The organism is Shinella sp. OV683 (genome assembly GCF_057787725.1).
The window spans coordinates 285,026-341,404 of record NZ_CM173543.1 but is presented as its reverse complement, the minus strand read 5'-3'; the positions used below and the strand labels follow the sequence as shown (position 1 = coordinate 341,404).

54 protein-coding genes and 1 tRNA gene (2 of these 55 only partly in view) are annotated in these 56,379 nt (G+C 59.6%); 21 read left to right on the top strand and 34 right to left on the bottom strand.

Annotated features, from left to right (window positions below):
* Positions 1 to 1,230 carry the 5' portion of a glycosyltransferase family 2 protein gene (locus ACXHRN_RS01680; RefSeq protein WP_488639624.1) on the bottom strand. Its footprint begins 699 nt before the window's first position, so 1,230 of the gene's 1,929 nt are visible here — the first part of the coding sequence; it begins with the start codon at positions 1,228 to 1,230; the stop codon falls past the left edge of the window.
* Between the two features lie 53 nt (positions 1,231 to 1,283).
* Between ACXHRN_RS01680 and ACXHRN_RS01675 the strand changes: the two genes are divergently transcribed.
* From ACXHRN_RS01675 to ureG, 5 genes are all read left to right on the top strand, one after another.
* A complete protein-coding gene (locus tag ACXHRN_RS01675; RefSeq protein WP_488639623.1) occupies positions 1,284 to 2,156 on the top strand; it encodes a transporter substrate-binding domain-containing protein in 873 nt (290 codons plus the stop codon).
* 163 nt (positions 2,157 to 2,319) lie between these two features.
* Entirely contained in the window at positions 2,320 to 2,859 is a 540-nt protein-coding gene (locus ACXHRN_RS01670; protein WP_488639622.1) for a redoxin family protein, read from the top strand.
* A gap of 129 nt (positions 2,860 to 2,988) precedes the next feature.
* On the top strand, positions 2,989 to 3,450 hold the full coding sequence (gene ureE, locus ACXHRN_RS01665; RefSeq protein WP_488639621.1) for an urease accessory protein UreE: 462 nt from the start codon (positions 2,989 to 2,991) through the stop codon (positions 3,448 to 3,450).
* Positions 3,440 to 4,102, top strand: a complete 663-nt coding sequence (locus ACXHRN_RS01660) for an urease accessory protein UreF (protein ID WP_488639620.1) — start codon at positions 3,440 to 3,442, stop codon at positions 4,100 to 4,102. Before ureE ends, ACXHRN_RS01660 begins: the two co-directional genes overlap by 11 nt.
* A 126-nt stretch (positions 4,103 to 4,228) precedes the next feature.
* Positions 4,229 to 4,846 carry an urease accessory protein UreG gene (gene ureG / locus ACXHRN_RS01655; protein WP_488639619.1) on the top strand — a complete coding sequence of 206 codons (618 nt, stop codon included), beginning with the start codon at positions 4,229 to 4,231 and terminating at the stop codon, positions 4,844 to 4,846.
* 23 nt (positions 4,847 to 4,869) lie between these two features.
* Here the strand turns inward: ureG and ACXHRN_RS01650 are convergent, their stop codons facing one another.
* The 9 genes from ACXHRN_RS01650 to ACXHRN_RS01610 form a co-directional block, all read right to left on the bottom strand.
* Positions 4,870 to 5,079, bottom strand: coding sequence for a hypothetical protein (locus ACXHRN_RS01650; protein ID WP_488639618.1), 210 nt, complete (start codon positions 5,077 to 5,079; stop codon positions 4,870 to 4,872).
* A gap of 193 nt (positions 5,080 to 5,272) precedes the next feature.
* On the bottom strand, positions 5,273 to 5,428 hold the full coding sequence (locus ACXHRN_RS01645) for a hypothetical protein (RefSeq protein WP_488639617.1): 156 nt from the start codon (positions 5,426 to 5,428) through the stop codon (positions 5,273 to 5,275).
* A gap of 83 nt (positions 5,429 to 5,511) precedes the next feature.
* Positions 5,512 to 5,700 carry a hypothetical protein gene (locus ACXHRN_RS01640; protein ID WP_488639616.1) on the bottom strand — a complete coding sequence of 63 codons (189 nt, stop codon included), beginning with the start codon at positions 5,698 to 5,700 and terminating at the stop codon, positions 5,512 to 5,514.
* 85 nt (positions 5,701 to 5,785) lie between these two features.
* Complete coding sequence (locus ACXHRN_RS01635; protein WP_488639615.1) at positions 5,786 to 6,574, bottom strand: ABC transporter ATP-binding protein; 789 nt, start codon at positions 6,572 to 6,574, stop codon at positions 5,786 to 5,788.
* Between the two features lie 11 nt (positions 6,575 to 6,585).
* Positions 6,586 to 7,380 (bottom strand): aliphatic sulfonate ABC transporter permease SsuC, encoded by a 795-nt coding sequence (gene ssuC / locus ACXHRN_RS01630; protein WP_488641794.1) that lies wholly within the window; start codon positions 7,378 to 7,380, stop codon positions 6,586 to 6,588.
* A 130-nt stretch (positions 7,381 to 7,510) separates the two neighbouring features.
* Positions 7,511 to 8,683, bottom strand: a complete 1,173-nt coding sequence (ssuD, locus tag ACXHRN_RS01625) for an FMNH2-dependent alkanesulfonate monooxygenase (protein WP_488639614.1) — start codon at positions 8,681 to 8,683, stop codon at positions 7,511 to 7,513.
* A 32-nt stretch (positions 8,684 to 8,715) separates the two neighbouring features.
* Positions 8,716 to 9,684 (bottom strand): aliphatic sulfonate ABC transporter substrate-binding protein, encoded by a 969-nt coding sequence (locus ACXHRN_RS01620; protein ID WP_488639613.1) that lies wholly within the window; start codon positions 9,682 to 9,684, stop codon positions 8,716 to 8,718.
* A 38-nt stretch (positions 9,685 to 9,722) separates the two neighbouring features.
* Positions 9,723 to 10,691 (bottom strand): aliphatic sulfonate ABC transporter substrate-binding protein, encoded by a 969-nt coding sequence (locus ACXHRN_RS01615; RefSeq protein WP_488639612.1) that lies wholly within the window; start codon positions 10,689 to 10,691, stop codon positions 9,723 to 9,725.
* Positions 10,692 to 10,894: 203 nt separating this feature from the next.
* Positions 10,895 to 12,331, bottom strand: a complete 1,437-nt coding sequence (locus ACXHRN_RS01610) for an FAD/NAD(P)-binding protein (RefSeq protein WP_488639611.1) — start codon at positions 12,329 to 12,331, stop codon at positions 10,895 to 10,897.
* A gap of 206 nt (positions 12,332 to 12,537) precedes the next feature.
* Between ACXHRN_RS01610 and ACXHRN_RS01605 the strand changes: the two genes are divergently transcribed.
* Complete coding sequence (locus ACXHRN_RS01605) at positions 12,538 to 13,098, top strand: flavin reductase family protein (RefSeq protein ID WP_488639610.1); 561 nt, start codon at positions 12,538 to 12,540, stop codon at positions 13,096 to 13,098.
* On the opposite strand, the gene ACXHRN_RS01600 is transcribed toward ACXHRN_RS01605, so the two are convergent.
* The 4 genes from ACXHRN_RS01600 to ACXHRN_RS01585 all read right to left on the bottom strand — a co-directional run bounded on the left by ACXHRN_RS01600 (position 13,099) and on the right by ACXHRN_RS01585 (position 16,433).
* On the bottom strand, positions 13,099 to 13,557 hold the full coding sequence (locus ACXHRN_RS01600) for an RrF2 family transcriptional regulator (protein ID WP_488639609.1): 459 nt from the start codon (positions 13,555 to 13,557) through the stop codon (positions 13,099 to 13,101).
* 183 nt (positions 13,558 to 13,740) lie between these two features.
* Positions 13,741 to 13,929 carry a hypothetical protein gene (locus tag ACXHRN_RS01595; protein ID WP_488639608.1) on the bottom strand — a complete coding sequence of 63 codons (189 nt, stop codon included), beginning with the start codon at positions 13,927 to 13,929 and terminating at the stop codon, positions 13,741 to 13,743.
* Positions 13,930 to 14,260: 331 nt separating this feature from the next.
* Positions 14,261 to 15,622 carry an FAD/NAD(P)-binding protein gene (locus ACXHRN_RS01590; RefSeq protein ID WP_488639607.1) on the bottom strand — a complete coding sequence of 454 codons (1,362 nt, stop codon included), beginning with the start codon at positions 15,620 to 15,622 and terminating at the stop codon, positions 14,261 to 14,263.
* Positions 15,623 to 15,812: 190 nt separating this feature from the next.
* Positions 15,813 to 16,433 carry an RBBP9/YdeN family alpha/beta hydrolase gene (locus ACXHRN_RS01585; RefSeq protein WP_488639606.1) on the bottom strand — a complete coding sequence of 207 codons (621 nt, stop codon included), beginning with the start codon at positions 16,431 to 16,433 and terminating at the stop codon, positions 15,813 to 15,815.
* 271 nt (positions 16,434 to 16,704) lie between these two features.
* On the opposite strand from ACXHRN_RS01585, the gene ACXHRN_RS01580 reads away from it, so the two are divergent.
* Positions 16,705 to 17,808, top strand: coding sequence for an acyl-CoA dehydrogenase family protein (locus ACXHRN_RS01580; RefSeq protein WP_488639605.1), 1,104 nt, complete (start codon positions 16,705 to 16,707; stop codon positions 17,806 to 17,808).
* Between the two features lie 97 nt (positions 17,809 to 17,905).
* Here the strand turns inward: ACXHRN_RS01580 and ACXHRN_RS01575 are convergent, their stop codons facing one another.
* A complete protein-coding gene (locus ACXHRN_RS01575; protein ID WP_488639604.1) occupies positions 17,906 to 18,790 on the bottom strand; it encodes a UTP--glucose-1-phosphate uridylyltransferase in 885 nt (294 codons plus the stop codon).
* Between the two features lie 241 nt (positions 18,791 to 19,031).
* Here ACXHRN_RS01575 and ACXHRN_RS01570 point away from each other — a divergent pair, with 241 nt between their 5' ends.
* Positions 19,032 to 20,201 (top strand): lytic murein transglycosylase, encoded by a 1,170-nt coding sequence (locus ACXHRN_RS01570; protein ID WP_488641793.1) that lies wholly within the window; start codon positions 19,032 to 19,034, stop codon positions 20,199 to 20,201.
* Between the two features lie 88 nt (positions 20,202 to 20,289).
* Entirely contained in the window at positions 20,290 to 21,519 is a 1,230-nt protein-coding gene (locus tag ACXHRN_RS01565) for an SGNH/GDSL hydrolase family protein (RefSeq protein ID WP_488639603.1), read from the top strand.
* A gap of 12 nt (positions 21,520 to 21,531) precedes the next feature.
* Here the strand turns inward: ACXHRN_RS01565 and ACXHRN_RS01560 are convergent, their stop codons facing one another.
* On the bottom strand, positions 21,532 to 22,986 hold the full coding sequence (locus ACXHRN_RS01560) for a glutamate synthase subunit beta (RefSeq protein WP_488639602.1): 1,455 nt from the start codon (positions 22,984 to 22,986) through the stop codon (positions 21,532 to 21,534).
* A 104-nt stretch (positions 22,987 to 23,090) separates the two neighbouring features.
* A complete protein-coding gene (gene gltB / locus ACXHRN_RS01555) occupies positions 23,091 to 27,815 on the bottom strand; it encodes a glutamate synthase large subunit (protein WP_488639601.1) in 4,725 nt (1,574 codons plus the stop codon).
* A gap of 433 nt (positions 27,816 to 28,248) precedes the next feature.
* Between gltB and ACXHRN_RS01550 the strand changes: the two genes are divergently transcribed.
* Positions 28,249 to 29,295, top strand: coding sequence for a threonine aldolase family protein (locus ACXHRN_RS01550; RefSeq protein ID WP_488639600.1), 1,047 nt, complete (start codon positions 28,249 to 28,251; stop codon positions 29,293 to 29,295).
* Positions 29,296 to 29,357: 62 nt separating this feature from the next.
* On the opposite strand, the gene ACXHRN_RS01545 is transcribed toward ACXHRN_RS01550, so the two are convergent.
* A complete protein-coding gene (locus ACXHRN_RS01545; protein ID WP_488639599.1) occupies positions 29,358 to 29,828 on the bottom strand; it encodes an Hsp20 family protein in 471 nt (156 codons plus the stop codon).
* A gap of 425 nt (positions 29,829 to 30,253) precedes the next feature.
* Here ACXHRN_RS01545 and ACXHRN_RS01540 point away from each other — a divergent pair, with 425 nt between their 5' ends.
* Positions 30,254 to 31,228 carry an alpha/beta fold hydrolase gene (locus tag ACXHRN_RS01540; protein ID WP_488639598.1) on the top strand — a complete coding sequence of 325 codons (975 nt, stop codon included), beginning with the start codon at positions 30,254 to 30,256 and terminating at the stop codon, positions 31,226 to 31,228.
* 9 nt (positions 31,229 to 31,237) lie between these two features.
* Here ACXHRN_RS01540 and hisN read toward each other — a convergent pair whose 3' ends face one another.
* Together hisN and ACXHRN_RS01530 are read right to left on the bottom strand one after the other, a co-directional pair.
* The gene (gene hisN, locus ACXHRN_RS01535) at positions 31,238 to 32,011 is read right to left on the bottom strand and encodes a histidinol-phosphatase (protein ID WP_488639597.1); all 774 of its coding nucleotides are present in this window, start codon (positions 32,009 to 32,011) and stop codon (positions 31,238 to 31,240) included.
* 344 nt (positions 32,012 to 32,355) lie between these two features.
* Positions 32,356 to 33,240, bottom strand: a complete 885-nt coding sequence (locus ACXHRN_RS01530) for an N-formylglutamate amidohydrolase (RefSeq protein WP_488639596.1) — start codon at positions 33,238 to 33,240, stop codon at positions 32,356 to 32,358.
* A gap of 230 nt (positions 33,241 to 33,470) precedes the next feature.
* Here ACXHRN_RS01530 and cpdR1 point away from each other — a divergent pair, with 230 nt between their 5' ends.
* Together cpdR1 and ACXHRN_RS01520 are read left to right on the top strand one after the other, a co-directional pair.
* On the top strand, positions 33,471 to 33,833 hold the full coding sequence (gene cpdR1, locus ACXHRN_RS01525) for a response regulator CpdR1 (protein ID WP_488639595.1): 363 nt from the start codon (positions 33,471 to 33,473) through the stop codon (positions 33,831 to 33,833).
* An 88-nt stretch (positions 33,834 to 33,921) separates the two neighbouring features.
* Positions 33,922 to 33,996: transfer RNA gene (locus ACXHRN_RS01520), tRNA-Val, on the top strand.
* Positions 33,997 to 34,283: 287 nt separating this feature from the next.
* On the opposite strand, the gene ACXHRN_RS01515 is transcribed toward ACXHRN_RS01520, so the two are convergent.
* Complete coding sequence (locus ACXHRN_RS01515; RefSeq protein WP_488639594.1) at positions 34,284 to 35,186, bottom strand: SDR family oxidoreductase; 903 nt, start codon at positions 35,184 to 35,186, stop codon at positions 34,284 to 34,286.
* A 43-nt stretch (positions 35,187 to 35,229) separates the two neighbouring features.
* A complete protein-coding gene (locus ACXHRN_RS01510) occupies positions 35,230 to 35,970 on the bottom strand; it encodes an SDR family oxidoreductase (protein WP_488639593.1) in 741 nt (246 codons plus the stop codon).
* 108 nt (positions 35,971 to 36,078) lie between these two features.
* Between ACXHRN_RS01510 and ACXHRN_RS01505 the strand changes: the two genes are divergently transcribed.
* Positions 36,079 to 36,972: a LysR family transcriptional regulator gene (locus ACXHRN_RS01505; protein ID WP_488639592.1), complete on the top strand. Its 894-nt coding sequence runs from the start codon at positions 36,079 to 36,081 to the stop codon at positions 36,970 to 36,972.
* Between the two features lie 147 nt (positions 36,973 to 37,119).
* Here ACXHRN_RS01505 and ACXHRN_RS01500 read toward each other — a convergent pair whose 3' ends face one another.
* The 7 genes from ACXHRN_RS01500 to ACXHRN_RS01470 all read right to left on the bottom strand — a co-directional run bounded on the left by ACXHRN_RS01500 (position 37,120) and on the right by ACXHRN_RS01470 (position 43,664).
* On the bottom strand, positions 37,120 to 37,779 hold the full coding sequence (locus ACXHRN_RS01500) for a TetR/AcrR family transcriptional regulator (protein ID WP_488639591.1): 660 nt from the start codon (positions 37,777 to 37,779) through the stop codon (positions 37,120 to 37,122).
* 124 nt (positions 37,780 to 37,903) lie between these two features.
* A complete protein-coding gene (locus tag ACXHRN_RS01495) occupies positions 37,904 to 39,331 on the bottom strand; it encodes an amidase (protein WP_488639590.1) in 1,428 nt (475 codons plus the stop codon).
* Between the two features lie 119 nt (positions 39,332 to 39,450).
* The gene (locus ACXHRN_RS01490; protein WP_488639589.1) at positions 39,451 to 40,485 is read right to left on the bottom strand and encodes an extracellular solute-binding protein; all 1,035 of its coding nucleotides are present in this window, start codon (positions 40,483 to 40,485) and stop codon (positions 39,451 to 39,453) included.
* A 38-nt stretch (positions 40,486 to 40,523) separates the two neighbouring features.
* On the bottom strand, positions 40,524 to 41,333 hold the full coding sequence (locus tag ACXHRN_RS01485) for an ABC transporter permease (RefSeq protein ID WP_488641792.1): 810 nt from the start codon (positions 41,331 to 41,333) through the stop codon (positions 40,524 to 40,526).
* Positions 41,334 to 41,376: 43 nt separating this feature from the next.
* Positions 41,377 to 42,297 (bottom strand): ABC transporter permease, encoded by a 921-nt coding sequence (locus tag ACXHRN_RS01480; protein WP_488641791.1) that lies wholly within the window; start codon positions 42,295 to 42,297, stop codon positions 41,377 to 41,379.
* Between the two features lie 3 nt (positions 42,298 to 42,300).
* A complete protein-coding gene (locus tag ACXHRN_RS01475; RefSeq protein ID WP_488641790.1) occupies positions 42,301 to 43,383 on the bottom strand; it encodes an ABC transporter ATP-binding protein in 1,083 nt (360 codons plus the stop codon).
* 104 nt (positions 43,384 to 43,487) lie between these two features.
* Positions 43,488 to 43,664, bottom strand: a complete 177-nt coding sequence (locus ACXHRN_RS01470) for a hypothetical protein (protein ID WP_488639588.1) — start codon at positions 43,662 to 43,664, stop codon at positions 43,488 to 43,490.
* Between ACXHRN_RS01470 and ACXHRN_RS01465 the strand changes: the two genes are divergently transcribed.
* The 5 genes from ACXHRN_RS01465 to ACXHRN_RS01445 all read left to right on the top strand — a co-directional run bounded on the left by ACXHRN_RS01465 (position 43,651) and on the right by ACXHRN_RS01445 (position 48,954).
* Entirely contained in the window at positions 43,651 to 45,555 is a 1,905-nt protein-coding gene (locus tag ACXHRN_RS01465) for an ABCB family ABC transporter ATP-binding protein/permease (RefSeq protein WP_488639587.1), read from the top strand. The two genes, ACXHRN_RS01470 and ACXHRN_RS01465, sit on opposite strands and share 14 nt — an antisense overlap.
* Positions 45,556 to 45,960: 405 nt before the next feature.
* On the top strand, positions 45,961 to 46,494 hold the full coding sequence (locus ACXHRN_RS01460; RefSeq protein WP_488639586.1) for an SRPBCC family protein: 534 nt from the start codon (positions 45,961 to 45,963) through the stop codon (positions 46,492 to 46,494).
* A gap of 76 nt (positions 46,495 to 46,570) precedes the next feature.
* On the top strand, positions 46,571 to 47,050 hold the full coding sequence (locus ACXHRN_RS01455) for an SRPBCC family protein (RefSeq protein ID WP_488639585.1): 480 nt from the start codon (positions 46,571 to 46,573) through the stop codon (positions 47,048 to 47,050).
* A 57-nt stretch (positions 47,051 to 47,107) separates the two neighbouring features.
* Positions 47,108 to 47,695, top strand: a complete 588-nt coding sequence (locus ACXHRN_RS01450) for a dihydrofolate reductase family protein (protein ID WP_488639584.1) — start codon at positions 47,108 to 47,110, stop codon at positions 47,693 to 47,695.
* A gap of 53 nt (positions 47,696 to 47,748) precedes the next feature.
* The gene (locus ACXHRN_RS01445) at positions 47,749 to 48,954 is read left to right on the top strand and encodes an MFS transporter (RefSeq protein ID WP_488639583.1); all 1,206 of its coding nucleotides are present in this window, start codon (positions 47,749 to 47,751) and stop codon (positions 48,952 to 48,954) included.
* Positions 48,955 to 48,992: 38 nt separating this feature from the next.
* On the opposite strand, the gene ACXHRN_RS01440 is transcribed toward ACXHRN_RS01445, so the two are convergent.
* The 4 genes from ACXHRN_RS01440 to ACXHRN_RS01425 form a co-directional block, all read right to left on the bottom strand.
* On the bottom strand, positions 48,993 to 50,582 hold the full coding sequence (locus ACXHRN_RS01440; RefSeq protein WP_488639582.1) for an N-acyl-D-amino-acid deacylase family protein: 1,590 nt from the start codon (positions 50,580 to 50,582) through the stop codon (positions 48,993 to 48,995).
* Between the two features lie 75 nt (positions 50,583 to 50,657).
* On the bottom strand, positions 50,658 to 51,002 hold the full coding sequence (locus ACXHRN_RS01435; protein ID WP_488639581.1) for a RidA family protein: 345 nt from the start codon (positions 51,000 to 51,002) through the stop codon (positions 50,658 to 50,660).
* Between the two features lie 40 nt (positions 51,003 to 51,042).
* Complete coding sequence (locus ACXHRN_RS01430; protein WP_488639580.1) at positions 51,043 to 52,359, bottom strand: alanine racemase; 1,317 nt, start codon at positions 52,357 to 52,359, stop codon at positions 51,043 to 51,045.
* A gap of 199 nt (positions 52,360 to 52,558) precedes the next feature.
* Positions 52,559 to 52,909, bottom strand: a complete 351-nt coding sequence (locus ACXHRN_RS01425) for a cupin domain-containing protein (protein ID WP_488639579.1) — start codon at positions 52,907 to 52,909, stop codon at positions 52,559 to 52,561.
* Between the two features lie 266 nt (positions 52,910 to 53,175).
* Here ACXHRN_RS01425 and groES point away from each other — a divergent pair, with 266 nt between their 5' ends.
* Positions 53,176 to 53,472, top strand: coding sequence for a co-chaperone GroES (gene groES / locus ACXHRN_RS01420; protein WP_488639578.1), 297 nt, complete (start codon positions 53,176 to 53,178; stop codon positions 53,470 to 53,472).
* A gap of 66 nt (positions 53,473 to 53,538) precedes the next feature.
* The gene (gene groL / locus ACXHRN_RS01415) at positions 53,539 to 55,170 is read left to right on the top strand and encodes a chaperonin GroEL (protein ID WP_488639577.1); all 1,632 of its coding nucleotides are present in this window, start codon (positions 53,539 to 53,541) and stop codon (positions 55,168 to 55,170) included.
* 264 nt (positions 55,171 to 55,434) lie between these two features.
* On the opposite strand, the gene ACXHRN_RS01410 is transcribed toward groL, so the two are convergent.
* A protein-coding gene (locus ACXHRN_RS01410) for a pyridoxal phosphate-dependent aminotransferase (protein WP_488639576.1) crosses the window boundary here: on the bottom strand, positions 55,435 to 56,379 show its 3' portion. It continues 225 nt past the right edge of the window; the window shows 945 of its 1,170 coding nt (coding positions 226–1,170); its start codon lies beyond the right edge, outside the window; it ends in the stop codon at positions 55,435 to 55,437.

Here is a 56,379-nt window from a genome sequence, read left to right as displayed (position 1 = left end):
AAACAGGCCGGAATATTCCAGCGCAAACAAGCCTGACAGCCAGCCTTCCCGCGCATTGGAAATGACGAGCGGCGCCTGCAGGCAGGCAACCTTGGCCGGGGCACTCTGGAAGCGCTGATAGGCTTCCAGCAACTGATCGGGATGCGGCCGGTCTTCGGCGTCATAAATGACCAGATAATCGCCGCGAGCCCCCGCCAGCCCATAATTCAGCGCCTTGGGCTTGGTCTTAGGCCGCATGTCGGGCACGACAACGATCTCATATTCGGGCCGCAGGCGCTGTGTCTTCAGCGCCGCCATCGTCTCGGCATCATCGGCTTCGCAGATCAGCTTGATGTCCAGCCGGGATCTTGGCCAGTTCAACTTGTCGAGGCGCTCGATCAGTTGCCCGGCGACATCCTTCTCCTGATAGAGCGCCACCAGCACTGTGTAGACCGGCAGCTGCGTCGCCGCGCGTAACTTTTTGGGCCGGACGATGAACGGCCCGAAATGCAAAGCCAGTCCGCGTATCCAGAGCGCCAGGAAGAAGGCCGACGTCAGGAAAACATGCAGGCAAAGCAACGCAATCGACGGAATGATGAACAGGCTTCCAAGAAAAACCGTCACCGCCAGACCGGTGAGAAACCCCTGGCTGCCCGAATAGACGATTCTCGCGCTCATCTCGGGTCGGGTCTCAAACAGCGCATTGGCAGCAGCGTCGACGCGACGGGCGGAGCCGGCCTGCCAAATCGCTCCTCGAATGGCCGACGGCGTCGTCACCACAACCCTTTGTCGAAGCCGGGGCAAGGAGCAGATGCTCGCGTCATCCATTGCGATTTCTCGCGCCGACGGCACAATGGCCAGCGCTGGCGCCCTGTCAGGCAGGTAACAGCGGATCATCCGTGGCTGCAAAAGCTGGGTATCGAGCTCAAGTCGATCGGCGACCGTTGCAGGATCTATCTCGGCAAGAAAAGGCAAATCGAGCACTCTGGCAAGTGCGCCATAATAGGCTTCGTGCTCTATCCGACCATCGGCAAGCAATTCGGTCTCGATGGTCGTTCCGTTTTCTTCCGCCCGCTTCCGCAATGTTTCAAGCAGCGGCTTTGAGAAACCAAGCTTCTTCAGGAAGTCCCACTCACGGTCGATCGGGAGGGTGATGATCTCGGCTGGAAAGGAAAGTACGTTGCTCTCCGCCGGCACACCGAAGTGGTCGGAATTTTCAAGACCGGTCTGGTAATATTCCCCCTGGCGCATAAGTCTGGTACGATGCCGATGAAACGCATTTGCTTAAAATTGGATTAATATTAATGAAGCCGCTGGTTGAGTCACGTTGTATTTATCCATTGCGTGCATTTTTTTCGCTTTTCTTGCTTTTCGCGAGTATTTCGCCCTCCGAAGCCGAGGAATCACCTGCCCTTTCCATGTCGCTGATGTTCGATTTGCGCGAGCGCGTCGCCAAACCGGATCTCGCGCCGGTTCCACGCATCCGTTTTTTGACCACGGTCGACTTCCCGCCCTTCAATTTCATCGACCAGTCCGGCAAGCTCTCCGGCTTTCATGTCGATCTCGCGCGCGAGATCTGCCGCGAATTGAAAATCACCGAACGCTGCCAAATCGAGGCCGCACGCTACAAGGATCTCATCGGCAAGCTCGACAAGGGCGATGGCGAAGTCATTCTCGCCGGCATGCGCATAACGCCGGAGCTCCGCAGGACCCATGGCGCCTCGCGGGTATTCATGCAGTTGCCGGCACGCTTTGTCATCGCCAGGTCATCGTCCCCCACGATCCGCTCCCCGGACCAACTGCAGCCCGGCCAGACCGGTGTCGTGAAAGGCACAGCCCATGAGGCTATGCTCGCAACGTTCTTCCCGGCCTTGAAACCGAAAGTCTTCGACACGCGCGTAGCGCTGCTCGACGCGCTGAAGAAGGGGGAGATCAAGGCGGCGTTCGGCGATGGATTGCAACTGGCCTTCTGGCTTGAGTCGGAGACTGCCGCCGATTGCTGCGTCTATCTGGGCGGCCCCTATTATTCGACCTATTTTCTAGGGGACGGCCTGGCGATGATGACGCGCAAGGATGCGCCACTGATCACCGAGGCATTGGATAGCGCACTGATCGCACTTGCCCGCAGCGGCCGGCTCAACGACATCTATCTCCGTTACTTCCCCAACGGCCTGTAGAGTAAGCCATGCGCGCCTGGCATGGCAGCCATGAACATGACTTGGCTGTTCAATTTTCTGCTGCATTGCAGCACGATTCTCATTAGTATGATAAAAAAATACCAGCAGCCGTTTCATCCTCCCAAGACTTGACGGCTGTGCACGCCCGAACCAGGAGAAAAAAATGATCGGCAGACACGTCCCGGATGTCACATTCCGCACCCGTATTCGCGATGAAGCCGTTGGCGGCCCCAACCCGTTCCGCTGGGAAGACAAGACCAGTGATGACTTCTTTGCAGGCAAGCGCGTCGTGCTGTTCTCGCTGCCTGGCGCATTCACCCCGACCTGCTCGACCTACCAGTTGCCGGATTTCGAAAAGCTGTTCGGCGAATTCCAGGCTGAAGCGATCGACGAGATCTACTGCATCTCCGTCAACGACGCTTTCGTCATGAATGCCTGGGGCAAGAGCCAGGGTATCGCCAATCTCAAGCTCATTCCGGATGGTTCAGGCGAATTCACCCGCAAGATGGGTATGCTGGTCGCCAAGGACAATCTCGGTTTCGGCATGCGTTCCTGGCGCTACGCCGCCATCATCAATGACGGCGCCGTCGAGCAATGGTTCGAGGAAGAAGGCTTCGCGGACAATTGCGAATCTGACCCCTATGGCGTCTCCTCGCCGCAGAACATTCTCGAAAACCTGCGCGCCATGAAGCAAGCCGCCTGATCTCATTGCCGAGAGATTGAAAGCCCGGGAGACCGGGCTTTTTCTTGCGCGGATTCCGCTTTTGCGCATTGCGCTGCAAGCCAAAATGCCGTCAATTGCCGATCTGAATAGCATTTGGAGGCCGATACGATGCCCTATCGCTCAACCCGGATCGAAAAGCACAGCCACGCCGCGGATGCGCCGATCGACACAGTGACGCTCACCCATGACGAACGGCATCTGCGCCGCAAGCTGCTGCATATGACCAACGGCGACGTTGTCATGCTCGACCTGAAGGAGCCTGTCGTGCTGGAACATGGCGACCTGCTGGCGACCGAGGACGGCCACTTCATCGCCATTGCGGCCGCGGCCGAACAATTGCTGGAAATCAAGGCACGGGATATGCAGCACCAGATGGAACTCTGCTGGCATCTCGGCAACCGCCACCTCTCTGCACAGATCGATGCAGATCGTATTCTCATCGAGCGCGACCACGTGATTGAAGCGATGCTGCAGGGTTTGGGTGCCACCGTCGCCGAGGTCATCGAGCCCTTCCACCCCGTCCATGGTGCCTATCACAGTCACGGCTCGCACGACCACCATGGGCATTGATCAGGCCAACCAGTCGCTGATCCGGCTGATGACGTGGTTGTCGCCCGCCTTCCCGGTCGGCGGTTTTGCCTATTCCGGCGGCCTGGAACGCGCTGTTCACGATGGTCTGGTCGCGGATGCAGATGGCTTGAATATCTGGCTGCAAACGCTGCTGACATCAGGCGCGTGGTGGAACGATGCCGTCCTGCTTGCCGAAGCCTGGCGCTCGCACGACAGTCTCGCCGAGGTCTGCGAGCTTGCCGAAGCCTTGGCAGGCTCGGCCGAGCGGCATCTCGAGATCATAACCCAGGGCGAAGCCTTCGCGGCCGCTGCGGGCGCATGGCCGGACACCGTACTTGACCGTCTGGGTGACCGCCCACCTTATGCCGTTGCGGCCGGTGCCGTTGCCGCCGCTCATGGAGTAGCCCTGGAGCAGGCCATTGCCGCTTTCCTGCATGCTCTGGCGTCACAGGCCGTCTCCGCCGCCATCCGCCTGAGCGTGCTTGGCCAGAAGCAGGGTGTAGCTGTGTTGGCGGGCCTTGAAGCAATCATCCTGCAAGCGTCAGCCAATGCAGCCCGCTCGACCTTGGACGATCTTGGCAGCGCAACCGTGATCGCCGATATCACTGCTATTCGCCACGAAACGCAGTATTCGCGGCTGTTCCGCTCGTGAGTGCGGGACTTATCGGCATGACGGAAATTGACGCCTGCGCTGTCGTTTGCCACACTGAATTGGATTTCGGACCGCTCAGCGTCCTTTCGCAATGAGCGCTGTCTGCCTGACGAAAGGATTTTTATCATGACCACACGCAATGGCCCCTTGCGCATCGGCATCGGCGGACCGGTCGGCTCCGGCAAGACAGCGCTGACGGAAAAGCTGTGCAAGGCGATGCGGTCGGATTATTCGGTCGCCGTCGTCACCAACGATATCTACACCAAGGAGGATGCCGATGCGCTGGTGCGCATGCAGGCGCTGACCTCGGACCGTATTGTTGGCGTCGAAACCGGCGGCTGCCCACATACGGCCATCCGCGAGGACGCCTCGATCAATCTCGCCGCGATTGCCGATCTCAACCGCAAATTCCCCGATCTCGACCTCGTCTTTATCGAATCGGGCGGTGACAATCTCGCAGCAACCTTTTCGCCCGATCTCGCCGACCTGACGATTTATGTGATCTCGGTCTGCCAGGGTGAGGAAATTCCGCGCAAGGGTGGGCCGGGCATCACCAAGTCAGATCTTCTGATCATCAACAAGAAGGACCTGGCGCCGCATGTCGACGTCGATCTGGATGTGATGCAGGACGACGCGACGCGGATGCGCGCGGGAAAGCCGTTTTTGTTTTCAGATATGAAACGAGGTGACGGCGTGTCGGAAATCGTCGCCTATCTCAAGCAATATGGCGGCTTGGCCGCCTAGCAAGCAGCTAGCGAGGTTCGCTGTTATTCGTGCCAGTCGTCGTTGCGGATGCTTTCAAGCAGCTCCTGCTTCTGGCGGTCGCTCAGCGGCGTTTTCTTGTGAGCAGCGACAGAAACCCTGCGGCGCGGCTTGGCAGCTGTGTGAGCTTGCAGCACCGAACGTACGGAAAGCGGCGCACCAAGATAAAGCGCAACGCCGGAAAGAAAATGCATGCCCGAATTCAATGCAGTCATGTCGGCCTCCTTTGGCCATCGACGCGTAACTTAGGGCAATTTACCTCTTCCGACCCGGCCACGCTGTTCCGCAGGTATCTCGCTGCGGTATAACGAAGATATGGGGATGCGGTTCCCACATTTCAATAATTGATATTATAATCAATAGATTATATGTACTAATTGTGGCGGAAATTTCGCATTGAATGCCCGCTTAGAGCAGGCCGAGAGTCATCGAGCCGACAAAGACGAAAACGGTGACGATTGCCACCTTCATAACAAGCGCATCGACCTGTGCCGAGCGGGAGCGGCGCGCCGTCGGGGAGCCAGCACGCTGTGTTTGATCTTTTGACGTGAATGACATCGCCATTGGACTACCCTACTCCATATTGCCCGTCGGGAAAAAAAGCCGGACCGCTTGGGCCCGGGTGCCAACGGGGCAGAACCGAACTTTCAAAAAAATCTGTAAGCGTATAGCGGCATGCCGAAGGATTGTTCCTTGATATCCTCGACCGCTGCACTAGCATTGGCGACCTTCGCATCGCGGGCCTTGTCAGCGCCTTCATCACGCTTGGCCAGGGGCTGCACGAAATCCTGCTTGGGAAAGAAGAAGCCGATCGGGAAGACATTCATGATCATCATCGGAAGCTCTCCAAGTTAACAATCCCATAATGACAACAATCTCTATATAGTCAATAGAGAATAGGGATTTGATACCGAACAGTTTCTAAGTCGCTGAATTCCCTAGAATTGCCGACAGCAAAACGCCTTCGATCTCGGCCAATTCCACATTTCCATGCTTGCGCGGATGGGCTTGCGGCACTGGCAGGTCGAGCGTGATCCGCCCCTGGTCAAGCACGATGACCCGATCGGCGAGATGCACCGCTTCGCTGACATCATGCGTCACCAGCAGCGTGGTGAACCCTTGCTCGCGCCATACACGACTCAGCAGCTGTTGCATGCTGATGCGGGTGAGCGCATCGAGTGCGCCAAGAGGTTCGTCGAGCGCCATGAAGTCCGGCTTGCTGACCAAAGCGCGCGCGAGCGCCACGCGCTGGCGCTGACCGCCGGAAAGCTGTGAGGGCCATTCGCCCGCCTTCTCGGCAAGCTGCACTTCATTGAGCGCCTGTCGCGCCCGGCGGCTGACTTCGGCAGGCGCGAGGCCCTCCTTCAGCCCAATTTCCACATTGCCCGCCACATTGAACCATGGCAGCAGGCGCGGCTCCTGGAAGACGATGCGGGAATTCGGCTCGGCCTGGTTTCCATCTTCATCCAGAAAGGAAATCGTGCCTCCGGTCTCTTCCTCGAGACCCATGAGGATCCGCAACAGCGTGCTTTTGCCGCAGCCGCTCTTGCCGACGATCGCAACAAACTGACCGGCAGGAATGTCGAGATCGACACCCCGCAGCACCTTGTTGTTGCCGAAGGCCTTCTCGACACCTTGCAGACGGATCGAAACCGGCTTGCGAGGTTCGGAGGCGTCGACGAATTCGGATCTGGACAAAGCAACATTCATCTTCGATATCCTCAGTTCTGGTAGACCGGGTTCCAGGAGAGCACCTTGCGCTCAAGATAGCGCACGGCGACATCCGCCACCTTGCCGAGCAGCGCGTAGATCACCAGCGCCAGCACGACGATATCGGTCATCATGAATTCGCGCGCCTCATTGGCCATGTGGCCGATGCCGGACGATGCAGCGATGGTTTCCGACACGATCAGGGTCAGCCACATGATGCCGAGCGCATAGCGCAGGCCCACGAAGATCGACGGCAGGGCACCGGGAAAGATGATCTTGCGAAACAGGGTCCAGTTGCGCATGCCATAGACCCGGCCCATCTCGATCAGGTCGCGATCGACATTCCTGACGCCGTGATAGGTGTTGAGATAGACGGGAAACAGCACGCCGAGCGAGGTGAGGAACAGCTTGGATTCCTCGCCGATGCCGAACCACAGGATGACGAGCGGGATCATCGCCAGATGCGGGATCGTCCGGATCATCTGCAGGCTGGTATCTGTCAGCCGTTCCGAAAGCCGCGACACGCCATTGGCGATCCCGAACAGAAAACCGATCGTGCCGCCGACCAGCAGACCCGCAAAGGCGCGCGCGGCGCTGACGGCGATGTCATGCGGCAGGGCGCCGGAAATGGTCGTCGACCAGAATGCCTTCAACACATCGACGGGCGACGGCATGATCCGGGCTGAAATCCAGCCGACGGATGACAGTAGCTGCCAGACGACGATGATCAGCACCGGCACGAGATAGGGCAGGAATTGATCGGCTGAGAATTGCGGCCGCCTCGGAAGCGTAGTACTTCCCGACATCGTGGACGCAGCATCCTGACGTCCCAGATTATCCAAAACAACCATGTCGTTTCTCCAGCTTTCTGTTGCCTGCTACCGGACAAGATCGTGTAGGGGCCGGGCGAGGATTCTCCGCGCCCGACTGTTCAAATCACGATCCGGAAACCACCTTGAGGTTGCCGCCATGACCACCGCCGCCGAAAACCCGTGCCTGCGGGAACTCGCTGTTGGGGTTTGTCGTCGAAGCCGGGCCAGCCAAACCGAGTTCAGGAAACAGCAGTTCGGAAACGCGATAGGCTTCCTCCAGATGTGGATAGCCCGATGCGATCACCGTATCGATGCCGGCATCCTGATACTCCCTCAGCCGCGCCGCGACGGTCTTCGCAGAGCCAACCAGTGCCGTGCCGGCGCCGGACCGGACAAGGCCGATGCCCGCCCAGAGATTGGGGGAAACCTCGAGCTTGTCACGCCGGCCGCCGTGCAAGGCTGCCATGCGCTTCTGTCCGACGGAATCGGCTTCCGTGACAAAACGCTCCTGGGCTTCGCGGATCGTATCGTCCGACAGCTTTGAAATCAGCTTGTCCGCTGCCGCCCAGGCCTCTTCATCCGTCTCGCGCACGATCAGATGCAACCGAATGCCGAAGGAGAGTTCCCGGCCCGTCTTGGCACTTGCCGCACGCACCGTGGAAATCTTTTCCGCGACCTGCGCCGGCGTTTCACCCCAGGTGAGATACTTGTCGGCACGGCGCGCGGCAAATGCGATGCCGGCATCCGACGAACCACCGAAATAGAGCGGCGGGCGCGGAGCCTGCACCGGCGGGAAGCCGAGACGGGCGCCCTTGGCCTGGATATATTTTCCGTCGAGCGTCGCTTCGCCCTTGGCAAGCAGCGTCTCGAACACGTCGAAGAACTCTTCAGCGTGGTCGTAGCGCTCGTCGTGCGGCAGGAAGATACCGTCGCCGGCAAGCTCCGCGGGGCTGCCGCCAACGACGATGTTGAGCAGCAGGCGGCCATTCGAGATACGGTCGAGTGTGGTGGCAAGACGCGCATAATATGCAGGAGACGCCGTTCCCGGACGAATGGCGACGAGGAACTTCAATCGCTCTGTCGTCGCGGCCAGCGCCGCCGCCGTCACGAACGATTCCTCGCAGGCGACGCCGGTCGGCAGCAGGACGCCGGAGTAGCCCAGCCGGTCGACGGCCGAAGCGATTTCCCTGAGGTAGCCGATATCAGGCGCGCGGTTGAGTTCGCTGGAACCGAGGTAGGTGCCATCGCCGGAGGTCGGAATGAACCACAAAAGATCGAGAGGTTTCTTGGAAGACATGATTTTTCTCCAATGGGATCAGGGAATCGCGATCAGCTCGCCTTGGGGCGCCAGACGATATCGCTGATGTTCAGTTTTTTGGGGATGATGCCGAGCCCATAGAACTCGTCGGCCAGCGCCTGCTGATAGTTGAGGGCCTCGTCGGTGATCGTGCTGATCTTGCCGAGATCGGCGCCGGGTCGGTTCAATATCTTGCGCGTGACGTCGTTGGGAACGCCGGTGATTTCGGCGAGCGCCGGAACCGTCTCGTCAAGATGCGCCTGCGCCCAGGCACCTTGCTTGCGAAGTTCGTCTATGGTTCCAGCAATGATATCCGGATTGGCGGCGATGAAGTCACCGTTGCCGAAATAGAAGCTCCAGGCATCGACGATGCCATTGGCGGATGCCAGGACGCGTGTGTTCGGCTCGGCTTCCGCCACCGCGAGATATGGATCCCAGATCGCCCAGGCATCGATCGAATTGGTCGCAAAGGCAGCGGCAGCATCGGGTGGGGAGAGATTGACCGATTCGACGTCATCGAGCGTCAAGCCCGCTGTTCTCAGCGCCTTGACGGCAAAATTGTGGGCGCTCGAGCCACGCTTGTAGGCGACCTTCTTGCCCTTGAGGTCGGCGATCGACTTGAACGGCGAATCCTTGTGGACGAGAAGGGCGGAGCTCGCAGCCGCGCCGTGATAGGTTCCGACGTAAAGAAGATTGCCACCGGCGGCCTGGGCGAAGAGCGGCGGCACGTCCCCGGTCGGACCGAAATCGAGGGCACCGGCGCCGAGCGCTTCGAGCAGAGGCGGACCGGATGAGAACTCCGACCACTCTATCGCGATCCCTTGGTCGGCAAATCGCTTCTCGAGAGCCCCCGTGCGCTTGGCGAGCGCCAGGACGCCATTTTTCTGCCAGCCGATACGGAAGGTTTTTGCAGTGGCCGCGCGCGCACTCAAGGGACCGGACATGGCCGCAGCTGCAGCAGCCGCGCCGATCGAGAGCAATGTCTGTCTACGTGTGAACATGCCAATTTCCTTTTCCATAATGCTGGCGACAAGGCGTCTCAGCTTTCCTTCGGGTGCCAGACGATGTCGCTGACGGTAAGCTGCTTCGGCACGACCTTGAGCGAATAGAAGTAGTCGGCGAGGTCCTGCTGATATTTTGCCGCTGCATCCGACACGGTGTCGATCGCACCGAGATCGGAGCCGGCGCGAGTGAGCGTCTTGAGGGTTACCTCTTCCTTCAGGCCGGTGATCTCGGCGAGCGCCTTGTTGGTACTCGGAATGTCGGCCTGCGCCGCGGCACCAAACTTCTTCACCTCATCGAGGATATCGACGATGATATCGGGATGAGCCTTCACGAAGTCACCGTTGCCGAGGAAGTAGCCCCAAGGGTCAACGATGCCTTCGGAAGTAACCAGGAGACGCGTTTGCGGATCGGTTTCCGCCACGGCGAAGAATGGATCCCATATCGACCAGGCATCGACGCTGGCATTCTTGAATGCCGCTGCGGCATCGGCCGGAGGCAGATCGACGCTTTCGATGTCATCCGGTGTCAGGCCGACGGTGGCGAGAGCCTTGAAGGCAAAATTGTGGGCACTCGAACCACGCTTGTAAGCGACCTTCTTGCCTTTGAGGTCGGCCAACGTCTGGATCGGCGAATCCTTGTGCACGAGCAGACCGTGGAACGCTTTCGGTGGCTTGTAGGTGCCGACATAGAGAAGGTTGCCGCCGGCCGCCTGGGCGAACAGCGGCGGCACATCGCCTGTCGGACCGAAGTCGAGCGCGTTGGCGCCGAGCGCTTCAAGGAGCGGCGGGCCGGAATTGAATTCGGACCATTCGATCGACACGTTCTTGGCTGCGAGTCGCTTCTCCAGCACGCCGCGCTGCTTGGCGATTGCCAGGATGCCGAACTTCTGCCAGCCGATCCGCAATGTAATGGGATCGGCCGCCTGAGCCGACCGGACGGACGGCAGCGCCATCGCTGCTGCTGCGGCACCAAGGAGACCCAATGTCTGTCTGCGCGTAACCATGAAAAATATCCTCTCGATGAAAAGACCTTGGCCGTCACCCACTCAGTGCGCCATGACAACTATATTGATATATTCTATTATTTTTATCGATATTATATCGACACAAAAAACAACCCCATTCCGGATCAGATTTCCACCAATCCGGAAATAACGGAATCATTTTCCAACAATCGCCAAAAGGGCGTGCCGAGGCCTAAACCGGGTTAGGCCGCGTCCGATGCCGGCGCCAACGCTGAGTCCTTCTTGGCCACGCGCCGGGCCACTTGGCCAGCGACCTCGACCGCGTGCTCTGTAACCTGCGGCAGGCCCATCAACTCGCCGAAGGTGCCCCGGGCCAGCGGGCCGGCGATGAAGAGGCCGGGAACAGCAACCCCCGCTTTGTCGAGCGCCTGAGAATTCTCATCGCAGGCAATGCCCAGCCTGGCGGGATCGGAGGTGATCACGCCTTCGTCCGCCAGCAGTTCGAGGAATGGCTGGCTGCTGAGGATGCCGCCATGCGCCGGGCCGGTCGTGACGACAACCGCGTCGAAATCACGGATCAGCGTGCCGCGACCCTTGGCGAGCTTCAGCGCCGCGCGGACACGACTCTCATGGTAGGAAACAACAGCGATCGAGGCGGAAAGCGTTTCGAGTTGGCCACGCAACGTTGCATCGATGATGGCTTGTTCGACCTGCGGCGCGATGCGGAAGCGATGCACGTCCCAGAATGGCCGCAGATGCCGGACGATCTTCTTGCGTTCGGACACCGGCAGGTTCTGCCAGATCACTCGTCCCTGCCCGCGCACTGCATCGATCACCGCATGCCAGCTGACGTCGAAGATCGCCGCCTCGCGGATGGTCTCGCGAATCCGTCGCGTCAAAAGCCGCGCCGAGCGAATTGGCCGCGAGGTGAAATCGCCGTAGGCCTCCTGCGGTGCCGCCGCATGACCGCGCGAGCGGAGGCCGCGGCGGGAAATCGCGGTGATCTTGCCGCAATGGTCGTTTTCCATCAGCGAGGCGATAACATCGGCCGAGGTCAGCCCATTGCCGACGACGAGCACGCTGTCGTCAGTGCGGATCGCAGCCAGCGCATCCGGAATGGTCGCATCGGCGATGAAGCGGGGGTGTCCCTCGAGAATCGAAACCAGGGCCTTTGGCGCAGCAGGCGATGGGTGGCTAGTGGCGATCACCAGGAGATCGACCGCAAGCTCGCCGCCGTCTTCCGACTGGATCACCCATCTCTTGCCATCCTTGTGAACAGCGCTGACACGTTCGCGGCGATGCTCGATGCGACCGTTGTCGACAAAGGGTATGACATGGCTGTTGACGTAGTTGCCGAACACCTGCCGGCGCGGAAACAGCTGGCCGTCACGCGCGACCACGCCGATGTCGCCGCTGACAGCACCGGTCTTCTCGATCCACTCAGAGAAATGCTCGGGCCGCTCCGGGTCGATGCTCATGCGCGTTGCCGGCACATTGATGCGGTGGACGGGATCGGATGTGTCGTAGGCGAGGCCAGCGCCCAACTTCTGGCGCGGTTCGAAAATGACGATGCCGGCGGCATCGGCGGCCGGATTGGAGGCGAGATGAAAGGCGAGCGTGCCGCCGGTAAACCCACCGCCGATAATGCCGATCACTGTCTGGCGGTTCTCGTTCGTCATGATCGCAGTCTCCGAGGCCGTAGCTCATTTTTCTCACAATTACGGGCAACCGGCAACCGCCGGTCGATGGCACCCGCATTACGGCGTGAAGTACCAGCCGATTTCCAATGCATATATAATCTATAATATTAGTTGACAATATGCTTTTTGCCTCTACCTTTAGCGTAAGGCCGCTTCGTCCGGCATCAAAGAGAATGGAGTTTGCCATGAACATTGCCCAGAATCACACTGCCTTTCCGCAGGAAAATTCCGAGCGTTCAGCGCATGCGGAAGTTGCGGCGGTCAAGCTCGCCATGCGCAGCTTGGGCGGTGGGGTTTCGGTCATCACGGCAGGACGCGGCGATGATCGCACCGGCGCAACGGTCACCTCGGCAACCGCCTTGTCGATGGATCCGCCGACCATGATCGTCAACATCAACAAGAGCTCGTCAAGCTGGCCGGTCATCAGCCGCCACCAGCATTTCTGCGTCAACATCCTGTCGCACGAGCAGCAGGCGGTTGCCGATCGTTTCGCAGGCATTGGTGGCGTCAAGGGTACGGACCGTTACCTCGGCGCGCAGTGGACGACGCTTGTCACCGGCGCCCCTGTACTGGCCGATGCACTGGCAGCGATCGATTGTGAAGTCGAGGAAATCATCGAGCGCCACAGCCACGCCATCATTCTCGGGCGTGCGGTTGCTGTCGTCTCGGGCTACGGCCAGTCGCTGATCTACAACAACGGCAAATATGGCATCGCCAGCCCGTTCCAGATCGCTACCAACAGCTGATCAGGACGCGACTTTTTCCTTGGGGGTAAGGTCGACCTCGGCGTAGTGGCCGGACACCAGCCGTGCCAGCGTCATATTGTCGAGGATTTCGGCAACGGCATCGCGCACCTCGGTCATCGACCGGCGCACCAGACAGGTCTCCGGATCGCGGCAATCGTCACAAACTTCAAAGGCCGTACGGCTGGCGCAACGGATTGGCGCCAGCGGCCCATCGATGACGCGGATGGCATGGCCGATGCGAACCTCTTCGGCGGGACGCGAGAGCGAGTAGCCGCCCGTGGGGCCCTTCTTGGAGCGAACGATGCCGGCATTCCTGAGTTCAAGCAGGATCGTGTCGAGGAACTTTTTGGGAATGTTGTTCTGCGAGGCGATTTCGGCGCTGAATGCAGTTTCGCCAGGCGGCAAACTCGCCAGCGCGATCAGGGCCTTCAGGCCGTATTTTCCCTTGTTCGTCAGCATCTCACACCGATTCCGCCACTGGTATTGCCCTACATAACCCGCTTTGGCGGATCAATGAAGGTGGAATACGCCAATTTATGGGCTTTAGCATCGCTGAAAGGTGTTTAGACTTCGGAAATATACGGCAAAATCGATATATTCGCGTCCTTCGGGGCAAAACTTCGCCGTTCCGCCCCTGAAGACCTACGCAGCGAACGCTGCTCCGCCGCTCAGATGCGCGCGAATCGCAATGTTCACTTCGCTCAGAGAGCGAAACCGGCGGCCGTCCAGCCCCATGACGTGATACTTCACGGCCATGAACTGAAAGACGCCTTCAAGTGGAATGACTATACCGACGGGAACCCCGCCAAATTCGACGACAGCCTTGTGCATGATCTTACCCGCTCGATGATCTGGGTCTGTTTTGCTGGTGTGTTGGAATGCCGACGCCTAAGCATCACATTCGTTCATTACAGAAACACGACATGCAGGCTGAAAACGGAGCGCAAAGGATGTGGCCATACGATTTGGCGTGAATGGTGACCATAGTATTCCCTCCTGTTTCCGTTTCGACCAGGAGCGACCGATTCCCGATCGCCTATGATCGGAAATTATCTTAATCTATCATTTTTGTCAATTACTAAAGACGGAAACTAGAATAAAATTCCAACAAAGTTGTACGGTCAACTCTCCTGAGCAATTTCATTTCAGTCGATCAAGTTGCTCAAGCGGCCACGGCCAGCCGCTGCGCGACGTCCCGCGCCTGCACCCGGATATCCGGAACAGCGAAAATTTCCCAGAACTGGCCGACTGTCATCGGGCCGATGGCGTACGAGCCGGTATCAGCAGTGCCGCCGCTCGAAAGCACACGCGACTGCGAATCGACGGCGACGCCGAGACCCAATGCATCCTGCGCAATGAAGCCCTTTTGGAGCATGTCGTTGAGCAGCGGCAGCTTGCCGATCGAACATTTTTCCATGCCGGTGCAATTGATGACCCGGCTCGCGGCAATCCGGCGCTCCAGGCGCGAATGCCGCTCCATGAAAGTAACCGATACCTGGCACTCGCCATCCGCACAGATCCGGTCGATCCAGCCCTTGTGCATGACCAGTTGTCCCGAAGCGCGCATTGCATCCAGCACACCGGCGATCTCTGGCGACATGCGGTGACGGTGAATGTTCCACCAGGAGGAAGCGTGACGCAGGAAGCGACGACGCTCCTCGATATCCATGTGCTGCCAGATGGCCTGGGTTACCGGCCGCAAGCCGTCGATGACGCTGCGCCAGTCCGCAGCCTCGCCAGCCGCCTTGCGCAACATCCGCTGCATTTCGCTCAGCCGCGCGGAACCGGGCTCAAGACCTGGATCGATCGCCGGCGCCCTTGGCACGACATGCGGATGCGGAAGCAAACCATGCCGCGAAAGAACATGGATACGCCCACGATGTCCACGCCTGCGCAGCGAGACGACCTGATCGATCATCGTTAGGCCGCTGCCGACGATGAACAACGGCGCATCGCCGTCGATCCGATCCAGCCATGGCTCGGCCCACGGATTGTTGACAATGAGCGGCTGCGCATCCGCTTCGATCCGCGATGGTGCGATCGGCAGGCCGGCGGGCGTGCCGCCAAGACAGAACACAGTCTGGCTCGCATCGACAACATCGGCGTTGGTGAGTTCGAAAACCTGCTGTTCCGACGAAAGCTGATGGCAGACCAACGCCTGTGAATCGACGAACTGTATGCGAGCGCGATTTCCCGTACGCTGCAAGCCTTCCGCAAGCGTCTCGGATATATAGGATCCGAACAGCTTGCGCGGGATGAAATCCTCGGCGCCGTGACGACTACCCCGGCGGTCCAGCCACTCGACGAGATCGTTGGGGCGGTCGGCAAACAGGCTCATCCGACCCGCGGCGACATTCAGGCGATGGTTTTCATCATCGGTCGAATAGGCGACGCCGCGGCCAAATCCATTCTGGCAACCGATGACGGAAATCCGGCGTTCCGGCGGCAAATGCTCAAGAAGATTGATGACGACGGCGGTGGCGGAAAAGCCCGCTCCGAGCACGGCGATATCGGTCTTCGTCATTCTGGTCTCCGGAGATTCGTTCTACACATCGACCATAATACGCATTAATTTTATTTAATCCACCATTTTTATAGAGTTTGTTTTCCCATATCTGGTGATTGACGAAATCGTGGAGAAATCCGGAAAATCGACGGAATCGCAAGAGAGCGGCGGCACGCGGCCACCGCTCTCTTGCTTGAATTTCTGCAACTCAGTCGTAGTCGCGCGACGAGTCCTTGGCACCAAGGCCGAACAGCCCTTCAAAGAAACCCGTTCGCGGCTCAGAGACATTACCATAGCTGTGGCGATCGAGCCGCGCGGCGAGCCGATAACCACGCTTCCAGCGACCGTAGCCGCTGGCGATGTTGACGTGGCCCGCGCGCCCGAGATCGACGAGGTCGCTGCCCAGCGCGTCTGCATATTGCACCGCCGCATCATAGGGCATGTAGGGATCGTTGCGGCTGGCGACCAGCAGCGATGGGAACGGCAGCTTTTCGGCCGGCATCGACCGAAGCGACACGCTGCCGGGATGCAAGCCATTCACCCGGAGGAGATCGCAAGGCGCAACCAACAAGGCGCCCTTGACGAGATGCCGCGACGGTCTGGTCGCCAGACCTGCCGCGATAACCGCACCGACGCTGTGGGCTACGATGATGGAACCGGGATGCCGCGACAGCGCCTTTTCGATTTCCGACGTCCATTCAGCGAGGTCCGGACGAGTCCAGTCGCGCTGCTGCACGAGGATGGCGTCAGGGTCGTCCTGCAGCCAGTAATCTTGCCAATGGCCTTCGCCGGAACCGTTCAAACCCGGTATGATCAGCTTCGTCGGCATGGAGCATCCCCTTTTGGTAGCGTCACCCAAAATTGCACCTTTCCATATTTTCATACAGCATCCGTCACAAAAAGAAAATATATTCTATATTTTTTATAGATTAAGAAAATGCTGTGCCTGAATGGTGGGGAATGGCCGTACTAAACGAAGGCTCGGGCCGAAGGGCATGCCTTCCAGCTTGCCAATCCGGTCATTATCTATAATATATATCGAGTGTGTGCTTTTGAAGCGTTCGCGTCGTCACTCCAAACAGACCTGAAAGGGACTCCTCATGGGAACAGTTTCACGCCTGCCGGAGAAAGTCCGGATGACCGCCCCGATCATCGGCTCCGAAGCCGAAGCATTTGACAGCGTTCACGATATCGTTCGGCGCCTCGCGACTTTCGCTGATGCGAGTGCAGCGCATGAACTGAATGCGCGTGCCATCGCGGGCATGCTCGCCGGTTCCGGCATGCTCGGAATTTCCGTTTCGTCCGATTCGGGCGGAGCCGACGTTTCGAATGCGGTGCTGGGCGAAATTGTCCTGAAGGTTGCCGCTGCCAACAAGCTTGCGGCCACGTATCTGTCCAACCACCTCTATTGCGTCGAGTTGCTCCGCGACTTGGCGGCGAACGGTCCGGCGAGCTATTTCCATGGCCGGGCGCTGGCTGGCGACATCTTTCACCTCGCGGATGCCATCAACGGCAATGCCGCCACCTTGTTGCCGGAGCTCGGCAAGCCGGGCTGGCGCCTCAACGGTTCGGTCGAGGCGACCGAGGACATGATCCATGCCGATTTCATCGTCATCATCAGCCCCCTGCCCTCGGGTGGCGAAGGAGTCTGTTTCCTGCCGCGCATGACGCCGGGCATGCGGCTGCGCGACAACCAGGCGAGCTTCCAGAACGTGCATGTCGACAGCGATTGTCTGTTCGAGATCGACGACCTGCAGGCGACCACAGCGGAACCCGTCGGCCATCTGCTCAAATCTGCAGAACGGCTCGGCTGGGCCGAACGCAAGCTCAACGACTCGCTGGCGCGCCATGTGCGCTCGGTGCCGCAACAGAAATTCGGACAAGATTATCTCTCGCTGCTCGGGCTGACGGTATCACGGCTTGAAAACGGCAAGGCTGCGCTGGAAAGGGCTGGTGGCAAGATCGACGTTGCCCAGGTCAACCCCGGCGAATTGACGATCAAGAATGCGACCTTCTCGGCGACCATCGCCCATTCGAGCGCAGCGGAAGCCTTCGATCTCGCCTCCGAACTGCATGAATTCCACCCCGAGGCCAAGCGCGATGCGCATGTGGCCGGGCATGCCTTCGGTGCCGTTACCATGGACATCGATCCCTACGGCCACGTGCCGATCGGCGCAACCATGTTGGATGGCAGCCTCCACTAAGCAGAAAACCGCGCGCCTTTTCGGGCACGCGGTTCAATTCATGGCGAGAAGCAAACAGACCGCCTGCCGAAATCCGATCGGCAGGCGGCTTTTGTTGTTATTTGAGGGCTGCGACCAGCGCCTTCAGGTCGGCTTCGACCAGCGGACGGATATCGGGCCGATCAAGCGCGAAAGCCACGTTGGCCATGATGAACCCGTCCTTGGCACCCGTGTCGTAGGTCGCGCCCCTGTAGTGATAGGCGGTGAATGGCTGCTGCTTCAAGAGCTTCAGCATGCCATCGGTGAGCTGGATCTCATTGCCGGCACCCCGTTCCTGCGTCTCGAGAATCTTGAAGATCTCCGGCTGCAGGATGTAGCGGCCGTTGATGAAGAAATTCGACGGCTGCGTTCCCGGCGCAGGCTTCTCCACCATGCCGGTGATCTGGAAACCAGCGCCGACCTGTTCGCCGGTAGCGACGATACCATAGCGATGCGCAAGCTCGGGCGCACATTCCTCGACCGCGATGACGTTACCGCCGCTGATGGCAAAGAGATCCACCATACCCTTCATGCAGCCGACATCGGACTTCATGATCATGTCGGGCAGCAACAGCGCGAAAGCCTCATTGCCGACGATGTCACGCGCGCACCAGGCGGCATGGCCGAGGCCGAGCGGCTCCTGCTGGCGGGTAAAACTCGCGGCACCTGCCTTTGGCAGGATTGATTCGAGAATCGTTAACTCGGCCTTCTTGTTGCGCGCCTTCAGCGTCGCTTCCAGTTCGAATTGTATATCGAAGTAGTCTTCGATGATTGCCTTGCCGCGACCCGTAACAAACACGAAGTGTTCGATGCCGGCTTCGGTGGCTTCATCAACAACGTACTGAATAACCGGCTTGTCCACCACCGTCATCATTTCCTTTGGGACGGCCTTTGTTGCCGGAAGGAAGCGGGTACCAAGACCAGCGACGGGAAAAACTGCCTTTTTGACTTTTCCAAAACTCACTTTTTTCTCCATATGCCGAGACGGATTTTTGCTTCTCTGTCACGTTCTAAACTCTATTTGCTATTGTTTTTTAATGAAAGTGACCGAGTGCATTTTCCATGGTAAAGAATTTGTTGACTTCGCTGCTGTAATTTGTCGGTTTGAGCCGGCGTCGCCGGCCCCCAGGAAGCATCAAGACCGGGTTGTAGCCATGCAGAATGACCGCAAGAATCGATTGATACGAAGCCTGTTGCCGATCGCGATGGTGGCCGGCCTGCTCTTTTCATCTCCCGCCCGCGCCGATCAGGGCTTCGTCGATTGGATCAATTCCTTCTATCCTGTCGCCGCCAAGGCCGGGATCAGCCGCACGACCTATGTGAAGGCGTTCAAGGGTATTACAGAACCTGACCCCACTGTGCTCGAAAAGGCCAATTATCAGCCCGAGTTCAAGCACCGGATTTGGGAATATCTCGACAGCCGCGTCAACCCCTACACCGTCGGAATTGGCAAGGACATGCTGCGCCAGCATGGCGCGACCCTCAACGCGATCGAGCGGCATTTCGGCGTCGACAAATATGTTCTCCTGGCCATCTGGTCGATGGAAAGCAATTACGGTGCGGTGCTCGATAAACCGGAAAAGCTGCATAATGTTCCGCGCGCGTTGGCTACTCTGGCCTATACAGACAAGAAGCGTGCCAAATTCGCCCGAACCCAGTTGATCGCGGCGCTGAAGATCCTGCAGAACGGCGATGTCTCGCCCAAACAGCTGACCGGCTCCTGGGCTGGGGCCATGGGTCACACCCAGTTCATCCCGACGAGCTACCTGATCTACGCCTATGATGCCGACGGCAATGGCAAGCGCGATATCTGGAACTCGATCCCCGACGCACTGGCGACTTCGGCTAATCTTCTCAAGAAGAATGGCTGGCAGGCCGGCAAGACCTGGGGCTACGAGGTCACCGTGGGTGCAAATGCCGAAAAATACGCCGGCAAGTCCAAGTCGCTCGCCGAATGGGCAAGCCTCGGTTTCCTCCGCCCGAACGGCAAGAGCTTCAAGAACGGCAAGGACCGCGCCACGCTGAAGCTTCCCGCCGGCGCCAACGGACCGGCCTTCCTGATGACCAGGAATTTCTACGTCATCAAGAGATACAATGCCGCTGATTCCTATGCGATGGGGGTTGGCATGCTGGCCGACGAGATCGCCGGCTACGGCGGCTTGAAGCAGAATTGGCCACGCCCGCAAGGCACGCTCGACGTCAAGCAGAAGTTCGAACTGCAGTCGCGCATGAAGGAAATGGGCTATTATGATGGCGAGATCGACGGCAATTTCGGCTCCGGCTCGAAAGCGGCGATCTCGGCGATCCAGGCCCAGTTCGGCATGACCCAGGACGGCCAGCCGTCCGAGCAACTGCTGCGCGCCTTGCAGAAATAGACCGTTTCGCCGTATGATCTGGTGATTGGCAAAGGCCGGACAGAAATCCGGCCTTTCGACGTGGCAGGAACATCGAGGAATTCAAACCATGACACGCCCGTCGCATGGGAACCGCGTTTTTGCACCGCTTCGGCTGCTATTGACGATTGTCGTGGCGTTTTCATTCGCTCTGCCGCTGCCCGTGTTCTTTGCCGCCGAACAGGCCCATGCACAGGAATATCGCGAGCGACGCTCGATCATCGACATGATTTTCCGGCGCAATCGCCCACGCATGCAGATCCAGCGGCCGGTGTTTAACCAGCCCAGAAAAAAGCGCAAGCCGAGAAACTCGGTCGTACAGCGCAATACTCCCAACTCCTCCAACTCCTCCTCCCGTTCCTCCGTCGTTGAAGTGGAAACGGCGGTCCAGAAGGCACCGGATGCCAAGAAGGTGCTCGTCATAGGCGACTTCATGGCTTCCGCATTGGCCGATGGGCTGACGATGGCAGTGGAGAATGATCCGTCTGTTGCGATTGAAAAAGGTGCCGACGGCTCATCGGGCCTTGTCCGCGCCGATCATCTGGATTGGCCGGTGACGCTCGAGACCAGGATCGGCGAATTGAAGCCCGCGCTCGTCGTCGTCATGATCGGCACCAACGACCGTCAGCAGATGACGGTCAACGGCACAAAGGAAAAATTCCGATCCGAAGCTTGGAATGCCGAATACGAAAAGCGCGTCTCGGCACTGATTGCTGTGATGTCGAAAAACAAGGTGCCCTTCATCTGGACCGGGCTACCGGCATTCCAGTCGCCCTCGCTTTCGGCCGACGCCGCCACCTTCAACAGCTTCTACCGTAGCAAGGTCGAAATGGCCGGCGGCACTTTCATCGATATCTGGGATGGATTTGCCGACGAAAACGGCAAGTTCATCGCCAGCGGCTCCGACATGAACGGCCAGCCTGTGCGCCTGCGTGGCTCCGACGGCTTGAGCCTGACCAAGGCCGGCAAGCGCAAGATGGCTTTCTATCTTGAAAAGGACCTGCGACGGCTGCTCGGCACAGATGAGATTGCCAACCTGATCCGGCTCGATGCTGCCAACCTGCCACTGGAGGATGCAGCAAAGGTGCCGACTGCGGTCAACATCATCAGCGTGCCGCCAATCAGTTTCCTGGACCCGGAACTGGATGGATCGGGCGCGTTGCTGGACGGCAGCCTTGTGCCTAAGCCGTCGGGTCTCTCCCCTCGCGATCTGCTGGTCGGCAAGGGCGAGACCGGCGACGCGCCCGAGGGCCGCGTCGACGACTACAAATGGACGCCGCCGGCAAAGCCGGCGGGCTGAAGCTGCATATTTTTAACGCGGCAGCGTCGTGGAACCCATCAACGCTTCATCGATGGCGCTGGCCGCCTGGCGGCCTTCGCGGATCGCCCAGACCACCAGCGACTGGCCGCGGCGGATGTCGCCGGCAGTCCAGAGCTTGTCGACCGACGTCTTGTAGTCCTTGTCGTTGGCAACGACGTTGGTCGAGCCACGGCGATCGGTATTCAGGGTCAGGCTGTCGCCGAGATCGGCAATCAGGCTATCGCGGAACGGACCGGAAAAGCCAATGGCGATGAAGGCAAGATCGGCCTTGATCACGAATTCCGTGCCTGCGATCGGCTTGCGCTTCTCATCGACGTGACAGACCTTGACGCCGGTCAGCACGCCATCTTCGCCGACGAACTCGAGTGTTGCAACCTGGAATTCGCGAGCGGCACCTTCGGCCTGCGACGACGAGGTACGCATCTTGGTTGCCCAATAGGGCCACACGGCGAGCTTGTCTTCCTTTTCCGGCGGCTGCGGGCGGATGTCGAGCTGGGTGACGCGGACTGCACCCTGGCGGAATGCCGTGCCGACGCAGTCCGATGCGGTGTCGCCACCACCGACCACGACCACATGCTTGCCACCGGCCAGGATCGGCGCCGACGGCCAGCCGACGCTTTCGATGTTTTCACGGCCGACGCGACGGTTCTGCTGCACGAGATAGGGCATGGCATCATGGACGCCGGCGAAATCAACGCCCGGAATGCCGGCATCACGCGGGGTTTCCGAACCACCGCAATAAAGCACCGCGTCATAATCGGCGAGCAGCGTCTCCATCTTGACGTCGACGCCGACATTGACGCCGCAATGAACGGTGACGCCCTCGCCCTTCATCTGCTCGATGCGGCGGTCGATAAAATTCTTTTCCATCTTGAAGTCGGGAATGCCGTAGCGCAGCAACCCGCCCGGACGGCTTTCGCGCTCGTAGAGGCTGACATTGTGGCCAGCACGCGCAAGCTGCTGGGCAGCAGCCATGCCAGCGGGACCCGAGCCGATGACCGCGACCGACTTGCCGCTCTTCATCGTTGCCGGTTGCGGCACGATGTAGCCCATCTCATAGGCCTTGTCGGCAATTGCTTGCTCGACGGTCTTGATGGCGACAGGAACGTCTTCGAGGTTCAGCGTGCAGGCTTCCTCGCAGGGCGCGGGGCAGACGCGGCCGGTGAATTCCGGGAAATTGTTGGTCGAGTGAAGATTGCGGATCGCCTCTTCCCACTTGCCGTTGAAAACGAGATCGTTCCAGTCGGGGATCTGGTTGTGCACCGGACACCCCGTCGGGCCGTGGCAGAAGGGAATGCCGCAATCCATGCAGCGGGCGGCCTGTTTTTCCACTTCTTGATCCGACATCGGAATTGTGAATTCGCGGAAATGACGAATTCGGTCCGAGGCCGGCTGGTACTTGCCAACCTGCCTGTCGATTTCAAGAAAACCCGTTACCTTGCCCATACTCATCCTGCCTTAAAGTCGCTGCAGAGCGCAGCCAGTCTTTTAGCCTCATCCTGAATGCTCAGGATACCCCAATTCATGCTGTGTCTGGATGACGCAGCTGATTACTCAGCCGCCTCCTGCATCTTCATCCGCTCCATGTCCTCTAGCGCACGGCGATACTCGACCGGCATGACCTTGCGGAACTTCGGCCGGAAGGCTGGCCAATTGTCGAGAATTTCCTTGGCGCGGGTCGAGCCGGTGTAGTGCGCATGGTTGGAGATCAGCTGGAAGAGCCGCTCCTCGTCGTGGCGCGTCATGTCGCCGGAGACGTCGACCATGCCCATATGGGCAATGTCGCCGCCATGGTGGTGCAGCTTCTCGAGCAACTCATCCTCTTCCGGCACCGGCTGCAACTCGACCATTGCCATGTTGCAGCGCTTGGCGAAATCGCTGCTTTCATCAAGCACATAGGCCACGCCGCCGGACATGCCAGCTGCGAAGTTGCGACCGGTCTCGCCGATGACGACAACCACGCCGCCGGTCATATATTCGCAACCGTGGTCGCCCACACCCTCGACCACAGCGATGGCGCCCGAGTTGCGGACGGCAAAACGTTCACCGGCCACACCACGGAAGTAGCATTCGCCTGTGGTCGCACCGTAAAGCACGGTGTTGCCGACGATGATCGACTTCTCGGCGACGATCTGGCTGTTCTCCGGCGGCCGGACGATGATGCGTCCACCCGACAGGCCCTTGCCGACGTAGTCGTTGCCGTCGCCCTGCAGGTCGAAGGTCACGCCCCGCGCCAGGAATGCGCCGAACGACTGGCCAGCCGTACCCGTGAGCTTGACGGTGATCGTATCGTCCTTCAGACCCTTCTGGCCGTAGCGCTTGGCAACTTCGCCCGAAAGCATGGCGCCGGCCGAACGGTCGACGTTCCTGATTTCGGCATTGATGGTCAGCGGCTGCTTGGTTTCCAGCGCCGGCATCGCCGCCTCGATCAGCTTGCGGTCGAGGATATCGTCGATCGGATGCTTCTGGCGTGTCGTCCAGCGCGTGGCTTCGATCGGCGCATCGACCTTGTGGAAGATCCTGCTGAAATCGAGACCCTTGGCCTTCCAGTGGCTGATCGCGGCTTCCTTTTCCAGAAGCTCGGTGCGGCCGATAATGTCGTTCAGGCTCTTGTAGCCCATGGCGGCGAGGATTTCGCGCACGTCATTGGCAACGAAGAAGAAGAAGTTGATGACATGTTCCGGCGTGCCCTTGAAGCGCTTGCGCAGCACAGGATCCTGGGTCGCAACGCCAACCGGACAGGTGTTGAGATGGCACTTGCGCATCATGATGCAGCCCGCCGCAATCAGCGGCGCGGTCGAGAAGCCGAATTCGTCGGCGCCCAGTAGCGCGCCGATGACGACGTCACGGCCGGTCTTGAGACCGCCATCGACCTGCAGCGCCACGCGCGAACGAAGGCCGTTGAGCACCAGCGTCTGCTGGGTTTCGGCAAGGCCGATTTCCCAAGGCGAGCCGGCATGCTTGAGCGAGGTCAGCGGCGAGGCGCCCGTGCCGCCGTCGTAACCCGAGACGGTGATATGGTCGGCGCGTGCCTTGGCGACACCGGCGGCCACCGTGCCGACGCCGACTTCGGAGACGAGCTTTACCGAGATATCCGAGGTCGGGTTAACGTTCTTCAGGTCATAGATCAGCTGGGCCAGATCTTCGATCGAGTAGATGTCATGGTGCGGCGGCGGCGAGATCAGGCCGACACCCGGCGTCGAGTGGCGGGTCTTGGCGATCGTCGCATCGACCTTGTGGCCGGGCAACTGGCCGCCTTCGCCGGGCTTGGCGCCCTGCGCGACCTTGATCTGCAGCATGTCGGCATTGACGAGATATTCGGTCGTTACGCCGAAGCGGCCCGAAGCCACCTGCTTGATCGCCGAGCGTTCGAGCGGCAGCGTGCCATCGGGCTTGCGGAGGTAGCGTTCGGACTCTTCCCCACCTTCACCGGTGTTGGACTTGCCGCCGATCTTGTTCATGGCGATCGCCAGCGTCGTATGTGCCTCGCGGCTGATCGAGCCGAAGGACATGGCGCCGGTGGCGAAACGACGGACGATATCGACCGCAGGTTCGACCTCGGAAATGTCGATCGGGGTGCGGCCGGATGCTTCCGCCATCTTCACCGAAAACAGGCCACGGATAGCGTTCATCCGAACGGAGGATTCGTTCACCAGCCGCGCGAATTCCTGGTAGCGATCCTCGGCATTGCCGCGCACGGCGTGCTGAAGCTCGGCCACCACGTCGGGCGTCCAGGAATGTGCTTCGCCGCGCATGCGGTAGGCATATTCGCCACCGATATCGAGCGATGCCGCCAGGATCGGGTCGCGGCCGAAGGCTGCAACGTGGCGATAGAAGGTTTCCTTGGCGATCTCGTCGAGACCGACGCCTTCGATCTGCGTCGCGGTGCCAAAGAAGAACTTGTCGACGAATTCGGTGGACAGACCAACCGCATCGAAGATCTGAGCGCCGCAATAGGACTGGTAGGTCGAGATGCCCATCTTGGACATGACCTTGAGGATACCCTTGCCGACCGCCTTGATGTAGCGGTAGACGACTTCGTCCTCGGAGACTTCCTTGGGGAACTCGCCCTTCTTGTGCATGTCGATCAGAGTGTCGAATGCCAAATAGGGGTTGATTGCTTCGGCGCCATAGCCGGCAAGGCAGCAGAACTGGTGCACTTCGCGCGGCTCGCCGGTTTCCACGACGATACCGACCGATGTGCGCAGGCCCTTGCGGATCAGGTAGTTGTGGACGGCAGCCGTCGCCAGCAGCGCCGGGATGGCGATGCGGTCCGGGCCGATCTGGCGGTCCGACAGCACGATGATGTTGTAGCCGCTCTTCACGGCCGATTCCGCCCGCTCGCACAGGCGATCGAGCATTTCGGGCATGGCTTCGGCGCCGCGCTCGACGTCGTAGGTGAAGTCGAGCGTCTTGGTGTCGAAACGATCCTCGGTGTGACCGATCGAGCGGATCTTTTCGAGATCGCCGTTGGTCAGGATCGGCTGGCGCACTTCCAGCCGCTTGGCCTTGGATGCGCCTTCATGGTCAAGAATGTTGGGCCGCGGCCCAATGAAGGACACCAGGCTCATGACCAGCTCCTCGCGGATCGGGTCGATCGGCGGGTTGGTGACCTGGGCGAAGTTCTGCTTGAAATAGGTATAAAGCAGCTTCGACTTGTCCGACATCGCCGAAATCGGCGTATCGGTGCCCATCGAGCCGACGGCTTCCTGGCCCGTCGTCGCCATCGGCGACATCAGGAGCTTGGTGTCTTCGGATGTGTAGCCGAAAGCCTGCTGGCGATCGAGCAGCGATACATCGCGACGCAACGCGCGCGGCTCCACCGGGTCGAGGTCTTCGAGGATCAGTTGGCTCTTGTCGAGCCATTCCGAATAGGGATGCGCACTGGCAAGCTGCTGCTTGACTTCCTCGTCGGAAACGATGCGGCCCTTTTCCATGTCGATCAGCAGCATCTTGCCCGGCTGCAAGCGCCACTTCTGGATGATCAGCTCTTCCGGCACCGGCAGCACACCGGCTTCGGATGCCATGATCACGCGATCATCTGACGTGACGATGTAGCGGGCCGGACGCAGGCCGTTGCGGTCGAGCGTCGCGCCGATCTGCTTGCCGTCGGTGAAGGCGACCGCAGCCGGACCATCCCATGGCTCCATCAAGGCGGCATGGTATTCGTAGAATGCCTTGCGCTCGCGCTCCATCAGCTGGTTGCCGGCCCAGGCTTCCGGGATCAGCATCATCACCGCATGCGCCAACGAATAGCCGCCGCGCACCAGGAATTCCAGCGCGTTATCGAAGCAGGCAGTGTCGGACTGGCCCTCGTAGGAGATCGGCCAGAGCTTGGAGATATCGTCGCCATAGAGCGGTGAAGATACCGACGCCTGACGGGCCGCCATCCAGTTGACGTTGCCGCGCAACGTGTTGATTTCGCCGTTGTGGGCGACCATGCGATAGGGATGCGACAGCTTCCACGACGGGAAAGTGTTGGTCGAGAAACGCTGGTGAACGAGCGCCACGGCCGATTCAAATCGCGGATCAGCCAGATCCTTGTAATAGGCGCCGACCTGATAGGCCAGGAACATGCCCTTGTAGACCACGGTCGTGGTCGACAGCGACACGATATAGAACCCGTTGTCCTCGCCCTGCGTCTCGCCATAGATGCGGTTGGAGATCACCTTGCGCAGCGTAAACAGCCGGCGCTCGAACTCGGCATTGTCGGCAACACCAGCGCCTGCACCGATGAACACCTGCAGGTGGAACGGTTCGGTCGCGGCGATGTGCGGCGCTTTGGAAAGCGAAGAGTTATCGACCGGCACCTCGCGATAGCCGAGCAGCACCTGGCCTTCGGCCGCGACGACTTCGGCGATGATGCTCTTGATGTGAGCCCGTGCTTCTTCTTCGCGTGGCATAAAGAAATAGCCAACGGCGTATTCACCGGCCGGCGGCAGGTCGATGCCTTGGGTCGCAAGTTCTTCGCGGAAGAACCGGTCCGGAATCTGCACGAGAATCCCCGCACCATCACCCATCAGCGGATCGGCACCGACGGCACCGCGATGCGTCAGGTTTTCGAGCATGAACAGGCCGTCGCGCACGATCTGGTGGGACTTGACGCCCTTCAGATGACAGGCAAAGCCGACACCGCAGGCATCGTGCTCGTTGCGCGGATCGTAAAGGCCCTGTTTTTTCGGCAGGCCAACATTGAAAGAGGGCGTTTTCAGTGCAGTCTCGGACGCCAGGGTCTCGAACTCACCGAATGCGCGTGATGGCGTAAATTCCGTCATCTTCTGATCCTCCTGCTGGGTAGCCCGGAGTGGGCACCCTGATGTGGCCCCGCAAGACCAGCCATGGCCGCCTCGCGAACGATTTTAATTCTCGCATTTTCCTGAACAAGCTGCAATTACCGGGCCAGACTCGGCCCATCTTCACGCAGCTGCCGGCTTCTGCCTCCGCCCGTTTTTCCCCACCGGTGTCGAAGGCCGGACCGCTTCTTAAAGACCGGTGTTCCGGCCTTCAGGATCCATGGAGCAAAATAGGACAGCATGACTGTCCTAATTCAACAATTCTATGACAGAAACGACACCGCCCTGCAAGCCGCTATTCGAAAATTATTGACATCTTCGGCAAATGTAATTTGTTGCCTGCGCTATCTCACCTAGGTGTCCGTTATTTTTACGGATTTCTCCATAAATGCCGCATACGAGAAGGAACCGAACCGTGAATTTTGCGTCCGACAATTGGGCCGGTGCCCACAAGGCTATTTCCGAACGGCTGGTGCGGGAATCAGACAGATATTGGACGCCCTATGGCGAAAGCGAACTCGACCATCAGGTCGAGCAAAAGCTATCAAAACTGTTTGAACGTGATGTGAAGGTTTTCTTCGTCGCCACCGGCACCGCAGCCAATTCGCTGTCGCTCGCCTCGATCCAGAAGACCGGCGGCATCATTTTCTGCCACTCGGCTGCCCACATCATCCACCATGAAGGCGGCGCTGTCGAATTCATGACAGGCGGGGCAAAACTCATCCCCGTATCCGGCGGCACCGAAGGCAAGATGGATACCACCCAGCTCGAAAGGGCCATGGCGCGCTATCCCGCGGACGTGCATGTCGGCCAGAAGATGGCATTGTCGATCACCCAGGCAACCGAGGCCGGCACCATCTACTCGCTGGATGAACTCCAGGCGCTGTCGAAAATCGCCAAGTCAGCCGGACTCCCAGTGCATATGGATGGCGCACGCTTCTCCAATGCCATTGCCGCGCTCGGTTGCACGCCGGCCGAGATGACCTGGAAATCGGGCATCGACATCCTGTCGTTGGGCGGCACCAAGAATGGCTGCTGGTGTGCCGAGGCGATCGTCTTCTTCAAGCCGGAAATGGCGATCGACATGCCGCATCTGCGCAAGCGCGCCGCCAACCTGTTTTCCAAATCCACCTTCGTCTCCGCACAGTTCGACGAATGGCTGGAAAACGATCTCTGGCGAACGCTCGCGCGCCACTCCAACGGCATGGCGGCAAAACTCGCGGCTGCCGTCAAGGCGTCGAAATCGTCGCGTCTCGCCTGGGAAACCGGCGGCAACCAGCTGTTCATCATCATCGATGATGAAACCGCGGCGAAGATGGCAGACGCCGGTGTCCCGATCCGTACATGGGACACACCCGACTCCATGCATGGCAAGCTTGGGTCGAACGAGAAGATCTATCGCTTCGTAACGTCGTTTGCGACCCGCAACGAGGATATCGAGGCGGTGGCCGCCCTTCTCTAAACAAGAAAACCCCTCCGGCCGGGCCGAAGGGGCTCTTCTGCTAATCACCGAGGGGAGAGTGATTAGTTGTTGACGACCTGGGCTTCGATAGCCCTCGGCGCTTCGTTACCGGCTGCACCGGCAATTTCAATGCGGCGCGGCTTCATGGCTTCCGGAATTTCGCGCACGAGGTCGATATGCAGCAGGCCGTTCTTCAGGTGAGCGGCACGCACTTCGACGTGGTCGGCGAGCTGGAAGCGGCGCTCGAAAGCGCGCTTGGCAATGCCGCGATAAAGCAGATCGCCGTTTTCGTTCTTTTCATCGGCTTTTTCGCCCTTCACGGTGAGAAGGTGCTGGTTGAGCTCGATGGAAAGTTCGGTTTCGTCGAACCCGGCCACTGCCATCGAGATGCGATAGGCGTTGTCGCCAGTCTTCTCGATATTGTAGGGCGGATAGGTCTGCTGTTCCGGCTGGGCAAGGCTGTCCAGCATGGTGAAGACGCGATCGAAACCGACTGTGGAACGGTAAAGCGGCGAGAAATCAAAATGACGCATGGTGTCCTCCTTCAAGAGCAACGTTTGCGATTGTCATAAGAGCCGGCCGCCCTGATTTGCAGGCGCTGGCGGCTCCGTTCAGCGAGGCCCGTCATCGGCGCCTCGTGCTCCAAGAGGTGGTAAGCGGAATTGCCGCTTTCAAGGCCTCAAAATGCAAATTTCAAAAGATGAACGCGAGATGAACGGCTGGTTCGGAATGCATTCAGCCGCCGGGGATTATCAAGGCACCATTGGGAGCGCCCCTCCCGTGACTGGTGTGAAACGTCCCTTCCACGCCGGTCCTCATTTTGACCGATAGACGGTTTCTCCTGTGAGAACCCGTTTATCGGTCGCTTTTCTTCCGGCGATACCTCACTTGCTCTCGCCATCGCTTAGAATCGTGATAATCACAACCTAAGCACCAACTTTCCGGATTTGAGCATCCCTTGGATATTCTGAACGCTTCGCCCGGCAATCCTGTCCCGCCCAATCACTTCGCCGGCTATTTCAAGTCCTTCGACGGCGTTGAGCTACGCTATGCGGTGTTCCGCTCAGGCTCGCAATTTCCCAAGGGCACGGTGGTGCTGCTGCACGGCCGCAACGAGACGATCGAGAAATATTTCGAGACCATCCGCGACCTCAACGACATGGGCCTGTGGGTGGCCACATTCGATTGGCGCGGCCAGGGCGCCTCGCCTCGCCCACTGAAGAATCCGCGCCGCGGCCATCTCAGGCGCTTTTCCGATCTCGAGAAGGACCTCGACGTCTTCCTGCAGACGATCGTGCTGCCCGACACCAAGCTGCCCTTTTTCATTCTCGGCCATTCCATGGGCGCGCTTGTGGCGCTGAAGGCCGCGCCACATCTGGCCAACCGTATCGAACGGATGGTGTTGCTGGCGCCTTTCGTCGGCGCGGTCGGCATCGGCTTGCCGGACTGGTTGCTGAAGTTGCTCGCCAACACCGCCAACCTGTTTGGCTTCGGCTGGGCGCAGTTTACCCGCGACATCCGCGGCAAGAGCTTTGCGCAGAACAATGTCACGTCCGATCCGGTCCGCTATGAGCGAAACCAGTTGATCACCAGGACACATCCGAAGCTGGGCCTCGGGCCACCCACCGCTCGCTGGATCTCGATCATGATCGACACGATCGAAACCATCATGACCATCGACTTTCTCAAACGCATCGAAGTACCCAGCCTGGTGATTGCACCCTCGGCTGATCAGGTGGTTCCCTATTCGGCCTATGAAGATCTGTCCCGCAAATTCAGGGCAGGCAAGCTGATCACCATTCCGGGCGCCGCCCATGAGATCCTGCAGGATCGCGACGTCTTCCGCACCCAGGCACTGGCAGCGATCGACGCCTTCATTCCGGGGTCGGAAGCCGACCCCTCGATCTTCTCCGACGCCTCGACGGGAATTTGACCGCCTTTATCAGTTGTTGAGAATGGCCGAAACCTCGGCATGCAGTTCCGGCGTCGCCGCAGCGATGATGGTGCCGCCCATTTCTGGCCGGCCGCCGTCCCACGCCGTCATGACGCCGCCAGCCTGCTCAACGACAGGGATGATCCCGCCGACATCATACGGCTTCAGCGAATTTTCGACCACAAGATCGACATGGCCGGCCGCCAGCAGCGCATAGGCATAGCAATCGGTGCCGTAGCGGAACAGCCGCGACCTGGATTCCACCGCCCGATAACGCCGATCCTCCTCGTCCTGGAAGAGATGCGGCGAGGTGGTGAACAGGATAGCACTCGAAAGTGACGTGCAGCCGCTGGTCTTCAGCACCTTGTCGCCGCCGGGGCCGCGATAGTGCGATTGCGTGCCATCGGCAAAATAGCGCTCGCCCGTGAAGGGCTGGTCGATCAGGCCCATCCGCGCCCGGCCATTCTGATAAAGGCCGATCAACGTGCCCCAGACCGGCACGCCTGAGATGAAGGCGCGCGTGCCGTCGATCGGGTCGATGACCCAGACATATTCGCGATCGAGCCCGACCGAGCCATGTTCCTCGCCCAGGATGCCATGATCGGGAAAATTCGCCTCGATCAGCGAGCGGATCGCCGTTTCCGCCGCCTGATCGCCCTCAGTGACCGGATCGTAGTATTGACCGCCCTTGTCGACCACGCGCAGGCCCGAACGGAAGCGCGGCAGGGTTTCTGCCTTGGCGGCATCGGCGAGTCGGTCGAAAAAGGCGCGATCTGGGAGCATTGAGGCAATTTCTCCGTCTGGCATGGTCCGATCAAGGTCGGCTCGGAATTCTCTTACAGAGCGGAGACGATCAATTTCAAGACAGTTGTCTCGGCTTGACCGGTTAAAAATTCGCCTGCTGCACATATCTTAGACAAATAGTCTCCGAACACATTTTTTAGGCAGAAATTTCGATATTTTTATTGACTATCTTGCGATGCAGCAGTAATTTTTGCTTACAGTCCTTACCGGCTGTAAATGCCCTCCTTGGGTGTTTCCTCCCTAGACTTGACCGCGCTTCGAGCGCGGTTCTTTTTTGACCAGTCCAAATTTAGCCAGTCCAGAAATTCAGCGAAGTCTGCGCCCTATTCGGCGGCAAGAGCGATCGTATCTTCGCTGGCGGTGATCTCGGCTGCAAAATTCTCGAGAAAATGCTGGATCGCCCCGACGATCCGCGAAAATTCCGGTTTCTTCTTCAGCGTCACTTCATCGATGTAGAGCGACCGGTTTATCTCGATCTGCAGGGCATGCAGCCCGCGCGCCGGCCGTCCATAGTGCTCGGTGATGAAGCCCCCGGCGTAGGGTTTGTTACGCACCGCAGCAAAACCCATGTCCTCGAGCAGCTTGAGCGCCAGCCGCGACAATTCGGACGAGGCCGACGTGCCATAGCGGTCGCCGATGATGAAATCCGGGCGGATGCCGCTGCCCGAAAGCCGGATATTGCCAGGCATCGAGTGGCAATCGATCAGCACGGCGCGGCCAAAAGCGGTATGGGTCCGGGCAATCAGCCGCCGAAGGGCGGTGTGATAGGGCTTGTAGATCTGCTCGACCCGCGTCAGCGCTTCGTCCACGGGCATCTTCTGACGATAGATTTCCATATTCTCGGCAACGATGCGCGGCACGGTGCCTAAGCCCCCGGCGACCCGGATCGAAGCGGTATTGGCAAACGGCGGTAGGGTCCCGTCGAACATCTTCGGATCGAGCTCATACGGCTCGCGATTGACGTCGACATAGGCGCGTGGAAAATTGGCGCACAGCATCGGCGCGCCCAGTCGCACACCCGAAGAAAACAGCTCGTCGACGAAGTGATCCTCGGAACGCCGAATGGCCATCTGGTCCAGGCGGGAATTTTCCATGAAGCTGCGGGGATAGACCCGACCACTATGGGGCGAATTGAGGATGATGGGAATCCGTTGTGCGGCTGGCTCCCAGATCTCGAACAATTCTCCGTCCCTGAAATCCCAGACCATTCGGACAATCGTTCCTTTCTTCGGCGAAGCGGCTGATTTGCCATGTTGCCAGCAGGCAGCCGGCAAGTCCAGTGAGACAGTGACAATAAGCATCTTCAAATTTACGTGCGAAGCCGCTATTGAAGCGTGAGCGCAGAGTATCCACAGATGCATTCACCGGATTTTTACCCGACTCCCTCCATAGTCCGTCAAATTCCGCGAACACTGCGCACGACACGGGTAAGAAAATTATGAGTCAGAAAATACTTCTCGCCGAAGATGACAACGACATGCGGCGGTTTTTGGTCAAGGCGTTGGAAAAGGCGGGATACAAGGTCATTTCCTACGACAATGGCGCAAGCGCCTATGATCGGCTTCGCGAAGAGCCTTTTTCGCTGCTGCTGACCGATATTGTCATGCCGGAAATGGACGGCATCGAACTCGCCCGCCGCGCCACCGAACTCGACCCGGACCTCAAGGTGATGTTCATTACCGGCTTCGCCGCCGTCGCCCTGAACCCCGATTCGCAGGCGCCCAAGGATGCCAAGGTGCTGTCGAAACCCTTCCACCTTCGCGACCTCGTCGACGAGGTCAACAAGATGCTCGCGGCCTGACAAAGGCCTCGGCGCAAAGAATTCACAGGTCACGAAAAAAGGCTATTGACCTTCGAAAGTGACTGTGGTCTATGCGCCGCCATCGGATGGGCGTGTAGCTCAGCGGGAGAGCACTACGTTGACATCGTAGGGGTCACAGGTTCGATCCCTGTCACGCCCACCATTCGATCTTCAAGCCAAGTCAAAGGCTTAAAAGAAGCGCCCTTGAGGCGCTTTTTCTTTGTCGTTTTCAAAAAGTAGGCAGTGGCGCGGGAATTCCAGGGGCAAGGTGAGGGCAAAGCCGGACATATCCGGGCAATCCGATCAGCGATTGCTGTCCGCCGGCCAGCCAGTTCCAGTTGCGGAGCGCCATGTAGCTGACGATCATCAGCTACATGGTGGCAATTGTCACGGCGGTGCCCGAAAACCGCATGATCGGTAGCCCGACCACCAGCGCCGACGGCAGGAGTGTCAGATCAACTGCGCGGGCTTCAGCAAATCCTGAAGGCCGATATTGCGGTACATTTCGATGCGGACGCGATCGGCGACACCGGCGACGATTTCGGCACCATCCTGCGAGGGGTCGACGTGAACGCGGAACGGACGGGTGCCGAATGGCGCGTCAATGATGCGAACCACTGCTTCGGCGACACTTGCCGGGTCGGCGTCAATTGGTTCGAGTGCGGCGAGCCCCTTGAGCGCCTGCTCGGGCACGCCCTTATAGGGACCTTCGGTGTATTCGGCCGCCACCGCCTTGTCGTTAGGCGAGCCGGAATGGGCGAAATGGTTTGTGCCCTTGGTGAAGGCGCCCGGCACGACGATCGATGTTTCGATGCCCCAGCGCGAGAGTTCGGTCGAATAGGAGACGGCAAGCGAGTCCATCGCAGCCTTTGCCGCAAAATAGGGCGACAGGAATGGCGGCGTGCCGCCACGGGTGCTCGATGACGAGATCCAGACGACGAGGCCGCGTCCCTGCTTGCGCATATGGGGCAGTGCTGCGCGGTTGACCCGCTGGGTGGAAAGCACGTTGATATCATAGAGCTGGGCAAACTGCTCGGGGGTGAAGGCTTCGGCCGGCCCGAAAGACATGTGGCCGGCATTGTGAATGATGACGTCAAGACGCCCGGCTTCAGCAATGATCCTGGCGATGCCTGCTTCCACGGATGCGTCGCAGGCGACGTCGAGCTCGACGGAGCACAGGTCGACACCGTGTTCAGCTGCGAAGGCTGCGGCGTCGGCGACGGCCTTGGCGTTGCGGGTTTCGGTGGCGCGCATGCCGGCGTAGACGGTGTGGCCTGCAAGCGCCAGCTGGCGGCTTGTCATGGCACCGAAGCCGCTGGATGCCCCGGTGACGACGATTACGTGCTTGGTCATTGTCATGTTCCTTTGATTTAAGAGCTGGCTTGGAGGGGATTGCTTATGCGACGCCGCCATTGGCCCGGAGGATCTGGCCGTTGACCCATCCGGCATCGGGGCCGGCGAGGAAGGCGACGACCTTGGCGATGTCGGCGGGCTGGCCGAGGCGTTCGAGCGGCGGCATCTTGGCAAACTGGGCGACCAGTTCCTCGCTCTTGCCGTTGAGGAAGAGATCGGTGGCGATCGGGCCGGGCGCCACGGCATTGACCGTGATGTTGCGGCCGCGCAGTTCCTTGGCGAAGACGCGGGTGAAGGCTTCCACCGCCGCCTTGGTGCCGTTATAGACAGCATATCCCGGCATGTTGAGTGCCAGCGTCGTGGATGAGAAGTTGATGATGCGACCGCCGCTGCTCATCCGCTTTGCCGCCTCGCGCATCGTGTTGAACGTGCCCTTGGTGTTGATGGCAAAGTGGCGGTCGAATTCTTCGTCGCTGGTGTCGGCCAGGGCAATCGTCTTCAGGATCCCGGCATTGTTGACCAGAACGTCGATGCGGCCGAAGGCCGCTTCCGCCGAGTCGAACATCCGTGCCACGGCTGCGGCATCGGAGACGTCGGCCTGTGCGCTGATCGCCCGCCCGCCCTTGGCCTCGATCTTGCGGACCAGCTCCTCGGCAGGGGCCGCACTGCCGGAATAATTGACGACAACGGTGAAACCATCGTCTGCGAGGCGCTCGGCAATCGCAGCGCCAATACCGCGGGATGCGCCGGTGATGATTGCGACCTGGCTTGTGTTCTCGGACATTTCGTTCTCCTTCGTGGCGTTGAGCCTGTTGACGAGGAGCAAGATGTCACTATCCAAAGGGCGGATAATCATCCATTATTCGGCGTCACTGTGCGGAGAATACGAACAATGGATCGGCTTGATGCAATGCGGATCTTCAGCCGGGTGGTGGAGCGGAAAAGCTTCACGCTGGCTTCCGACGATCTTGGCCTGCCGCGATCGACGGTGACCGATGCCGTCAAGCAGCTTGAGGCGCGGTTGGGCGTGCGGCTTCTGCAGCGGACGACGCGCCATGTCAGCTCGACGCTCGACGGCGAAGCCTATTATCAGCGCTGCATATCGATTCTCGACGACATCGAGGATGCCGAAGGCGCATTCGGCGGCGCGACGCCGAAGGGGCTATTGCGGGTTGACGTGCACGGGACACTGGCACGGCACTTCGTGCTGCCGAACCTGCCATCATTTCTCAACTCCTATCCGGGCATCGAGCTCTATATGAGCGAGGGCGACCGGCTGGTGGACCTCGTTCGTGAGGGGATAGATTGCGTGCTTCGCGTCGGCGAGCCGCAGGGCGGCGACATGATCGGACGGCGTGTGGCGGTGCTGGACGAAGTCACTTGCGCATCGCCGGATTATGTCGCTCGTTACGGAGTGCCCGAAAGCGTCGAAGCGCTGGCAGGCCATTTGATGGTGGGATTTCGCTCATCTGCGACCGGTTCACTGATTCCGCTGGAATTCGCGCACGGCGGCAAGATGGTCTACAAAACCCTGCCGACGATCGTCTCCGTCAATGCGGCCGAAAGTTTCGTTGCCGCCGCAAAGCAGGGCCTCGGCATCATTCAGGTGCCGAGATACCATGTCGAGCAAGACCTCGAATCCGGCGCTCTCATCGTCGTGCTGCCGGCGTTGCCTCCGACGCCGACGCCCGTTTCCCTGTTCTATCCGCGCAGCCGGCAGCTTTCGCCGCGCGTGCGCGTGTTCATCGACTGGCTGGTAAGCGTGTTTCGCGAGGCAAAGCATTGATGTGAACGCCGGTCACCACGACCGCCTGCGTTGCGGTCAGCATTGAGATCGGTGAAGCCCTGGAAGCCGGCGGTCCGGCACATGCGCAGCACGGTGGCGTCGCTGGCATCGGTGCCTGCGATCATTACGCGACTGTTCTGCGAGCGGTCACGCCGGCGCGAGGTCGAAATGTCGGGGAAACGCCTGATGCAGCAGCCTCAGCACCGTCTTGCGCAACACGTCGGTATCGGCCGCCGTCGGATTGACGTGGTCCCAGAACCAGGCACCGTGGACCAGATAATTGAGGCCCTCGGAGAGGGCCTCGGGATCGATATTGTCGTAGCCACCGTCGCGGGCGATTTCGGCGATCAGGTCCCTTGATTCCCTGTTGTAGGCGAGGTCGCCGGGCAGGCCGATTTCGTGATAGAGCTGCATGCTTTTACGATCGCTGGCGAAGACGACAAACACCGAGACCCATTTCGGATGTTGCCGTCCGAAAATCTGCGCGCACTCGACCGCCCCTAGAAGGCGCTGCACTGGCGACCGATCCGGCACACGCACCAGCGTTGCCCAGAGTTGGTCGTATTGCTCGCTGAGATATTTGAGGACAGCCCGGAACAGGTTTTCCTTGCTGCCAAAATGGAAGACCACCAACGCAGTGGACCCGTTGACCTGCTGGGCGATGCGCTGCATCGTCAGACTCGCCAGGCCCTCCTCGGCGATCAGGTCGATGGTGGCGTCGATGATCCGCTGGACGCTCGCCTCGCCGCGCTCCCGCCGACGGTCCTTGGGGGCGGGATTGGCCCGCGAACGCTTAACCTCTGCCATTGCGATCCCGCACTTCTTCAGCCAGCCTTCAAGGCCCTGTCGATCGCTCACTCATCACATTTGATGCCGTTGATCAAGCGCCAGCGGCAAGGTCACGTGGACAGCCGCTGGCGCAAGCGTCGGATCAGAGCGATGGGCGCGTTGCGGAGTTCAGGTACCATTCGCCCTGCGCCATCTCGTAGGCCATCGCAGCGCGGAACACGTCGGCATCGGAATACGTGCGACCGACGATCTGGATGCCGGTTGGCACACCGTTGCGCGCATGGCCGGACGGCATCGACAGGACCGGGCAACGGCTCTGCATGTTGAATGGTGTTGTCATGACCCAGCCAAGCGAAGGGTTGACGCTCTTGCCGTTGATCTCGACCGTGTCCTTGGAGTGATCGAACTCTGCCGGCACCGAGGCCAGCGCATTGGTCGGGCAAATCAGCACGTCGTACTTTTCCAGCAGCGGGCCGAGCGTCTGGTACATTCTCGCGGCAACCTCCAGAGTGGCGACAAAGTCGGCGGCTTTCGAGTCGCGGCCATCCTCGGCGAATTGGCGCGCATAACTGGTCATGTCGTCGCCGTGTTCGGCAAGCAGCGGCGACAGCGATGCACCGAACAGATGTTCGAGATAGGCCATGCCGGCCTTCAGCACCTCGTCGCCCCAGCCGAGGTCGACTTCCTCCACCGTGGCACCGAGCGAACGGAACACGTCGCACGCAGCCAGCGTGTTGCGACGCACGTCTTCATCTACCTCAAACGAACCGAGATCCATCGAGAAGGCAATTTTCCAGCCGCCGATCGGCTTGTAGTCGAGCGGCAAGCGCAGTTTCGGTCGCAGCGTGGCGATGTCGAGTGGACTTGGCCCAGCCATGACATTCTGCAGCAGAATCGCGTCCTTGACGTTTCGCGCCAGCGGCCCGGTGTGGCAGTAGAAATCGAGATTGAAGGGCGGCTCGTCGGGATTGCGGCCATAGGGCGGCTTGAAACCCACGAGGCCACAGGCCGATGCCGGAATGCGGATCGACCCGGCAATATCCGATCCGGTGGCGATTGCAGATGTGCCTGCCGCCAGCGTTGCCGCCGTGCCGCCCGATGAGCCCCCCGGCGTGAAATCCGGATTCCACGGATTGCGCGTGACGCCCCAGCGCTTCGACCAGGTGTAGCCGGCGCAGCAGAATTCGGGCGTTGCGGTGCGGGCATGCACGATGCCGCCCGCCTTCATGACGCGCTCATTTCCCGGTGATGTGTGATCGCTGATCTGGTCCCTGGTCAGAAGCGAGCCGTGCGATGTCGGTTTGCCCTTGATGTAGCTCTCGTCCTTGATGCCGATCGGCAGGCCTTCAAGCGGCCCGGTTTTTGCGCCCTTTGCATATTTCGCTTCGGCCTTGCGGGCCAGGTCCATCGCCTCGTCGAAATAGGTGTAGGTGAGGCAATTGATGGTCGGCTCGGTGGCTTCGGCGCGGGCAATGGTGGCCTGCATCAGCTCGACGGGCGAGAGCTTCTTGGCCTTGAATAGGCGTAGCGCCTCGTTTGCAGGCATGTAGCAAAGGTCGAGATCAGTCATGAAAAGTCTCCTGCAATCGCAGCGGTCGCGCTTGAAATTTGAGTGTGGTGTGCCGCCGTTTTCGAATGGCGGCTTGCGGACAGCCCCGGCCGTTGTTGCCGGGGTTGCCGCAGATCAGGCTATTTCTGGAGATCGATCCAGATCTTGGTGTAGAGATTGCGAATGTCCTCTGGGCACGTCGGCAGGAACTTGCCCTTGTCGAACAAGGCAGCCGGAATGTTGATTTCCGGGGCATCTTTCATGTCTGCCGGCATGAAGGCTTCCGAGCCCTTGATGCCGTTGGCATAGCGCGCGAAGGCGGAAATCATCGCGGCATTTTCCGGCGCCATGATGAAGTTCTGGAACAGCTTGGCATTCTCGACATTCTTGGCGTCTTTGAGAACGGCGACATTGTCCATCCAGATCGGAAAGCCTTCCTTCGGGTAGCCGTAGACGATCTTGTCGTTCTGCAGCCGCTGGCGGAAAGAGATGCCGTTCCAGTTGACGCCGGCCGGGATATCGCCCCTGCCGAGGCCGTCGACAGCGCCGTAGTCGAGGGACAGCCATTTCGGCTTGGCTTCGACCAGCTTGTCGCGGGCCTTTTTCAGGATTGTCTTGTCGCCGGTGCAATATTCGCCGCCGACATAGGTGATAGCAAGGTAGAGGATATCGCCCATCTCCGGTACGACATTGATCTTGCCGACCAACTCGGGCGGAGGATCGAGGAAGATTGCTGATGTATTGGGATCGCCTGAATAAACCGATGTGTTCACCGACATCCCGGTCGTGCCCCACTGCCAGGGAACGGTATATTTGCGGCCCGGATCGAAGTCGACATTGACCCAGTTCGGATCGACATTCTTGAAGTTCTCCATCTGGTCGGGGCGCGATTCCAAGAGCAGGCCTTCGCTGATCCAGATCGGCACCACGCTGGCCGAGGGCACGACGATGTCGAAGCCGTGTCCGCCCTGGCGGATCTTGGCGAGCGCCGTGTCGTTGGAATCGAAGTCAGTGATGGTGACCTTGACCTTGTAGGTCTCCTCGAACTTCTTGATCAGCTCGGGGCTGGTATAGTTGCCCCAAGTGTAGATGTTGAGCTCACCATCGGCCAATGCCGAGCCCGCCGAAGAGAGCATCACCAGGGCGGCCATGGCCGCTGTCGTCCTCCAGTTCATTGTCGTTCTCCCGTTATTGGGGCGGTCGGTCGGTGACCTCAGGCCCGTTTCTTGCTGACAAAGAAAAATATTGTCACGACACCGATCGACAGCAGCAGAAACATCGTCGAGACGGCGTTGACCTCTGGCGTGATGCTGCGTCGGAGCTGGCCAAGCATGTAGGTGGGCAGGGTTTCCTGGCCGCCGGATTTGACGAACTCGGTGATGACCACGTCGTCGAGCGAGACGACGAAGGCGAGCATCAGCCCGGCGATCACGCCCGGCCAGAGCAAGGGCAGCGTCACCCGTCTGAAGCACTTCCACGGGGTCGCGTAGAGGTCCGCTGCCGCCACTTCGAGCGACAGGTCCATGTTTTCCAGTCGCGCCCGGATCGGCAGGTAGGCGAACGGAATGCAGAAAGCCGTATGCGCTGCAACGAGATAGCCAAGGCCGGTGTAGCCGGTCGCCAGCTTGATCCGCGAGAAGAAGATCAGCAGCGCGACCGCAAGCACGATTTCCGGGACGATCAGCGGCTGGTTGATGAATGCGTATTTGAACTGCAGCCCGCGATAGGGCTTTGTACGCGTCGTTGCCAGCGCGGCCATGGTTGCCGCCGCCGTTGCCAGCACCGCGGCGATCGCTCCGATCTCGAAGGAGCGGATCGATGCCTCGACAACCTGCTTGTTGTTCCAGGCCGCCTCGAACCAGCGTGTGGAGAAACCCCGCCAGATGGCCGTGGAATTGTTGTCGTTGAATGCGAAGACCACCAATGTGGCGATCGGCACGTACAGAACGAAGAAACACAGCGTAGCGACGAAGGTGAAGCCGCCCTGTTGCTTTACATCGAACCCACGCGCGCGGTTTGCCATCATGGGAACCTTGCCCTGGAGAGAGGAGTCGGTGAGGGCAGCATCAGACATGACCGGCTCCCGATTTGTTGGCGTTGCGGACGAAGACCATCATCGCCACCATGACGATCGCCATCAGCGTGATCGAAAGCGAGGCGCCGAGCGGCCAGTTGCGCCCTTGCCCGAATTGTAGTTCGATCAGATTGCCGATCATCAGGTTGGCGCCGCCTCCCATGACGCGTGGCGTCACATAGGCGCCGAGCGAGGGGATGAAGACCAGGATCGAACCGGCGATGATGCCGGGTTTAACCAGCGGGATGATCACCCGCCGCAACACACGGAAGCGTGTGGCGTAGAGATCGTAGGCTGCCTCGACCAGCCGGAAATCGATCTTTTCCATGCTGGCATAGAGCGGCAAAACCATTAGCGGCAGGAAGACGTAGATCATGCCGAGCAACACGGCGAAATCCGTATACATCAGCTGCAGCGGCTGGTTGGTGATGCCGCTCCACTCGAGCAACGAATTGACCACGCCGCCGTTGCGGATGACTTCCTGAATGGCGAAAGTGCGGATCAGCACGTTTGTCCAGAACGGTATCGTGATCAGGAACAGCCAGAAATCCCGGCTTCGCTCCGACCGCGTGGTAATGAAGTAAGCCGTCGGAAAACCCAGCAGCAGCGTCAGGAACGTGGTGGCGACCGATAGCCGGATCGACCGCCAGAAGATCGTCAGATGGGCGCTCGCGAAAGATAATGTATCGTCGAACATGTCGCGTTCGAGCAGCACGCTGACCCAGGCGTCGGTCGAGAACTGCCATTTCACGTCGCCATAGGAACCCGGGGTGAGGAACGAATAGACCACGACGATCAGCAGCGGGCCGGCGGCGGCGAACAGGATGATGAGCAGTGCCGGCGCTGAAAGCAGCCAGCGCGAGCGGATGTCCCGACGTTTGACTTGTTCGATGATATCCTTGGCGGTTCCCATCATTCAATCCTTGAGAACCTGGGCGGCATCGTTGCCGATCTGGACACCGACGAGCTCGCCCTTGTCGAAACCGCAGCCGCCATTGCGCGTGTTCTGCTGGCGCACGGTGAACAGGTCGCCGTCTCGCAGCCGGACGTGGATGTGGGTGTCGGTGCCGAAATAGACCACGGTCTCGACAACACCGGCCATGTCTGCGGCGCCCTCGACGAGCTTGGCATGTTCCGGCCGGACGACGACGGTGGCTTTGCCGTTGGGCTTAAAACCCTCGGCGACAGTGGCGCAAATCTTCGCACCGGAGTTCAGCGTCACGCTCGCCTTTCCGCCATCGATGCTGTCGATCCGTGCCGTGAGGAAATTGGTCTCGCCGATGAAGTCGGCGACGAAACGGTCGGCCGGTCGGTCGTAAATTGCCCACGGGGAATCGACCTGAAGGATCTTGCCCGCCGACATGACAGCGATGCGGTCGGACATGGTCAACGCCTCCTCCTGGTCATGGGTGACGAAGATGAAGGTGATGCCGGTCTCAAGCTGCAGGCGCTTCAACTCGATCTGCATTTCCTTGCGCAGCTTGTAGTCAAGCGCCGAAAGCGGCTCGTCGAGCAGCAGCACCTTCGGCTGCGGGGCGAGCGCGCGGGCGAGTGCCACACGCTGCTGCTGGCCGCCCGAAATCTGGCTGGTGCGCCTGTTCTTGAGCTCCTGCATGTGCACGAGCTTCAGCATGGCATCGACACGCGCCTCGATCTCAGCCCGTGGCCGGCCGAGCATCTCGAGACCAAAGGCAATGTTCTGGCCGACCGTCATGTGCGGAAACAAAGCATAGCTCTGAAACACCGTGTTGACGGGTCGCTTGAAAGGCGGAAGCAGCGCGATGTCCTGACCGTAGAGCAGGATCTCGCCGTCAGTGGGATACTCAAACCCGGCAATCAGCCTGAGCAACGTGGTCTTGCCGCAGCCCGAAGGACCGAGCAGGGTGAAGAATTCGTTCTCGCGGATGGTCACGGAGACCTTGTCCAGCGCCGTGACCGGCTCCAGGCCGGCTGATTGAAAAACCCTTGTTACGCCCTTCGCCTCGATGGCGGATTGCATTTCTGTCAAGACGCTCCCCCTTGCGATGCTTCGCGGCCATTCACCGGCGGGACGTCGGCTGGCCAACTCGATCTGCAGCATCCGAAGTATAATTTACTAATTAGTTAGTCAATAAGAATTTTGGAATGGCCGATTTCTCCACGGCTTGCCGGTAGAACGACCAACAGTTTTGGTTGCACATACGGGCCTTTGAAACTATCCCATTGCTTCAAGCGGCAATTCGCCTTGGAATAGCGCGCTGCATTTTCGCGATTTCCGGAGAATTCGATGGCATCCGACAAGAAGACGGTCTCCGCCGAATCCGGCAAGGTGCTGCAGACCATCTACAACCTCTGGCCCTACATGTGGCCGGCGGGGCGGACGGATCTGAAGATGCGGGTGGCCTGGGCCACGCTCTTCCTGCTGCTTTCCAAGATCGTGCTGCTGTCGGTACCCTATTTCTTCAAGTGGTCGACGGATGCGTTGAATGGCAAGCTGGATTCTGCCGCCGGCATCCTGCCCCCGTTCATGCTGGGGGCGCTGGCATTGGTGGCCGCCTACAATCTGGCGCGCATCATCCAGGCTGGGTTCAACCAGCTGCGCGACACGCTGTTTGCCAGCGTCGGCCAGTATGCGGTGCGCCAGCTGGCGCTCAAGACATTCCTGCATCTGCATCGGCTGTCGCTGCGGTTTCATCTCGAAAAGCGCACCGGCGGGCTGTCGCGTGTGATCGATCGCGGCACCAAAGGCATCGAGACCATCGTCCGCTTCGTCATACTCAACACCATTCCGACGATCATCGAACTGGCGCTGACAGCGGCGATCCTGGTGTGGACTTACGGGCTAAGCTATTTTGCGGTTACCGCGCTGATGGTCGCCGCCTATGTCTGGTTCACCATTCGGGCAAGCAACTGGCGGATCGATGTTCGCCGCTCCATGAACACATCAGACGCCGAGGCCAGTTCCAAGGCGATCGACTCGCTGCTGAATTTCGAGACCGTCAAGTATTTCGGCAACGAGGAGATGGAGGCCCGGCGCTTCGATCAATCGATGGAGGGCTACGAAAAGGCCGCTACCAAGGTCTACACCTCACAGGGCCTGTTGAATTTCGGCCAGGTGGTAATCTTCGGCGCCGGCATGATGGCGATGATGTCGATGTCGGCGCTGGCCATCCGGGCCGGAACCCAGACGATCGGCGATTTCGTCTTCATCAACGTGCTGTTGATGCAGCTTGCCTTGCCGCTCGGCGTCATCGGTTTCGTCTATAGCGAGGTCAGACAAGGCCTGGCTAATATCGAACAGATGTTCGACCTGCTCGACACATCAGCCGAAATCGTCGATGCGCCGGATGCCAAGGAACTGGTGATCACATCAGGCGCCATCTCGTTCAAGGACGTGCATTTCGCCTATGATCCGGCACGGCCGATCCTGAGGGGCATCTCCTTCGATGTGCCTGCGGGCCATACGGTGGCCGTCGTCGGGCCGTCGGGCGCGGGCAAGTCGACGATATCGAGGCTTCTCTACCGTTTCTATGACGTGCAATCCGGCTCCGTCAGCATCGACGGGCAGGATGTGCGCGGCGTCACGCAGAAGAGCCTGAGGTCGGCGATCGGCATGGTGCCGCAGGATACCGTGCTGTTCAACGACACCATTGCCTACAACATCCGCTACGGGCGGCCATCCGCGACCGAGGCCGAGGTGGAGCAGGCAGCCGAGATCGCCCAGATCGGTGATTTCATCAAGACGCTGCCGGGTGGCTACAAGTCCATGGTGGGAGAGCGCGGCCTGAAATTGTCCGGCGGCGAGAAACAACGCGTGGCGATTGCCCGCACCATCCTCAAGTCACCGCCGATCCTGATCCTCGACGAAGCGACATCAGCGCTCGACACGCGCACCGAACAGGAAATCCAGGCCGCTCTCGATGTCGTCTCGGAGAACCGCACGACTTTGGTGATCGCCCACCGGCTGTCGACGGTCGTCAATGCCGAAGAGATCATCGTGCTCAGGGACGGTGGCATCGCCGAACGCGGCACCCATGCCGAGTTGCTCGACTACAACGGCCTCTATGCGCAGATGTGGAACCGCCAGCGCGAAGCAACAGAGGTCGAGGAGCAGCTCACAAAGGTGCGGGCTGAGGACGATCTGGGTGCCCTTGCCGATCGAAAGAATGCGCCGAACAGAGAGCCGTCGTAACCGCTGGAAAACGCCACAGGCGGCGGCAAGATCGACGCCGTGCGTCGATCAAGCTAAACTTCCAATACTACTTCGACCTAGTTGCAGGATACATCGCGCAGGAAGATTGCGTGTGCATTCCGCATCTCCGCGATATGCCGACATGGCTGCTGCCCCGATCTTAAATTCCTTTCTCGGCGCCTAGAGCCTTTCATGGTTAGATTCCACAGGCATGACAACGAAGAATAAAACATTCAACTAATCGGTTGACTATTTAGAATCGAGCGCTTACATTCAACCACATGGTTGAACTAAGAGCATTTGAGATGCTGAACTTCTGCAAGCGCCTCCGGACCATTCGTCGGGATGTGCAAGGACAAGCCCTTCACCAAAGGCCATCAGCAGCATCCACAAAGGAGACGAAGAATGACCGAACTTGCCACCACGGACGACTTCGGCGTGCTGACAGAGAATGCCACGTTGACGATCCAACGCCTTCTGCCCGGCCCCATCGACCGCGTCTGGGCCTATCTCACCCAAAGCGAACTGCGCCGCCGGTGGTTGGGGGCGGGTGAGATGGAAATGAAATCAGGTACACCTTTCGAACTCGTCTGGCGGAACGACGAACTGACGAACCCACCCGGCCAGCGGCCATCCGGCTTTTCCGAAGAGCAGCGCATGCAGAGCCAGATCACCGAGTTCGACCCACCCCGCAAGCTCTCCTTTACCTGGCAAGGCAGCGGCAACGTTTCGTTCGAACTGGAGCCGAAGGGCAACAAGGTGCTGCTGACGGTGACCCACCGCCAGATAGCCGAGCGTGCGACCAGATTGATGATCGGAGCCGGCTGGCACATGCACCTCGATATCCTGGTCGCCCGCGTGACAGGCACGGAGCCCGAGCCATTCTGGGACGGCTGGAGCCGCCTCAGGAAGGAATATGACCGGCGTCTGCCGGCCTGACTGAACCAAGAAATCCGAACCCGATGGTGCAGGCCTTCGCAAAGGCCTCACCCCACACGACAAACAGGAGATGATCATGGATGAGCGCAGCTACACCACTGCCTTTACGGTAGACCAAAGTCCGGAAGAAGCCTTCGCTGCCATTAACAATGTCCGCGGATGGTGGTCGGAAGAAATCGAGGGCAGAACCGACAAGGTCGGCGAGGAGTTCAAATATCGTTTCAAGGACGTCCATCGCTGCAAAATCAAGGTAACCGAACTGGTTCCAGGCAAAAAAGTCGCGTGGGCCATTCTGGAAAACTACTTCAGTTTTACCGAAGACACGGCCGAATGGACCGGCACCAATGCCATCTTTGATATCTCCAGGAAGGGTGACAAGACCGAAATCCGGCTCACGCACCAAGGCTTGGTTCCCGAATACGAGTGCTACGAGATCTGCTCCGACGGATGGGGCACTTACATCAACGGCAGTTTGCGAAGCCTGATCGTGACAGGCAAGGGCCAACCCAATGTCGGCCAACCCATGACCGAGAGCGAGCGGATACTCGTGCGCTAAGTCACCGTCGGCGTTCAGTCTACCGCCCGGTCCAACCGGACGGAGCACCACAAGCAAATGGAGATTGGCATGCGGAAGATGATTACTGGAATGAAAATTTCTGTTGACGGGAAGATTCAGGGCTCGGATTCTATGGCCGACTGGGTGGAGGCGTGGTCGGAAGACTATGGATTGACGCCACAGATCGATGCCTGCGTGCTCGGTGGAAACATGTATCGCGGTTATGAGCGATATTGGACCGCGATCCAGAACGAGCCGGAAACACCAATCTGGATCACCGGCAGCCCGCCGACAGCGGCTGAACGTGAATGGGCTCGGTTTGCCGCCCGGACCCCGCACTACGTGCTGTCGAGCACCCTGACTTCGACCGCCTGGTCGAATACAAGCTTTATTGAAAGCATAGACGATATCGCCGCCCTCAAGCAGCAGCCCGGCAAGGATATCTACCTCATGGGTGGCGCGCAAATCACCGCGAGCCTTATCGATGCGGGGTTGGTGGATGAGCTCAGGCTTATCACCTATCCGCTGATCGCCGGTGAAGGGAAGTCGCTCTTTGCCGCAGCCGAGCGTCGCCGCGGGCTGGAGTTGCGAAAGGTCCAGGAGCTTTCAGGTGGACGCATAAGCATGGTCTACGCGATAGGCTGACGGAGCGGGCAGGTTTCCCCTTAAGCATAAAGACATTGGAACGGAGACACAAAATGAGCACTTCCTATTATCGATGGGTGATTGTCGCTGCCGGCGGCCTGTTGGGCTGCATCGCGATAGGCGCCATGTTTTCGCTGCCTGTTTTTCTTCTGCCCATCTCGCGGGATACCGGATGGTCCATGACCGGCGTGTCCAGCGCTATGACCATCGGCTTTATCTCGATGGCATTGGCGAGCATGGTCTGGGGTGGTCTGTCTGACCGTCTGGGGCCCCGCCTGATACTGGTGATCGGGTCCACCATCCTCGCTGGAAGCCTGGCTCTGGCAAGCCAGGCGACGTCGCTTCTCGGGTTCCAGTTCGTCTTCGGCATGCTCGTTGGCGGTGCCACCGCGGCGATCTTCGCGCCGATGATGGCTTGCGTCACGGGTTGGTTCGACACGCATCGCAGCCTTGCAGTGTCCCTGGTGTCTGCGGGCATGGGAATGGCGCCAATGACCATGTCGCCCTTGGCGGCATGGCTCGTTTCCATCTATGACTGGAGAACGTGCCTTCAAATCATTGCCATCATCGTTGCGGCCGTGATGATCCCGGTGGCGCTTCTGATACGCCGCCCGCCTGGGAACGACAGCGCGGCCGCATCTTCCAGTGACGATCTGCAATCGTCCATGACCGTGGGTCAGGCGGTGAAATCGCCGCAATTCATTGTCTTGCTGCTGACCAATTTCTTTTGCTGCGCCACCCATTCAGGTCCGATATTCCATACGGTGAGCTATGCCGTGAGCTGCGGAATACCGCTGATAGCAGCTGTTTCGATCTACAGTCTGGAAGGGTTGGCAGGCATGGGTGGTCGCGTCGCCTTCGGCATCCTCGGAGACCGGTTCGGGGCCAAGCAGGTTCTGGTGCTGGGACTGCTGGTGCAGGCATTCGGCGCGCTGGCCTATGTGTTCGTGGGCAATCTCGAGGGGTTCTATGCCGTCGCGGCATTGTTCGGCTTTATCTATGCCGGCGTCATGCCTCTCTACGCCGTCATCGCCCGTGAGAATTTTCCCCAGCGCATGATGGGAACGGTCATCGGCGGAACGGCGATGGCCGGCAGTCTGGGCATGGCGACCGGCCCTTTGGCGGGAGGTCTGATCTACGACAACCTGGGCTCCTATAGCTGGCTCTATATCGGCGCCTGGGCCATTGGAATTGGTGCCTTCCTGATTGCCTTGACCTTCAAGCCTTTCCCGAAGGCCCAGCAGGCACTGGCGGCCTGAGCGGCTGGAGACGACCGCTGATCGGAATCTGGCGGATTTTACAGTAGCCGGCCGGGTCTGGCCCCGGTCTGCCGGCCATTGGCAATCACGGCCTCGCCGTTGACCCAGACATGGCTGATGCCGGATGGAAGCAGCGTCGAATCCGCAAAAGTCGCATTGTCGGCGATCGCATCGTCGAACAGCACCAGATCGGCGGCCAGACCCGGACGCACAAGCCCGCGATCGGCAAGCGAGAAGCGCTGCGCGGCAACCGACGTCATCCGCCGCACGGCATCTTCAAGCGAGAACCACTTCTTGTCGCGCCGTAAAGGTCCGGCAATCCTCGGAAAGGTGCCGAATGCGCGCGGATGCGGCTTGGAACCCGGGCGTGGCAGCCCGTCGGAACCGGCCATGTAGAGCCGGTTGCAGCAGGCGTCGTGCAGATCGGTCTCATCGAGCTGAAAGAGGATAATGCCTGTTTGGCCATTGTCTTCCTCGATGAAGCGCAACATCAGGTCGAATGGCTTTATACCAAGCTGGGTCGCCGCATCGACCATGCTGAGGCCCTCAAGATACTTCAAACCGGCGACGCCGATCGCGGAAAGCCGCACATTCTCCCAGCCGATCAGCCAGACCTTGCTCTGACCGTGAAAGCTATCGCCACCATTTTCCACCCAGTTCCTGAGTGCGGCGAGCGCCTGCGGATCGGAAAGCCGCCGCTTGAGGCCATCGAGGCCGCCATCCATCACAGCTGGTGGCAGAAGCTGCAGCAGCCAGGTGCTGCCGGCCGGATAAGGATACATGTCGAAGCTGATGTCGATTCCTTCGCTGCGGAAATCCTCCAGCAGTTCGATCGCCTTGGGGATCTGTCCCCAATTCGGCCTTCCCGCCGATTGAAGATGCGACAGCAAGCCGGCCGAGCCCGAGGCCCTGAGCACATCGCCGAACTCGTTGATCGCATCCATCAGCCCTGCCTCGTAGGAGCGGACATGCGCGGCCAGCACCTTGCCATATTGGCGCACAGTCCGGCCAAGCGCGAAAAGCTCGTCTTGCCCGGCAAAAGCACTGGGTGGATAGACCAACCCGAGCGAAAGACCGGCAGCACCCTGTTGCAGCTGGCTGGCGAGCAAAGCGCACATCCCGTCGATTTCCGCCTCGCTTGCGGGACGCCGGTCGTGACCCATCACCGCCAGCCGCAGGGCCGCATGCCCGACAAGCGACACGACATTGAGCGCTATCCCCTCGCCCTCCAGCGCATGTCGATAAGCATTGAGGTCACCGAAAATCTCGCGCTCCGCCGTCTCGCCGAGCAGGCCCGAAAAGTGCTGGCGCAGGTTTTCGCGAGATCCTTCCGTCGCCGGGTAAAGCGAAAACGAGCAGTTGCCGACAACGATGCTGGTAACGCCCTGGAACGCCTTTTCCGGGCGGTCGCGCTCCCTGAGAAAAATCAGGTCGTCATGGCAATGCGCATCGATGAAGCCCGGCGCCAGATAGCGCTCGGCGGCATCGACGATGTCGACATCCGGACCAGCCGGAAGATCATGGCCGATCCGCACGATCTTGCCGCCGGACACCAGCACGTCACCGCGATACCACGGCGACCCCGTGCCATCGATGATGCGCGCGCCACGAATGAGCGTATCCTGCATGATGTGGTTTCCTTCAGAGTTCGACGGGAACATCGTAAAAGAAACCGGCGGGAGTTCCGCCGGTTCACGTATGCATCAAAGCGCCGCGATAGCTGTCATCTCGACGCGCAGATCGGGGTCGGCCAGCCGGGCCTCGACGCAAGCGCGCGCGGCCGGATTTTCCGGATCGATCCAGGCATCGTAGACGCTATTCATCGCTTCGAAATCGACGATCGCCGGCAGGAAGACGTTGACGGCCAGCAATTTCGACTTGTCGGTGCCGGCTTCCTTCAGCAGCTGGTCGATCTTGGACAGCACGTCGCGGGTCTGGTCTTCGATGCCGGCCTTGCGATTTTCGGCAACCTGTCCGGCGATGTAGACGACGCCGCCGTGGCTGACGGCCTGGCTCATCCGGGAGCCCTTCTGATAGCGCATGATCATGGGGTATTTTCCTTTTCCTGGTCTTGGAAGGCAGTCTTGGTCAGCCGAAGCTGGTGGGAAAGACCGCAGTAACCGTGTGGGTTTCGTCGAGGCCGTAGAGCAGCGCGTGCCGGTCGAGGCAGGTGCAGGGATGCGAGATGCCGAATTCAACGATGTCGCCGATAACGACATCTGTATCGGTGCCGATAGTGACGAAGGCATGCTGGTCATTGAGCTTGATCACCTCGGCGCCCTCGATCTGCCGCAGAAGCCTGCCGTCCCTGTAGATCGACAACGGGCGTGGCAGCCCCTGGTCCATTGCCACATCGCGAAGGCCCATGCCACAGATCGCAAGGCCCCTTTCGGGCCGCGACAGAACCTCCGCCCAAAGTCGCAAAGCAGGCTTGAAACCGCTCGCCGCAGATGCCGCCTTGCCGTCGATCTGGAACCCCGCACGGCCGTCGAGCGATGTGAGGCCGCGCTCGTAGACACCATGATCGTGGAAGAAAATTGCCCCGCTGCGCAGCACAAGCGTGGCATTTGCATCGCTTGCCAGAACAGGTTTCAGCGCTGCTACCACCATGTCGAAATAAACCGATCCGCCCGCGGTCACGATGAGCTTGCGATCGGCACCGATGCGCGCGCGTGTCGCCCGGTAAAAGTCGCCGGTGATTTCCATTAAGCCGGAAATCCGGTCCGCGGTGTCGGCTGGATCTGCGGTCGCGGCTGCACCTTCATAGGCAGCAATACCGCACAGGCGGAAATTGTCGGTTTCCGCCACAAGTATGGTTTCGACGATGGCATTCGCGACATCTTTCGAGCGAGCCCCGGCACGCGCTGCACCAAGCTCTACCAGCAGGCCGAGTGATGGCAGATCGCTGCGTCCTGTCCAGGCATCGCGCAACGCCTCTGCCAGTTCGACGGAATCGACGAAGATATGAATCTCTGCTTCCGGATGGTTCGCCAGCAATGCAGCAAGGCGCTTGGCTGCCGACCTGCCGCCGATCTCGTTGGCGAGGATCAGACGCGTCATGCCCGCCTTCAGCATCACCGAGGCCTGCCTGATATCGGCGACGGTCGTACCCCAGGCGCCGGCATCGAGAAGTTGCCGGGCAAGTGCAGTCGACATTGGCGTCTTGGCATGCGGGGAGATCTCGACGCCCTGCCCACCGACATAGCGCATCATCAGGTCGATATTGGCTGCAAAGGCTGCGCGGTCGAGCGAGATCAACGGCAAAGACATCGCGCCGTCAAACGGCTTCCAGCCCTGTCTGCCGATTGCCTCAAGCGGCAGTGCCGGATGCCCGGCCGGGAAGCCGCGAATACGGTCGTCGATCAAGGTCGAGGCAACGGCCGTGGAAAGAGCAATATCAGACATCGGCACTATCCTGTGATGATTGCCCGGCATCGAGGCCGAAGCGGTATGTCCGGTTGGTGGTCGCGAAAACTGGGTGCCACTCATCGCTACTCAAATCGACAGCCGCCGGCCTTGTCTTCCAGGACCCTTCGCAAAGTGAGTCGATAAGCCTCATTCCGCAAAACGGCCGGTTTGCGACCGGCCGTTGCCCAGGCTCCATTCAGAGCTTGATGGCGAAGTGCTTGCGAATGGTTTCGTCGATCTTCCACAGGCCCTTGAAACCAGCTTCGACCACGAACGCGTCGCCCGGTCCGAGCACCACGGGTGCACCGCCGTCCGGGGTGATGGTCAGCTTGCCTTCCATGATGTGGACGAATTCATAGTCCGTATAGGTCGCGTGATAGGTGCCGGGCGTGGCTTCCCAATAGCCGGAAATCATGCTGCCATCGTCCGATGTATGCAGCACCCAAGTCTTCATCGACGGTGTGCCTTCGACAACGACCCAGCCGTCGAGATCCTCAGTAACCGGCGCTGCCGATGTGCTGTCGCCCAGCTTTACAACATAATCCATGTGTTCCTCACTTCTTCATTGTTTATCCCGCCGGGGCTGGATAGCTGTGCTGTGTGGCACAGATGTGAAAAAAGCGCGAGCAAGAACGATCGCACTTGCCTCACCATGTTCGATTTCGCTGCTCGCCGGACTTCCGATGACGACATCGCCGCGCTCGTTCACCACGTAAAATGTATCTTCAGAATCCCGCTAGCACTCTCAGGTGTAGAGTGCTACAGGTACGTACGAGATCGGCACTCGCCTTGATCTCATCAAAGGATCATAAAATGACAAGCACCACTTTTCGTCCGCTGCACGACCGTGTTGTCGTGCGCCGTGTCGAGGCCGAAGCAAAGACCAAGGGCGGGATCATCATTCCCGACACCGCCAAGGAAAAGCCGCAGGAAGGCGAAATCGTCGCCGTCGGCACTGGCACCCGTGACGAAACCGGCAAGATCATCCCGCTCGATGTCAAGGCTGGCGACCGCGTCCTGTTCGGCAAATGGTCGGGCACCGAAGTCAAGCTCGACGGCGAAGACCTTCTGATCATGAAGGAAGCTGACATCATGGGAATCATGGGCTGATCATCCGATCGCCCTTCCATCCCTTCCACGACGACCATTGGGCCATGAGCCCGGGAGTTTTCTAAAATGGCTGCCAAACAAATCAAATTCGGTCGCGATGCTCGCGAAAAGATGCTGCGCGGCGTTGATATCCTTGCTGACGCAGTGAAAGTCACGCTCGGTCCCAAGGGCCGCAACGTCATCGTCGACAAGTCCTTCGGCGCGCCGCGCATCACCAAGGATGGCGTCACCGTCGCCAAGGAAATCGAACTTGAAGACAAGTTCGAGAACATGGGCGCCCAGATGGTCCGCGAAGTTGCTTCGAAGACCAACGACATCGCCGGTGATGGCACGACCACGGCAACCGTTCTGGCCCAGGCGATCGTTCGCGAGGGCGGCAAGGCCGTTGCTGCCGGCATGAACCCGATGGACTTGAAGCGCGGTATCGATCTCGCGGTTGCCGCCGTCGTCAAGGATCTCGTTGCCAAGGCAAAGAAGATCAACACCTCGGAAGAAATCGCCCAGGTCGGCACGATCTCTGCCAATGGCGAGAAGGAAATCGGCCAGTACATCGCCGACGCCATGCAGAAGGTCGGCAATGAAGGCGTCATCACAGTTGAAGAAGCCAAGACCGCGGAAACCGAGCTTGAAGTCGTCGAAGGCATGCAGTTCGATCGCGGCTACCTCAGCCCGTATTTCGTGACCAACGCTGAAAAGATGGTTGCTGAACTCGAAGATGCCTACGTGCTTCTGCATGAGAAGAAGCTCTCCAACCTCCAGGCGATGCTGCCGGTTCTCGAAGCTGTCGTTCAGACCGGCAAGCCGCTGCTGATCATCTCCGAAGATGTCGAAGGCGAAGCGCTTGCAACGCTCGTCGTCAACAAGCTGCGCGGCGGCCTCAAGATCGCTGCCGTCAAGGCACCGGGCTTCGGCGATCGCCGCAAGGCGATGCTCGAAGATCTGGCTATCCTGACCGGTGGCACGGTGATCTCCGAAGACATCGGCATCAAGCTCGAAAACGTCACACTTGAAATGCTCGGCCGCTCCAAGAAGGTCTCGATCACCAAGGAAACCACCACGATCGTCGACGGCGCCGGCAAGAAGTCCGACATCGAAGGCCGCGTTGCCCAGATCAAGGCCCAGATCGAAGAAACCACTTCCGATTACGACAAGGAAAAGCTCCAGGAACGCCTCGCCAAGCTCGCCGGTGGCGTTGCCGTGATCCGCGTCGGTGGTGCAACCGAAATCGAAGTCAAGGAAAAGAAGGACCGCATCGACGACGCGTTGAACGCAACGCGTGCAGCCGTCGAAGAAGGTATTGTTCCGGGCGGCGGCACGGCTCTGCTGCGTGCGTCTGTCGTCCTCGACATCAAGGGTGAAAACGACGACCAGAATGCCGGTATTAACATCATCCGCAAGGCACTGCAGTCGCTGGTTCGCCAGATCTCCGAAAACGCAGGCGACGAAGCCTCGATCGTTGTCGGCAAGATCCTTGAAAGCAACACCGACAACTACGGCTACAATGCCCAGACCAGCGAATTTGGCGACATGATCGCCATGGGTATCGTTGATCCGGTCAAGGTTGTGCGTACGGCTCTGCAGAATGCAGCTTCGGTTGCCGGCCTGCTGGTTACGACGGAAGCCATGATCGCCGAACTCCCCAAGAAGGAAAACGGCGGCGGCATGCCTGACATGGGCGGCATGGGCGGCATGATGTAACGAGGCTTCTGCCTTTACATTTCCCAAACGCAGAACGGGGCTCCATTGGAGCCCCGTTAGCTTGTTGACAAGCCAACCCGGCGACGTCATCCTCGGGCTTGTCCCGAGGATCTGCTCACGGTTCATTAAATAGTTGAAAATAGTGGCTATAGTCCACGTGCGCAGATCCTTGGGACAAGCCCAAGGATGACGTCAGAGACTTTGTCAGTAGTCTGACGGGCTCCAGTGGGGGCCTGCTTTTCATGTGTCGATTGCGACGAAACATCAGAGCCCGTTGAAAAACCCGCTCAGTCGGTCCATCGCCTCTTCCAGCCGCTCATAGCTCTGCGAGCCGAAGCAGACCCGCAGATGTTCGTCGCCGAGTTGGCCGTAGAACGCACCGGATTCCACCACCACGCCAGCCTTTTCCAGAATCAAATCCGCAGCCTGCTGCGCCTTCAGCCCTGTACCGCTGATATCGGGAAACGCATAGATCGTGCCTTCCGGGCTGGCGCAGGTCACGCCGGGCATCTGGTTGAGCCGGCTGACGACGAGATCGCGCTTGCGGCGGTCGTCATCGACCATATCCTGAAGGATCTCGGCAGGACCCGTCACTGCTGCCAGCGCGCCATACTGGATGAACGTGTTGACATGGGTGATCTCGTTGGCGGTGATCTTCATCAGGCCGGGCATCAACGAGGCATCGGTGGCAATGTAGCCGAGACGCCAGCCATCCATCGCATAGGCCTTGGTAAAGGCGAACATCGAGATCGTCCGTTCCTTCATGCCAGGCAGCGACGCAATGCTGACATGCTCGGCGCCATCAAAGACGATCTGTTCATAGACTTCGTCGGAAACGACAATGAGGTCGTTCTTGATGGCCAGGTCGGCGAGCACCTGCAACTCATCGCGTGAATAGACCCGACCGGTTGGGTTGGATGGATTGACCAGCACGATCATGCGCGTGCGCGGCGTGATCAGCGGCTCGATCAATTCGCGCTTGATGCCGAAGTTGGTTGACTTGTCGAGCGGCGCCAGCACCACCTTGGCGCCAGTCATCTCGATCTTGTTGATATGCTGCGGATAATAGGGTTCGAGCAAAATCGCCTCGTCGCCGTCGTCGAGCAGCGCCATGAAGGCAGCATAGGAGGCCTGGGTCAGGCCGTTGACCATCAGGATCTCGTCCGGCGTCACGTCGATCTTGTTGTAGTCGGCAAGCTTCTGCTGCAG

Bases quoted from the DNA above. Each gene is read 5' to 3' on its own strand.
- ACXHRN_RS01675 (WP_488639623.1), top strand. From the start codon at position 1,284: ATGAAGCCGCTGGTTGAGTCACGTTGTATTTATCCATTGCGTGCATTT.
- ACXHRN_RS01670 (WP_488639622.1), top strand. From the start codon at position 2,320: ATGATCGGCAGACACGTCCCGGATGTCACATTCCGCACCCGTATTCGC.
- ureE (WP_488639621.1), top strand. From the start codon at position 2,989: ATGCCCTATCGCTCAACCCGGATCGAAAAGCACAGCCACGCCGCGGAT.
- ACXHRN_RS01660 (WP_488639620.1), top strand. From the start codon at position 3,440: ATGGGCATTGATCAGGCCAACCAGTCGCTGATCCGGCTGATGACGTGG.
- ureG (WP_488639619.1), top strand. From the start codon at position 4,229: ATGACCACACGCAATGGCCCCTTGCGCATCGGCATCGGCGGACCGGTC.
- ACXHRN_RS01650 (WP_488639618.1), bottom strand. From the start codon at position 5,079: ATGACTGCATTGAATTCGGGCATGCATTTTCTTTCCGGCGTTGCGCTT.
- ACXHRN_RS01645 (WP_488639617.1), bottom strand. From the start codon at position 5,428: ATGGCGATGTCATTCACGTCAAAAGATCAAACACAGCGTGCTGGCTCC.
- ACXHRN_RS01640 (WP_488639616.1), bottom strand. From the start codon at position 5,700: ATGATGATCATGAATGTCTTCCCGATCGGCTTCTTCTTTCCCAAGCAG.
- ACXHRN_RS01635 (WP_488639615.1), bottom strand. From the start codon at position 6,574: ATGAATGTTGCTTTGTCCAGATCCGAATTCGTCGACGCCTCCGAACCT.
- ssuC (WP_488641794.1), bottom strand. From the start codon at position 7,380: ATGTCGGGAAGTACTACGCTTCCGAGGCGGCCGCAATTCTCAGCCGAT.
- ssuD (WP_488639614.1), bottom strand. From the start codon at position 8,683: ATGTCTTCCAAGAAACCTCTCGATCTTTTGTGGTTCATTCCGACCTCC.
- ACXHRN_RS01620 (WP_488639613.1), bottom strand. From the start codon at position 9,684: ATGTTCACACGTAGACAGACATTGCTCTCGATCGGCGCGGCTGCTGCA.
- ACXHRN_RS01615 (WP_488639612.1), bottom strand. From the start codon at position 10,691: ATGGTTACGCGCAGACAGACATTGGGTCTCCTTGGTGCCGCAGCAGCA.
- ACXHRN_RS01610 (WP_488639611.1), bottom strand. From the start codon at position 12,331: ATGACGAACGAGAACCGCCAGACAGTGATCGGCATTATCGGCGGTGGG.
- ACXHRN_RS01605 (WP_488639610.1), top strand. From the start codon at position 12,538: ATGAACATTGCCCAGAATCACACTGCCTTTCCGCAGGAAAATTCCGAG.
- ACXHRN_RS01600 (WP_488639609.1), bottom strand. From the start codon at position 13,557: ATGCTGACGAACAAGGGAAAATACGGCCTGAAGGCCCTGATCGCGCTG.
- ACXHRN_RS01595 (WP_488639608.1), bottom strand. From the start codon at position 13,929: ATGCACAAGGCTGTCGTCGAATTTGGCGGGGTTCCCGTCGGTATAGTC.
- ACXHRN_RS01590 (WP_488639607.1), bottom strand. From the start codon at position 15,622: ATGACGAAGACCGATATCGCCGTGCTCGGAGCGGGCTTTTCCGCCACC.
- ACXHRN_RS01585 (WP_488639606.1), bottom strand. From the start codon at position 16,433: ATGCCGACGAAGCTGATCATACCGGGTTTGAACGGTTCCGGCGAAGGC.
- ACXHRN_RS01580 (WP_488639605.1), top strand. From the start codon at position 16,705: ATGGGAACAGTTTCACGCCTGCCGGAGAAAGTCCGGATGACCGCCCCG.
- ACXHRN_RS01570 (WP_488641793.1), top strand. From the start codon at position 19,032: ATGGTGGCCGGCCTGCTCTTTTCATCTCCCGCCCGCGCCGATCAGGGC.
- ACXHRN_RS01565 (WP_488639603.1), top strand. From the start codon at position 20,290: ATGACACGCCCGTCGCATGGGAACCGCGTTTTTGCACCGCTTCGGCTG.
- ACXHRN_RS01560 (WP_488639602.1), bottom strand. From the start codon at position 22,986: ATGGGCAAGGTAACGGGTTTTCTTGAAATCGACAGGCAGGTTGGCAAG.
- gltB (WP_488639601.1), bottom strand. From the start codon at position 27,815: ATGACGGAATTTACGCCATCACGCGCATTCGGTGAGTTCGAGACCCTG.
- ACXHRN_RS01545 (WP_488639599.1), bottom strand. From the start codon at position 29,828: ATGCGTCATTTTGATTTCTCGCCGCTTTACCGTTCCACAGTCGGTTTC.
- hisN (WP_488639597.1), bottom strand. From the start codon at position 32,011: ATGCTCCCAGATCGCGCCTTTTTCGACCGACTCGCCGATGCCGCCAAG.
- ACXHRN_RS01530 (WP_488639596.1), bottom strand. From the start codon at position 33,240: ATGGTCTGGGATTTCAGGGACGGAGAATTGTTCGAGATCTGGGAGCCA.
- cpdR1 (WP_488639595.1), top strand. From the start codon at position 33,471: ATGAGTCAGAAAATACTTCTCGCCGAAGATGACAACGACATGCGGCGG.
- ACXHRN_RS01515 (WP_488639594.1), bottom strand. From the start codon at position 35,186: ATGACCAAGCACGTAATCGTCGTCACCGGGGCATCCAGCGGCTTCGGT.
- ACXHRN_RS01510 (WP_488639593.1), bottom strand. From the start codon at position 35,970: ATGTCCGAGAACACAAGCCAGGTCGCAATCATCACCGGCGCATCCCGC.
- ACXHRN_RS01505 (WP_488639592.1), top strand. From the start codon at position 36,079: ATGGATCGGCTTGATGCAATGCGGATCTTCAGCCGGGTGGTGGAGCGG.
- ACXHRN_RS01500 (WP_488639591.1), bottom strand. From the start codon at position 37,779: ATGGCAGAGGTTAAGCGTTCGCGGGCCAATCCCGCCCCCAAGGACCGT.
- ACXHRN_RS01495 (WP_488639590.1), bottom strand. From the start codon at position 39,331: ATGACTGATCTCGACCTTTGCTACATGCCTGCAAACGAGGCGCTACGC.
- ACXHRN_RS01490 (WP_488639589.1), bottom strand. From the start codon at position 40,485: ATGAACTGGAGGACGACAGCGGCCATGGCCGCCCTGGTGATGCTCTCT.
- ACXHRN_RS01485 (WP_488641792.1), bottom strand. From the start codon at position 41,333: ATGGCAAACCGCGCGCGTGGGTTCGATGTAAAGCAACAGGGCGGCTTC.
- ACXHRN_RS01480 (WP_488641791.1), bottom strand. From the start codon at position 42,297: ATGGGAACCGCCAAGGATATCATCGAACAAGTCAAACGTCGGGACATC.
- ACXHRN_RS01475 (WP_488641790.1), bottom strand. From the start codon at position 43,383: ATGCAATCCGCCATCGAGGCGAAGGGCGTAACAAGGGTTTTTCAATCA.
- ACXHRN_RS01465 (WP_488639587.1), top strand. From the start codon at position 43,651: ATGGCATCCGACAAGAAGACGGTCTCCGCCGAATCCGGCAAGGTGCTG.
- ACXHRN_RS01460 (WP_488639586.1), top strand. From the start codon at position 45,961: ATGACCGAACTTGCCACCACGGACGACTTCGGCGTGCTGACAGAGAAT.
- ACXHRN_RS01455 (WP_488639585.1), top strand. From the start codon at position 46,571: ATGGATGAGCGCAGCTACACCACTGCCTTTACGGTAGACCAAAGTCCG.
- ACXHRN_RS01450 (WP_488639584.1), top strand. From the start codon at position 47,108: ATGGAGATTGGCATGCGGAAGATGATTACTGGAATGAAAATTTCTGTT.
- ACXHRN_RS01445 (WP_488639583.1), top strand. From the start codon at position 47,749: ATGAGCACTTCCTATTATCGATGGGTGATTGTCGCTGCCGGCGGCCTG.
- ACXHRN_RS01440 (WP_488639582.1), bottom strand. From the start codon at position 50,582: ATGCAGGATACGCTCATTCGTGGCGCGCGCATCATCGATGGCACGGGG.
- ACXHRN_RS01435 (WP_488639581.1), bottom strand. From the start codon at position 51,002: ATGATCATGCGCTATCAGAAGGGCTCCCGGATGAGCCAGGCCGTCAGC.
- ACXHRN_RS01430 (WP_488639580.1), bottom strand. From the start codon at position 52,359: ATGTCTGATATTGCTCTTTCCACGGCCGTTGCCTCGACCTTGATCGAC.
- ACXHRN_RS01425 (WP_488639579.1), bottom strand. From the start codon at position 52,909: ATGGATTATGTTGTAAAGCTGGGCGACAGCACATCGGCAGCGCCGGTT.
- groES (WP_488639578.1), top strand. From the start codon at position 53,176: ATGACAAGCACCACTTTTCGTCCGCTGCACGACCGTGTTGTCGTGCGC.
- groL (WP_488639577.1), top strand. From the start codon at position 53,539: ATGGCTGCCAAACAAATCAAATTCGGTCGCGATGCTCGCGAAAAGATG.